At 68.0% G+C, this 57,671-nt stretch carries 47 protein-coding genes (2 of these 47 only partly in view); 28 read left to right on the forward strand and 19 right to left on the reverse strand.

Annotated features, from left to right (window positions below):
* From WS45_RS12285 to WS45_RS12295, 3 genes are all read left to right on the forward strand, one after another.
* Positions 1-427: the 3' end of a chemotaxis protein CheX gene (locus WS45_RS12285; RefSeq protein WP_059700041.1), read on the forward strand. Its footprint begins 533 nt before the window's first position; the window shows 427 of its 960 coding nt (coding positions 534-960); its start codon lies off the left edge, out of view; the stop codon is at positions 425-427.
* A gap of 36 nt (positions 428-463) precedes the next feature.
* The gene (locus WS45_RS12290; protein ID WP_006765703.1) at positions 464-829 is read left to right on the forward strand and encodes a response regulator; all 366 of its coding nucleotides are present in this window, start codon (positions 464-466) and stop codon (positions 827-829) included.
* 240 nt (positions 830-1,069) lie between these two features.
* Positions 1,070-1,864: an enoyl-CoA hydratase gene (locus WS45_RS12295; RefSeq protein WP_059700577.1), complete on the forward strand. Its 795-nt coding sequence runs from the start codon at positions 1,070-1,072 to the stop codon at positions 1,862-1,864.
* Positions 1,865-2,003: 139 nt separating this feature from the next.
* On the opposite strand, the gene alr is transcribed toward WS45_RS12295, so the two are convergent.
* Positions 2,004-3,125 carry an alanine racemase gene (gene alr / locus WS45_RS12300; RefSeq protein ID WP_059700043.1) on the reverse strand — a complete coding sequence of 374 codons (1,122 nt, stop codon included), beginning with the start codon at positions 3,123-3,125 and terminating at the stop codon, positions 2,004-2,006.
* 303 nt (positions 3,126-3,428) lie between these two features.
* Between alr and WS45_RS12305 the strand changes: the two genes are divergently transcribed.
* Positions 3,429-3,800, forward strand: a complete 372-nt coding sequence (locus WS45_RS12305) for an MAPEG family protein (protein WP_059700045.1) — start codon at positions 3,429-3,431, stop codon at positions 3,798-3,800.
* A gap of 48 nt (positions 3,801-3,848) precedes the next feature.
* Here WS45_RS12305 and WS45_RS12310 read toward each other — a convergent pair whose 3' ends face one another.
* Positions 3,849-4,802: a LysR family transcriptional regulator gene (locus tag WS45_RS12310; RefSeq protein WP_059700047.1), complete on the reverse strand. Its 954-nt coding sequence runs from the start codon at positions 4,800-4,802 to the stop codon at positions 3,849-3,851.
* Between the two features lie 118 nt (positions 4,803-4,920).
* Here WS45_RS12310 and WS45_RS12315 point away from each other — a divergent pair, with 118 nt between their 5' ends.
* The 8 genes from WS45_RS12315 (at position 4,921) to WS45_RS12350 (ending at position 15,194) form a co-directional block, all read left to right on the forward strand.
* Positions 4,921-8,463 (forward strand): ABC transporter ATP-binding protein, encoded by a 3,543-nt coding sequence (locus WS45_RS12315; RefSeq protein ID WP_059700049.1) that lies wholly within the window; start codon positions 4,921-4,923, stop codon positions 8,461-8,463.
* A gap of 388 nt (positions 8,464-8,851) precedes the next feature.
* Positions 8,852-9,604 (forward strand): glutamine ABC transporter substrate-binding protein GlnH, encoded by a 753-nt coding sequence (glnH, locus tag WS45_RS12320; RefSeq protein WP_059700050.1) that lies wholly within the window; start codon positions 8,852-8,854, stop codon positions 9,602-9,604.
* 15 nt (positions 9,605-9,619) lie between these two features.
* Positions 9,620-10,327 (forward strand): glutamine ABC transporter permease GlnP, encoded by a 708-nt coding sequence (gene glnP / locus WS45_RS12325; protein WP_175912039.1) that lies wholly within the window; start codon positions 9,620-9,622, stop codon positions 10,325-10,327.
* Positions 10,324-11,052 (forward strand): glutamine ABC transporter ATP-binding protein GlnQ, encoded by a 729-nt coding sequence (gene glnQ, locus WS45_RS12330; RefSeq protein WP_059524930.1) that lies wholly within the window; start codon positions 10,324-10,326, stop codon positions 11,050-11,052. Before glnP ends, glnQ begins: the two co-directional genes overlap by 4 nt.
* 20 nt (positions 11,053-11,072) lie before the next feature.
* A complete protein-coding gene (locus tag WS45_RS12335) occupies positions 11,073-12,122 on the forward strand; it encodes a C45 family autoproteolytic acyltransferase/hydolase (protein WP_059700052.1) in 1,050 nt (349 codons plus the stop codon).
* A gap of 15 nt (positions 12,123-12,137) precedes the next feature.
* On the forward strand, positions 12,138-13,472 hold the full coding sequence (locus tag WS45_RS12340) for an aspartate aminotransferase family protein (protein ID WP_059524934.1): 1,335 nt from the start codon (positions 12,138-12,140) through the stop codon (positions 13,470-13,472).
* Positions 13,473-13,497: 25 nt separating this feature from the next.
* Positions 13,498-14,052 (forward strand): carboxymuconolactone decarboxylase family protein, encoded by a 555-nt coding sequence (locus WS45_RS12345; protein WP_059689864.1) that lies wholly within the window; start codon positions 13,498-13,500, stop codon positions 14,050-14,052.
* A gap of 329 nt (positions 14,053-14,381) precedes the next feature.
* Entirely contained in the window at positions 14,382-15,194 is an 813-nt protein-coding gene (locus tag WS45_RS12350; protein WP_059700055.1) for a hypothetical protein, read from the forward strand.
* Between the two features lie 114 nt (positions 15,195-15,308).
* Here WS45_RS12350 and ahpF read toward each other — a convergent pair whose 3' ends face one another.
* Together ahpF and ahpC are read right to left on the reverse strand one after the other, a co-directional pair.
* Positions 15,309-16,907 carry an alkyl hydroperoxide reductase subunit F gene (gene ahpF, locus WS45_RS12355; RefSeq protein ID WP_059700057.1) on the reverse strand — a complete coding sequence of 533 codons (1,599 nt, stop codon included), beginning with the start codon at positions 16,905-16,907 and terminating at the stop codon, positions 15,309-15,311.
* A gap of 125 nt (positions 16,908-17,032) precedes the next feature.
* The gene (gene ahpC / locus WS45_RS12360) at positions 17,033-17,596 is read right to left on the reverse strand and encodes an alkyl hydroperoxide reductase subunit C (RefSeq protein WP_006488685.1); all 564 of its coding nucleotides are present in this window, start codon (positions 17,594-17,596) and stop codon (positions 17,033-17,035) included.
* Between the two features lie 321 nt (positions 17,597-17,917).
* Here ahpC and WS45_RS12365 point away from each other — a divergent pair, with 321 nt between their 5' ends.
* Genes WS45_RS12365 through WS45_RS12375 form a run of 3 tightly spaced genes read left to right on the forward strand, consistent with a single transcriptional unit; the run spans position 17,918 to position 20,897 of the window.
* Complete coding sequence (locus WS45_RS12365; RefSeq protein ID WP_059700060.1) at positions 17,918-18,874, forward strand: substrate-binding periplasmic protein; 957 nt, start codon at positions 17,918-17,920, stop codon at positions 18,872-18,874.
* Position 18,875: 1 nt separating this feature from the next.
* A complete protein-coding gene (locus tag WS45_RS12370; protein WP_059700062.1) occupies positions 18,876-20,180 on the forward strand; it encodes a dicarboxylate/amino acid:cation symporter in 1,305 nt (434 codons plus the stop codon).
* 15 nt (positions 20,181-20,195) lie between these two features.
* The gene (locus tag WS45_RS12375; RefSeq protein WP_059700064.1) at positions 20,196-20,897 is read left to right on the forward strand and encodes an aspartate/glutamate racemase family protein; all 702 of its coding nucleotides are present in this window, start codon (positions 20,196-20,198) and stop codon (positions 20,895-20,897) included.
* A 37-nt stretch (positions 20,898-20,934) separates the two neighbouring features.
* Here WS45_RS12375 and WS45_RS12380 read toward each other — a convergent pair whose 3' ends face one another.
* Positions 20,935-21,828: a LysR substrate-binding domain-containing protein gene (locus WS45_RS12380; protein WP_059700066.1), complete on the reverse strand. Its 894-nt coding sequence runs from the start codon at positions 21,826-21,828 to the stop codon at positions 20,935-20,937.
* Positions 21,829-22,005: 177 nt separating this feature from the next.
* Here WS45_RS12380 and WS45_RS12385 point away from each other — a divergent pair, with 177 nt between their 5' ends.
* Genes WS45_RS12385 through WS45_RS12395 form a run of 3 tightly spaced genes read left to right on the forward strand, consistent with a single transcriptional unit; the run spans position 22,006 to position 24,978 of the window.
* On the forward strand, positions 22,006-23,172 hold the full coding sequence (locus tag WS45_RS12385; protein ID WP_059689872.1) for a branched-chain amino acid ABC transporter substrate-binding protein: 1,167 nt from the start codon (positions 22,006-22,008) through the stop codon (positions 23,170-23,172).
* A gap of 17 nt (positions 23,173-23,189) precedes the next feature.
* Positions 23,190-23,729: an L-2-amino-thiazoline-4-carboxylic acid hydrolase gene (locus WS45_RS12390; RefSeq protein WP_059700578.1), complete on the forward strand. Its 540-nt coding sequence runs from the start codon at positions 23,190-23,192 to the stop codon at positions 23,727-23,729.
* Positions 23,722-24,978 carry a Zn-dependent hydrolase gene (locus WS45_RS12395; protein ID WP_059700068.1) on the forward strand — a complete coding sequence of 419 codons (1,257 nt, stop codon included), beginning with the start codon at positions 23,722-23,724 and terminating at the stop codon, positions 24,976-24,978. The genes WS45_RS12390 and WS45_RS12395 overlap by 8 nt, the downstream gene beginning before the upstream one ends.
* A gap of 21 nt (positions 24,979-24,999) precedes the next feature.
* Here the strand turns inward: WS45_RS12395 and WS45_RS12400 are convergent, their stop codons facing one another.
* From WS45_RS12400 to WS45_RS12440, 9 genes are all read right to left on the reverse strand, one after another.
* A complete protein-coding gene (locus WS45_RS12400; protein ID WP_059700069.1) occupies positions 25,000-25,836 on the reverse strand; it encodes a c-type cytochrome in 837 nt (278 codons plus the stop codon).
* 166 nt (positions 25,837-26,002) lie between these two features.
* Positions 26,003-27,301, reverse strand: coding sequence for a hypothetical protein (locus WS45_RS12405; protein WP_082721919.1), 1,299 nt, complete (start codon positions 27,299-27,301; stop codon positions 26,003-26,005).
* Positions 27,301-29,124: a glutamine--fructose-6-phosphate transaminase (isomerizing) gene (gene glmS, locus WS45_RS12410; protein WP_059700071.1), complete on the reverse strand. Its 1,824-nt coding sequence runs from the start codon at positions 29,122-29,124 to the stop codon at positions 27,301-27,303. The genes WS45_RS12405 and glmS overlap by 1 nt, the downstream gene beginning before the upstream one ends.
* A gap of 118 nt (positions 29,125-29,242) precedes the next feature.
* Positions 29,243-29,731 (reverse strand): hypothetical protein, encoded by a 489-nt coding sequence (locus tag WS45_RS12415; protein WP_059524958.1) that lies wholly within the window; start codon positions 29,729-29,731, stop codon positions 29,243-29,245.
* On the reverse strand, positions 29,709-30,980 hold the full coding sequence (pgaC, locus tag WS45_RS12420; RefSeq protein ID WP_059524960.1) for a poly-beta-1,6-N-acetyl-D-glucosamine synthase: 1,272 nt from the start codon (positions 30,978-30,980) through the stop codon (positions 29,709-29,711). The genes WS45_RS12415 and pgaC overlap by 23 nt, the downstream gene beginning before the upstream one ends.
* Positions 30,977-33,070 carry a poly-beta-1,6-N-acetyl-D-glucosamine N-deacetylase PgaB gene (pgaB, locus tag WS45_RS12425; protein ID WP_059524962.1) on the reverse strand — a complete coding sequence of 698 codons (2,094 nt, stop codon included), beginning with the start codon at positions 33,068-33,070 and terminating at the stop codon, positions 30,977-30,979. The genes pgaC and pgaB overlap by 4 nt, the downstream gene beginning before the upstream one ends.
* 15 nt (positions 33,071-33,085) lie before the next feature.
* Positions 33,086-35,881, reverse strand: coding sequence for a poly-beta-1,6 N-acetyl-D-glucosamine export porin PgaA (gene pgaA, locus WS45_RS12430; protein ID WP_059700074.1), 2,796 nt, complete (start codon positions 35,879-35,881; stop codon positions 33,086-33,088).
* Positions 35,882-35,984: 103 nt separating this feature from the next.
* Entirely contained in the window at positions 35,985-36,743 is a 759-nt protein-coding gene (locus tag WS45_RS12435) for a hypothetical protein (protein ID WP_059700076.1), read from the reverse strand.
* A 75-nt stretch (positions 36,744-36,818) separates the two neighbouring features.
* The gene (locus WS45_RS12440) at positions 36,819-37,241 is read right to left on the reverse strand and encodes a hypothetical protein (RefSeq protein ID WP_059525671.1); all 423 of its coding nucleotides are present in this window, start codon (positions 37,239-37,241) and stop codon (positions 36,819-36,821) included.
* Positions 37,242-37,647: 406 nt separating this feature from the next.
* Here WS45_RS12440 and WS45_RS34930 point away from each other — a divergent pair, with 406 nt between their 5' ends.
* Positions 37,648-37,863, forward strand: a complete 216-nt coding sequence (locus tag WS45_RS34930; RefSeq protein ID WP_156437132.1) for a hypothetical protein — start codon at positions 37,648-37,650, stop codon at positions 37,861-37,863.
* A 28-nt stretch (positions 37,864-37,891) separates the two neighbouring features.
* On the opposite strand, the gene WS45_RS12445 is transcribed toward WS45_RS34930, so the two are convergent.
* On the reverse strand, positions 37,892-38,887 hold the full coding sequence (locus tag WS45_RS12445; RefSeq protein WP_059689878.1) for a LysR substrate-binding domain-containing protein: 996 nt from the start codon (positions 38,885-38,887) through the stop codon (positions 37,892-37,894).
* A gap of 796 nt (positions 38,888-39,683) precedes the next feature.
* Between WS45_RS12445 and WS45_RS12450 the strand changes: the two genes are divergently transcribed.
* The 7 genes from WS45_RS12450 to WS45_RS12480 all read left to right on the forward strand — a co-directional run bounded on the left by WS45_RS12450 (position 39,684) and on the right by WS45_RS12480 (position 50,934).
* Positions 39,684-41,099, forward strand: a complete 1,416-nt coding sequence (locus WS45_RS12450) for a circularly permuted type 2 ATP-grasp protein (RefSeq protein ID WP_059450610.1) — start codon at positions 39,684-39,686, stop codon at positions 41,097-41,099.
* A gap of 64 nt (positions 41,100-41,163) precedes the next feature.
* On the forward strand, positions 41,164-42,105 hold the full coding sequence (locus tag WS45_RS12455; RefSeq protein WP_059524971.1) for an alpha-E domain-containing protein: 942 nt from the start codon (positions 41,164-41,166) through the stop codon (positions 42,103-42,105).
* 8 nt (positions 42,106-42,113) lie between these two features.
* Positions 42,114-43,088 (forward strand): transglutaminase family protein, encoded by a 975-nt coding sequence (locus tag WS45_RS12460; protein ID WP_059700078.1) that lies wholly within the window; start codon positions 42,114-42,116, stop codon positions 43,086-43,088.
* 93 nt (positions 43,089-43,181) lie between these two features.
* Positions 43,182-46,610 carry a transglutaminase family protein gene (locus tag WS45_RS12465; protein WP_059700080.1) on the forward strand — a complete coding sequence of 1,143 codons (3,429 nt, stop codon included), beginning with the start codon at positions 43,182-43,184 and terminating at the stop codon, positions 46,608-46,610.
* 203 nt (positions 46,611-46,813) lie between these two features.
* Positions 46,814-49,420, forward strand: coding sequence for a circularly permuted type 2 ATP-grasp protein (locus WS45_RS12470; protein ID WP_059700580.1), 2,607 nt, complete (start codon positions 46,814-46,816; stop codon positions 49,418-49,420).
* The gene (locus WS45_RS12475) at positions 49,414-50,472 is read left to right on the forward strand and encodes a transglutaminase family protein (RefSeq protein ID WP_059700082.1); all 1,059 of its coding nucleotides are present in this window, start codon (positions 49,414-49,416) and stop codon (positions 50,470-50,472) included. Before WS45_RS12470 ends, WS45_RS12475 begins: the two co-directional genes overlap by 7 nt.
* A 189-nt stretch (positions 50,473-50,661) precedes the next feature.
* Complete coding sequence (locus WS45_RS12480) at positions 50,662-50,934, forward strand: hypothetical protein (RefSeq protein ID WP_059525674.1); 273 nt, start codon at positions 50,662-50,664, stop codon at positions 50,932-50,934.
* A 58-nt stretch (positions 50,935-50,992) separates the two neighbouring features.
* Here WS45_RS12480 and pip read toward each other — a convergent pair whose 3' ends face one another.
* On the reverse strand, positions 50,993-51,925 hold the full coding sequence (gene pip / locus WS45_RS12485) for a prolyl aminopeptidase (RefSeq protein WP_059700084.1): 933 nt from the start codon (positions 51,923-51,925) through the stop codon (positions 50,993-50,995).
* Positions 51,926-52,078: 153 nt separating this feature from the next.
* Positions 52,079-52,246 carry a hypothetical protein gene (locus WS45_RS34935; RefSeq protein ID WP_156437134.1) on the reverse strand — a complete coding sequence of 56 codons (168 nt, stop codon included), beginning with the start codon at positions 52,244-52,246 and terminating at the stop codon, positions 52,079-52,081.
* A 35-nt stretch (positions 52,247-52,281) separates the two neighbouring features.
* On the opposite strand from WS45_RS34935, the gene WS45_RS12490 reads away from it, so the two are divergent.
* Both WS45_RS12490 and WS45_RS12495 read left to right on the forward strand, forming a co-directional pair.
* Complete coding sequence (locus WS45_RS12490) at positions 52,282-53,433, forward strand: acyltransferase family protein (protein WP_059700086.1); 1,152 nt, start codon at positions 52,282-52,284, stop codon at positions 53,431-53,433.
* A 396-nt stretch (positions 53,434-53,829) separates the two neighbouring features.
* A complete protein-coding gene (locus WS45_RS12495; protein ID WP_059700089.1) occupies positions 53,830-55,422 on the forward strand; it encodes an EAL domain-containing protein in 1,593 nt (530 codons plus the stop codon).
* Between the two features lie 121 nt (positions 55,423-55,543).
* Here the strand turns inward: WS45_RS12495 and WS45_RS12500 are convergent, their stop codons facing one another.
* Both WS45_RS12500 and aepY read right to left on the reverse strand, forming a co-directional pair.
* Positions 55,544-56,608: a 2-aminoethylphosphonate aminotransferase gene (locus tag WS45_RS12500; protein ID WP_059700091.1), complete on the reverse strand. Its 1,065-nt coding sequence runs from the start codon at positions 56,606-56,608 to the stop codon at positions 55,544-55,546.
* Positions 56,608-57,671, reverse strand: partial view of a phosphonopyruvate decarboxylase gene (aepY, locus tag WS45_RS12505; RefSeq protein WP_059700092.1) — the 3' portion only. Its footprint extends 118 nt past the window's final position; 1,064 of the gene's 1,182 nt are visible here — the last part of the coding sequence; its start codon lies off the right edge, out of view; it ends in the stop codon at positions 56,608-56,610. Before aepY ends, WS45_RS12500 begins: the two co-directional genes overlap by 1 nt.

The raw sequence follows: 57,671 nt of genomic DNA on the forward strand, positions 1-57,671 counted from the left end.
GGAAAGCGCGTGGTGCCGCGGCTACATGCTGCTGCAGACGAGCGAGCAACCGCTGCTCGACATGATCGGCGGCACGCGCGACGACGGCCGCGCACCCGATTTCCGCGACGTGAACAACGTGCTCGGCGAGTTGACCAACCTCGTGTGGGGCGCGTTCAAGAACCGCTATCTCGGCGACGCGGAGGCGCTCGCGCGCCATCCGGTGCAGGTGCCGCTCGTCGTCAATCACAAGCAGAAATTCATTTCGTTCGGCGGCGACTGTCCGCAGCTGTGTTTCAAGTACCGGATGACCGACCCCGAGTCGGGACGATCGGTGCGGCTCGACCAGCGTTTCGTGTTCAGCCTGAGCTGGTCGCCGGAGGATTTCCGCGAATCCGTGCAGGACGTGGGGCCGATGGTCGAGTCGGGCGAACTCGAACTGTTTTGAATGTTGAAGTCAGCAACAAGGAAAGGGGAATACGGCATGGCAAAGATTCTGGTGGTCGACGATTCGGGCACGGTGCGTGACGAGGTCGCGGGGTTCCTGCGCAATCACGGGCTCGACGTCGCGACGGCGGTGGACGGCAAGGACGGGCTCGCGAAGCTCAAGGCGACGCCCGGCGTGCGCCTCGTGATCAGCGACGTGAACATGCCGAACATGGACGGCCTGACGATGGTCGAGAAGATCCGCGGCGAGCTGGCGAATACGTCGGTCAACGTCGTGATGCTGACGACCGAAAGCAGCCCGGCGATGAAGGAGCGCGGCAAGGCCGCCGGCGTGAAGGGCTGGATCGTGAAGCCGTTCAAGGGCGACGCGGTGCTCGACGCGCTGAAGAAGCTCGCGGGCTGAGCACGCACGCGGGGGATGCATCGCCGTCGAGCGGCGATCGATGGGCAGCCTGGGTGGCCTTCGCTTCACGGTGCGGTGACGTGCAAGCCGGCTTCGCGGCCGGCTGGTCGGCCCCGCTGGACGCCGCGCGCAATGTGGAGGACGATTCGTGATCATGTCGATCGCGAATCCGGGCGCGTGCCGCCCGTGCTGCCGGCGCTGCGGATTCGCGCCCGATCGAACCCCGTCGAGCGGAGCATCATGGAATCCCGTCACGAAACACCCGAGCCGATCCTGCTGCGCGACGTGCGCGACGGCGTCGTCACGCTGCGGCTGAACCGGCCGCAACAGTTCAACGCGTTGTCGGAGGCGATGCTGGCGAGCCTGCAGGACGCGTTCGATTCGCTGGCCGCCGATCCGCACGTGCGCTGCGTCGTGCTCGCCGCCGAGGGCAAGGCGTTCTGCGCGGGCCACGACCTGCGGCAAATGCGCGCCAAACCCGAACTCGATTACTACCGCACGCTGTTCGCGCAATGCAGCCGCGTGATGCTCGCGATGCGCGCGTTACCGGTGCCGGTGATCGCACGCGTGCACGGCATCGCGACGGCGGCCGGCTGCCAGCTCGTCGCCGCGTGCGATCTCGCCGTCGCAGCGGACACCGCGCGCTTCGCGGTATCCGGAATCAACGTGGGGCTGTTCTGTTCGACGCCTGCCGTCGCATTGAGCCGCAACGTGTCGGCGAAGCGCGCGTTCGACATGCTCGTCACCGGGCGTTTCGTCGATGCGGCGACGGCGGCTGCCTGGGGGCTCGTCAACGAGGCCGTGCCCGAGGATGCGCTCGACGCGGCCATCGCGCGCAAGGTCGCGGAGATCGTCGCGAAGAGCCCGGCGGCGGTGCGCTACGGCAAGCAGATGTTCTACCGGCAGCGCGAACTGCCGCTCGACGACGCGTACGCGTTTGCGGGCGACGTGATGGCGCGCAACATGATGGAAGTGGACGCCGGCGAGGGGATCGACGCGTTCCTGGAGAAACGCAAGCCGGTGTGGCGTTCGTAGCGCGGCGGCCGCGCGTGCGCCTTGCCCGCGCCAGCGCTTTTTGCACGTTGCAAAAGCAGACGGGCCGCTGGTAAAGCGGCCCGCGCGCTGATCCGGATGCGCGGCGACAGCGCGCGGGCCGCCGCATCCGCGCCGGGCATCAACGCCCGTAGCTGCCCGTGCGCAGCGCCGGCTGCATCGTCGACGCGCCGGGCGGCACGGTCACGACCGGCACGCGGCGCGCGAGTGCGCACATCAGCTCGTAGCCGATCGTGCCGCTGGCTTCCGCGACGTCGTCGACCTTCACCCGATCGCCCCACAGCTCGACGCTCGAGCCGATGCCCGCGTTCGGGCACGGCGTCAGGTCGACGGTCAGCATGTCCATCGACACGCGGCCGACGACGCGCGTCGTCACGCCGTCCACCGCGATCGGCGTGCCGGTCGGCGCGTGGCGCGGATAGCCGTCCGCGTAGCCGCACGCGACGACGCCGATCCGCATCGGCCGGTCTGCCGTGAAGCGACGGCCATAACCGACCGTTTCCTCCGGCGCGAGCGTCTGCACGCCGATGATCTTGCTCGTTAGCGTCATCGCGGCCACCAGCGGCGTGTCGGCGATGTGCCGCGACGCGCCGGTCGGCGACGCGCCATACAGGATCGTGCCCGGCCGGACCCAGTCGCGATGCGCGCGCGGATGCCACAGCACGGCCGCCGAATTCGATGCCGAGCGCTCGCCCGGAATTCCGGCCGTGGCCGCATCGAATCGATCGAGCTGCCAGTCGACTTCGCCTTCGTCGGCGTTCGCGAAATGCATCATCAGCGTGATCTTGCCGATCGACGGCGCGGCCGCCGCGCGTTCCCACGCGGCGCGGAATGCGTCGGGCCGGTAGCCGAGCCGGTTCATCCCGGAGTTCATTTTCAGCTGGATGTCGATCGGCTGCCGGGGCTTCGCGGCGATCAGCAGATCGAGCTGCGCGTCGCAGTGCACAGCCACCGTCAGCCGATGGCGATCGGCCAGTTCGACGTCGTCCGGCTCGAAGATCCCTTCGAGCAGCAGCACCGGCTTGTCCCAGCCGAGGTCCCGCACGCGCACGGCTTCGTCGAGATCGAGCAGCGCGATGCCGTCGGCGGCCGCGAGGCCCGGATAGATCCGCTCGATTCCGTGACCGTATGCGTTGGCCTTGACCACGGCCCATACGCGCGATTGCGCGGCGGTGCGGCGGATGAAATCGAGGTTGTGGCGGACGGCGTCGGGACGGATATGGGCGACGATGGGACGGGGCATGGGCGGGCTCGGGTCGAAAGTCGTTCGGCGCACGCGGCGGCGCGGCGCGGGTAAGCAGGCTGGCGCGGCAACACGCCAAGCCAGTGTTGAGCGCTATCTTATTGGTGTTCGACCAGTTTTAATTAACGTATTTGTCGGCGATTTGGTGGAATTTTTTGTACCGGATCCATGCCGTCACTGCCTTCGGCAGGCGGTTTTGCCGAGTCTCCCGTCTAGAAAACCGGTGCGCGAACCGCCCGGCGCAATGCTAAGCTCTGCGCGACCGTGTCATTGATCAATGTAATCATAAAGGAGGAGACTTTGATGACGACGTCCCAGATCTGCCTGTTCATCGTGGCGCTGTTGCCGTTCCCGATGACGTTCCTGGCCAAGGCCCGCAAGGGCTACGACAACCGCGCGCCGCGCGAGTATCTGGCAAGGCTCGAAGGCTGGCGCGCGCGGGCGCAGGCCGCGCACCAGAATGCGTGGGAAGCGCTGGCGCTGTTTACGGCCGCACTGGTCGTCGCATGGCACAGCGGCGCGAACGCGCATCACGTCGATCAGCTCGCGATGGGGTTCGTCGCGCTTCGCGTCGTCTATGTGCTGACGTACCTGCTGAACTGGGCGTCGCTGCGCTCGCTCGTGTGGTTCGCGGGGATGGCCTGCGTCGTCGCGTTGTTCTTTGCCGCGCCGTGACGAGAGGATGAACGGGCGGCCCCGGCGCGGGCCTGGCGCGCGGGTTCGCTACGCACCGCCCGCGCCGCGCGCGTGACTGTCGTTGGATGCGGGCGCAACGATCTTCGCGAGCTGGAACGGTGGTGCATCGGCTTCGCGGCGCAGGAACGCGATCAACGGATCGAGCAGCCGATGCCGTGCCGACGGATTGCGGCGCAGCACGAAGCGCCATGACGCATCGCGTGCGAGGCCCGGCACCAGCGGCACCAGGCGGCCGCTGCGCAGTTCGGGCTCGATCAGCGGCACGCGCCCGAGCGCGATGCCCGCGCCGCCCAGCGCCGCGCCGATCACCTGACTGAAACTGCTGTAGCGGACGATCTTCGTTTCGAAGTCGTCCGGCAAACCGAAGTGCACGGCCCAGTTGCGCCAGTCGATTTCGGGGCTGTCCTCGTGCATCTCCTGCAGCAACCGCGAGCGGCATACATATCCCGATGCATGCGGATACAGTTCGGGACTGCAGACCGGAAACACGGTTTCGCGCAGCAACACGTCATCGTCGTCGCGCAGCCGGTGCGCGGGCACGTGCACGATCGCGAGATCGACGCCGCTGCGCGCGAAATCCGGTTCGTCCTCGACCACGACGGCATGCAGCGGCGTTTCGGGATGCAGCGACGAGAACTCCGCGAGGCGGCGCGCGAGCCACATCGACGAAAACGGCGCGTTGGCGGACACCGTCAGGCGTTGCGCGGTGGTGCCGCGAATCTCGTCGCACGCGTCGGTCAGCTTCGACAGCGCGTCGCTGACGGCCGGCAGCAGGCGGGCGCCCGCTTGCGTGAGGCCGATGCCGCCGAGCCCGGTGCTGCGCTCGAGCAGGCGGGCGCCCAGCGATGCCTCGAGCGCGCGGATCTGGTGACTGACGGCGCTCGTCGACACGTTCAGCTCGGCCGCCGCGCGCGCGAACCCGCCAAGGCGGACGGCCGCCTCGAAAGCACGCAGCGCGCTGAGGGGAGGAAGGTGCGACATGCGGGGTATTGTAGTTGACTCAACACCCGTTGAAAAATCATCTTTTGCCGCGCGTCGGGTGCGCGGGTAGCCTTGGTCCGGTCAATCGAATCACAACCAAAACCGACCGGAGGGCTTCATGTATTTCGACCGACGACTATGGGCGATGATGGCCGGAATGCGCTGGCGGGTTGCCGCCGCGGTTGCGCTCGGGCTGCTCGCGATGAGTGTCGGCATCCTGCGTTTCGTGTTTCTCGGCCGCGTGCTGGCGCTCGTTTTTGCCGGCGCGCCGGCGCGCGATATTGCGGAAACCGTCGCCGCAACGGCGGCTTGCGTGCTGCTGCGTGCATGGCTCGATCATCGTCGCACGGTGCTCGCGCAGCACACGGCCGGGCGCGTGCAGTCCGCGCTGCGCGCGCGGCTGTTCGACCGGATCGCCGCGCTCGGCCCCGCCTGGTTCAGCGGCGAGCGCACGGGCGGCGTGATGCTGGCCGTCGTCGACGGCGTCGAGCAACTGCAGACCTTCTTCGGCGTCTACCTGCCGCAGCTCGTGATCGCCGCGTGCGCGCCGGTCATGATCTTCGCGGTGCTCGCGTGGTGGGACGTGCCGACGGCCGCGATCCTGCTGGTCGCGGCGCTCGTCACGCTCGCGCTGCCGCAATTCGTGCATCGCGCCGACCGGCGCGCGGCGCTCGCACGCTCGGCCGCGTTCAAGGCGTTCGGCGAGGAGTTTCTCGACGCGGTACAGGGCTTGCCGACGCTGAAGGCGTTCGGGCAAAGCGGTGCGTTCGGCGCGAAGCTGGCGGCCAAGGCGCGCGCGCTGTCCGACAGCACGTTCTGGGTGCTCGCGCTCGGGCTGCTGACGCGGCTCTTCACCGATCTCGGCACCGGCCTCGGCGCGGCGGCGGCGATCGCGGTCGGCGCATGGCGCGTGCGCCATGGCGACATGAGTCTCGAGGCGCTGCTGATCGTGCTGATGGCCGGCAGCGAAATCTTCCGGCCGCTGCGCGACCTGCGCGGCGTGCTGCACCAGGGGATGATCGGCCAGTCGGCGGCGAACGCGATTCACGCGCTGCTCGACGCGGGCGGCGACGCACCGCCCGCGGTCGCATCGCGCGTGCCGCACGTGCGGCCGGAGATCGTGTTCGACGGCGTCAGCTTCGCGTATCCGGGGCGTCGCGCGGACGCGCATGCGTCGCTGGGCTTCACGGTGCGCGAAGGCGAGACGGTCGCGATCGTCGGCCCGAGCGGTGCCGGCAAGTCGACCATCGTGCGCCTGCTGCTGCGCCAGCACGATGCGCAGGGCGGCACAATCCGCATCGGCGGCCACGACGTGCGCACGCTCGACGCCGAACAGGTGCGCGAGATGATCGCGGTGGTCGCACAGGACGCGACGCTGTTCGACGGCAGCGTCGCCGACAACCTGCGGCTCGGCCGTCCCGATGCGAGCGACGCGGACATGATCGCGGCCGCGCGCGCCGCCAACGCGCACGATTTCATCTCGGCGTTGCCCGACGGCTATGCGACGCGCATCGGCGAACGCGGGCTGATGCTGTCGGGCGGTCAGCGCCAGCGGATCGCGATCGCGCGTGCGCTGTTGCGCGACGCGCCGATCCTGCTGCTCGACGAGGCGCTGTCGTCGGTCGATGCCGAGAACGAGGCGCTGATTCAGCAGGCGCTCGACCGGCTCACGCGCGGGCGCACGACGCTCGTGCTCGCGCACCGGCTGTCCAGCGTGATCGGCGCCGATCGGATTCTGGTGCTCGACCACGGGCGGGTGGTCGACGAGGGCACGCATGCGGCACTGATCGCGCGCGACGGCCCGTATCGCCGGCTGATGGGGCCGCAGCTGGAGGCCGCCGCCGAAGCCGTCGGCATGGCCGCGACCGCCGGCGGCGCGGGCGCACGCGCCGCGTCGGGCCCGCAGGTCAGGCCGCTGAACGACGATGCGGCGACCATCGGCTGGCCCGAAACGTTGCGCGCGCTGCTGCGTTTCGTCAGTCCGTGGAAGGGCAAGGTCGTGCTGACCGTGCTGTTCGGAATCGGTCGCGTGCTCGCGTTCATCGGCGTCGGCGTGATCGGTGCGCTGGTGGTCGGCGGCGTGTCGACCGGACACGCGAACGGCGCGCTCGTCGCGGCGCTGCTCGTCGTCGCGCCGGTCGCGGCCGTGCTGCACTGGCTCGAATCGTGGCTCGCGCACGACATGGCGTACCGGCTGCTCGCCGAGATGCGCATCGCGCTGTTCGCGACGCTCGAACGGCTCGCGCCGGCCGGGTTGCTGCGCCGCCGTTCCGGCGACCTGGTCGCGCTCGCGACGCAGGACGTCGAGACCGTCGAATACTTCTACGCGCATACGCTCGCGCCGGCGTTCGTCGCCGTGCTGGTGCCGGCCGGCGTGCTGGCGCTGCTCGCGTCGGTCGCATGGCCGCTCGCGCTGGCGTTGCTGCCGTTCCTGCTGTGGGCCGGACTGGCGCCCGTGCTGGCGCGGCGCGACGTCGACCGGCTCGGCACCGGTGCCCGCGAGGCGCTCGGCCAGCTCGGCGCGCATCTGACCGAAACGATCCAGGGGCTGGCGGAACTGACCGCGTTCCAGGCGCTCGCGCGGCGGCGTGCCGCGTTCGTCGCGGAAGCCGACGCGTACGGGCAGCAGCGCGCGAAGCTGCTCGACGACCTGTCGTCGCAGAGCGCCGCGCTCGAAGTCGCGAGCGGGCTCGGCGGGCTGGCCGTCGCTGCGCTCGGCGCGCTGCTGTGCGCGCGTGGCTGGTTCGCGCACGAATCGTTGCCGCTGCTGGTGCTGGTCGCGGTGGCCGCGTTCATGCCGGTGGCGGAGATCGGCCAGGTCGCGCGGCAGCTGGCCGACACGATCGCGTCGACGCGGCGCCTGCGCGCGCTCGAGAAGGAGCCGGTGACGGTCGTCGACGGCACGCACGCGCTGTCCGGCAACGCGACCGTGCGGTTCGAGGAAGCGGGTTTCACGTACCCGGGACGCGGGGTGCCGGCGATCGATCGCGTGAGCTTCGAGGTGCCGCCCGGCAGCACGGTCGCGCTGGTGGGTGCATCGGGTGCAGGCAAATCGACCGTCGCGAGCCTGCTGCTGCGCTTCTGGGATCCGCAACACGGGCGTGTGACGCTCGGCGGCACCGAATTGCGCGACCTGCGGCTAGACGATCTGCGCCGGCACATCGCGCTCGTCGCGCAGGACACCTATCTGTTCAACGATACGCTCGAAGCGAACATCCGGCTTGCCGCGAACGATGCATCGGACGAGGACGTGCGGCGCGCGATCGATCAGGCGGCGCTCGGCGATTTCGTCGCGCGACTGCCGGACGGGCTCGCGACGCGGGTCGGCGAGCGCGGCGTGCAGTTGTCCGGCGGGCAGCGCCAGCGCGTCGCGATCGCGCGCGCGTTCCTGAAGGATGCGCCGGTGCTGATCCTCGATGAAGCGACTTCGCATCTCGACACGATCAGCGAGCAGCAGATCCGCGCGGCGCTGGAGGACCTGATGGCGCAGCGGACGTCGATCATCATCGCGCACCGGTTGTCGACAGTCCGCAACGCGGACACGATCCTCGTGATCGAGCACGGCAGGATCATCGAGGCGGGCACGCATGCGGCGCTGATCGCGCGGCAGGGCGCGTATGCGCGGCTGGTCTCGCATCAGGCGAGCGGGGTGGCGGCGTGACCGACGGCGCTTCGAGGCCGTGCCGAACGGCGTTGTCGCTCGCGGTACACGCCGTTCGTTGAGCCGCGCCGGCGGTGGCCGGCATCACGATCGCCGCGGCGTCGGCGCGCAACGGGGCCCTCCGGTCGCGCCGAATTGCCGGGCGTTCCGCGCTTCCACGCCATGCGCCCATCCGCGCACACCTTTCCTCCGATCAATCCCGCCCGTGCGGCTCGGGTTTGTCTCGATTCATTTTCATGTTGAGTATTTTTTTGTTGTCGTAGTATCCGTGTTGACAACACTTGTTGCACTAATGTCTAATTCAACATCGCATGTTGCGGTGCGGCTTGATGTCGTCGTTCCCCGGCCAGCCGGCCGGTTACATCGCTCAACCATGCGGAGAAAAGTCATGAGTCGCCGTTCCTTCCTGAAAGCCGTCGCGGTGGTCGCCGCGCTCGGCGCCAGCATCGCGCACGCGGATACCAGGACGCTCGTCGTCGGGACCGATACGTCGTTCATGCCGTTCGAGTTCAAGCAGGGCGACAAGTACGTCGGCTTCGATCTCGACCTGTGGGCGGAGATCGCGAAGGACCAGGGCTGGAAATACACGATCCAGCCGATGGATTTCGCGGGCCTGATCCCGGCGCTGCAGACGCAGAACATCGACGTCGCGCTGTCGGGGATGACCATCAGGGAAGAGCGGAAGAAGGCGATCGACTTCTCCGCGCCGTACTACGACAGCGGCCTCGCGGCGATGGTGCAAACGGACAACACGACGATCAAGTCGATCGACGACCTGAACGGCAAGGTGATCGCCGCGAAGACGGGCACCGCGACGATCGACTGGATCAAGGCGCACCTGAAGCCGAAGGAGATCCGCCAGTTCCCGAACATCGACCAGGCATATCTCGCGCTCGAGGCCGGCCGCGTCGACGCGGCGATGCACGACACGCCGAACGTGCTGTTCTTCGTGAACAACGAAGGCAAGGGCAAGGTGAAGGTCGCGGGCCAGCCGGTCAGCGGCGACAAGTACGGGATCGGCTTCCCGAAGGGCAGCGCGCTCGTGCCGAAGGTCAACGCGTCGCTCGTGAAGATCAAGGCCGACGGCCGCTACGCGCAGATCTACAAGAAGTGGTTCGGCGCCGAGCCGCCGAAGATGTGAGCGTGACGGCACAGCATGGCGCGGCCGGGCGGCCGCGCCGGTCTTGAATCGGACGGGGAGCGACAGGTGAATTTCGATTGGTCGGCGATCTGGGCGGCGTTGCCGGACCTGATGGACGGGGTCCGGTTGACGGTGTTCATCGCATTTTTCGGGCTGGTGGGCGGATTCGTCGTCGGGATGATCGCGGGCATGTTCCGCGCATACGGACCGAAGGCGATGAACGTGCTCGCACAGGTTTATATTGAACTGATCCGCGGCACGCCGATCGTCGTGCAGGTGATGTTCCTGTATTTCGCGTTGCCGCTGCTCGCGCATATCCGGATCGACGGCCTGACGGCCGCGATCATCGCGATCACGGTGAATTCGGGCGCGTATCTCGCGGAAGTGGTGCGCGGCGCGCTGCTGTCGATCCCGAAGGGGCTGACGGAAGCGGGGCTCGCGATGGGCCTGTCGATGCCGCGCGTGCTGCTGAAGGTGGTCGGGCCGCTCGCATTCCGGCGCCTGATTCCGCCGCTCGGCAACCAGTGCATCGTGAGCCTCAAGGACACGTCGCTGTTCATCGTGATCGGCGTCGGCGAATTGACGCGCAAGGGGCAGGAAATCATTGCCGGCAATTTCCAGGCGGTCGAGATCTGGACCGCGGTGGCCGTCATCTACCTGATGCTGACCGGCGCGATGACGCTGACGCTTCGGCTCGTCGAAAAGAGGATGCGCATCTTATGAGCATGATCGAATTCCAGAACGTGTCGAAGAGCTTCGGCCATGTGCCGGTGCTGAAGCATATCGACCTGAAGATCGATGCGGGCGAGGTGGTCGTCGTGATCGGTCCGTCGGGCTCGGGCAAGTCGACGATGTTGCGCTGTATCAACGCGCTCGAGAAAATCACGAGCGGCGAGCTGCTGGTCGACGGCCAGAGCGTGCGCGGCAACGCGTCGACGATCCGCAATATCCGGCTCGAAGCGGGCATGGTATTCCAGCAGTTCAACCTGTTTCCGCAGATGACCGCGCTCGAGAACGTGATGTTCGGGCCGACCCAGGTACGCGGCGCGTCGCGCGCCGACGCGCGCGACCAGGCGATGGCGCTGCTCGACAAGGTCGGCCTCGAATCGCGCGCGAATCATTATCCGTCGGAGCTGTCGGGCGGCCAGCAGCAGCGCGTCGCGATCGCACGCGCGCTCGCGATCCGGCCGCGGCTGATGCTGTTCGACGAGCCGACGTCGGCGCTCGATCCGGAATTGCGCCACGAGGTGCTGAAAGTGATGCAGGATCTCGCGACCGAAGGGATGACGATGATCGTCGTCACGCACGAGATCGGCTTCGCGAAGCGGGTCGGCACGCGGTTGCTGTTCATGGATCAGGGCGGCATCGCCGAGGACGGCCATCCGGTCGACCTGATCGACCGCCCGCCGACACCGCGCCTGAAGGAATTCCTGAAACACGTGTCCTGAACGAAACCGAATCAACCGACATGCCGCTTTCCCCATCTCCCGTCATCGCCGGCACGCCGTTCGACATCGGCGTGCGCCTCGGCGAGCTTGCCCGCCCCGTGTTCGATGCGTACATGCAGCAGAGCAGCGCATGGCAGGCCGTGCGCCGCTGGCGCGGCCATCCGTTCGTCGCCGCGCTGCGACAGGCCGCGCTGGCCGCGTACCCCGATCTCGTCGCGGAACTGGACGGGATCGCGGCGGGCGTCGGCTGGCCGGCCGAGGACATCTTTCTGTGGAACTGCCGCGGCGAACTGATCCATCGCGCGCCGGACGGCTGCACGACGCTCGCCGGGCGCGATGCGCACGGCACGCGCTGGATCGCGCACAACGAGGACGGCGATCCGTACCTGCGCGAGCGCTGCCTGCTGGTCGACGTGCAGCCGCAAGGCAAGCCGGGCTTCATCAGTTTCTACTACCCGGGCTCGCTGCCCGGGCATACGTTCGCCGCGAACCGCGCGGGCATCGCGCAGGCGATCAACAACCTGCGGATCCGCACGCCGGCACTCGGCGTGCCGCGGATGATCCTCGCGCGCGCCGTGCTCGACGCCACATCGCTCGATGCGGCCGCCGACGTGCTGCGCACGCATGCGCGCGCGAGCGGCTTTCACCACACGCTCGGCGCGACCGGCGATATGCGGCTCCTGAGCATCGAGGCGAGCGTCGCGCGCTGCTCGGTCGTTGAAGTCGCGCGTCTTGCCGGTCACGCGAATCATCTCGTGCATCCGGGATGCGAGGGGGAAGCGCAGATCGTCACGCAATCGTCCGGCGATCGTCAGCGGCGTGTCGATGCGCTGACGCCGGGCATCGACGCGATCGACGAAGCCGCGTTGCTGCGCGTGCTCGGCGACCGCGCACCGGAAGGACTGCCGATCTATCGCGACGATCCGGCCGACCCCGACGACGAAAACACGTTGGCGACCGCCGTGTTCGCGATTCGCGACACCGCGATCGACTTCACCATTCACCAGCACGGCACGCGGCGCTTCGCGTCGCGCATCGTGCCGTCCGCGCACGCGCGCAGCGCGTCCTGATCCATGAGGCAACGCATGACGACCGTTTTTCATCGCGCTCCACGCGCCACCTTGCCCGTCGCCGTTGCAGGCGACGGCATCGAGATCATCGATTCGACCGGCAAACGCTACATCGACGCGTGCGGTGGCGCGGCCGTGTCGTGCCTCGGCCACAGCAACCAGCGCGTGATCGATGCGATCAAGCGGCAGGTGCAGCAACTGCCGTACGCGCATACGTCGTTCTTCACGACGGACGTGGCGGAAGAATTGGCCGACCGGCTCGTCGAGGCCGCGCCGGCCGGTCTCGAACACGTGTATTTCGTGTCGGGCGGATCCGAGGCGATCGAAGCCGCATTGAAGCTCGCGCGTCAGTATTTCGTCGAGAAGGGCGAGCCGCAGCGCCGCCATTTCATCGCACGTCGCCAGAGCTATCACGGCAACACGCTCGGCGCACTCGCGATCGGCGGCAACGCATGGCGGCGCGAGCCGTTCCTGCCGCTGCTGATCGAGGCGCATCACGTGAGCCCGTGCTACGCGTATCGCGACCAGCAGGCCGATGAAACCGACGAAGCCTATGCACAGCGACTGGCTGACGAGCTGGAGCGGAAGATCGTCGAGCTCGGCGCGGAAAACGTCGCGGCATTCGTCGCGGAAACGGTGGTCGGCGCGACGGCCGGCGCGGTGCCGCCGGTGCGTAGCTACCTGAAGAAGATTCGCGCGGTGTGCGACAAGTACGGCGTGCTATTGATCCTCGACGAAATCATGTCGGGGATGGGGCGCACCGGTTACCTGTTCGCGTGCGACGAAGATGGCGTCGCGCCCGACCTGCTGACGATCGCGAAGGGGCTCGGCGCAGGGTACCAGCCGATCGGCGCGACGCTGGTGAGCGATCACATCTACCGCACGATCGTCGACGGCTCGGGTTTCTTCCAGCACGGCCACACGTATCTCGGTCATGCAACGGCCTGCGCGGCCGCGCTCGAAGTGCAGCGCGTGATCGCCGAAGAGAAGCTGCTCGACAACGTGAAGGCGCGCGGCGAGCAACTGCGCGCGTCGCTGCGCGAGCATTACGGCGCGCATCCGCATGTCGGCGACGTGCGCGGCCGCGGGCTGTTCGTCGGCGTCGAGCTCGTGCGCGATCGCGACAGCAAGGCGACGTTCGATCCCGCGCTGAAGCTGCATGCGGCGGTCAAGCGCGAGGCGATGCAGCGCGGCCTGATGGTGTATCCGATGGGCGGCACGATCGACGGCGTGCACGGCGATCACATCCTGATCGCACCGCCGTTCGTGTGCACTGCGCAGCAGATCGACACGATCGTCGAACGGCTGTCCGGCGCGATCGATGCGGCGCTCGCATCGGCCGGCGCGTGAACCTTTATCTCATCGAATCCTCACCATGACGGACAGACTGCCTCCCTTCGATCCCGCATCGGCCACCGACGAGCAGAAGGCCGTGCTCGCCGACATTCTCAGCGGCCCGCGCGGCAACCTGAACGGGCCGTTCCTCGGCTGGATCGCGAGTCCCGAGCTCGCGCAGCATGCGCAGCGGCTCGGCGCGTTCTGCCGCTATCGCACGGGTCTACCGCTGCGTCTGTCCGAGCTCGCGATTCTCGTGACGGCCGCGCGCTGGCGCTCGCAGGCCGAGTGGCACATCCATCATCCGATCGCGCTCGATGCCGGTGTGCCGGCCGCGACGGCCGACGCGATCCGCCGCGGCGTCGAGCCGGCGTTCGAATCGGACGACGATGCGCTGATCCATGCGTTCGCGACCGAGCTGTACGACACGCGGCGCGTGAGCGATGCGACGTTCGCGCGCGCGCAGGCGCGTTTCGGCCACGAGACCGTCGTGAACCTCGTCGCGCTGCTCGGCTATTACGCGCTCGTGGCGATGACGCTCAACACGTTCGCCATGCGCGCGGACGGACAGACTGATTTGCCGTTTCCCGAATAATTGCCGCATGCCGGATTGTGCCGATCGCGTTCATTGCGTATGTCGTTCATACGCGCCGGCGCGGCAAGGTGTGGCGCCGTTTCTCGACACGCGGTGCGTTCCCTGGCTCGCGGTGGTGCAGCGCGAATGGCCGACCTTCCGCGACTTCGATCGTCCGATGCAATATCGCTGGGAGCGATGTCGAACCGTCTGACGATAGGGCGACGCGGTGCGGCAAGGCCGCGCCGCTCTGGGGTCGACATCAATGAAACCAATTGTATTCGTGCGGGATCAGCCGCGATCGCACGCGTATGATGGCTTGTTCACGTCGATAAGATCGGTGAGCAAGCATGACTAGTACCCGTAAGACATTGATGATCGCCGGCGGCCTGCTGGTTGCCGCGGCCGGCACCGGCTACGTGATGCTCCTGCGTGCGGACCACCGCGCGATCGCGGAGGCCGGCATCGGCGACGCCGCGGCGCCTGCCGCCGCCGTGACGGCGGCGAACGACGGCCACACCGCACAAGGCACGATCGCGCCGCCTGCGGCGGTCGCCGTCCCTTCCAAGCATATAGATGAGGCCGTGCCGCAACCAGCGGCCGTACGGCCGCCATCCGCGGCTCCTGCGCGTACGAGCGCGGCGCCGGCATCCGCTGCCGTCGCGCCGGTCGTCGCCGCGCCGGCGCCTCCGGCGAAACCGAGTGCGCCGCCGCCGACCGTCCATGTCGTGACGGTCGAGCCGGAGGTTGCGACCCCGCCGAAAGCCCAGCCCGCTCCGCCGGTAAAGGCGCCGGTACAAGCGGCGCAACCCGTGCAATCGACGCCGCCGGCCCAGGCGACGCAGGCGGCTCGGCCGAGTCAGCAGGCGGAGCAGCCGACCCAGCGCGCGGCGCGCAAGCGCGACGGGCTCGAGCGGCACGCGGCCGCGACTCCCGCGATGAAATCCGAAACGCCTGAAACCGCTGCACTCGTGCGGGAATCGGCAAAGCTCGATCCGTCGTTGCCGCCGCCGCAATACGTGGCGACGCCGAGCGCCGATCGGCAGCACGCGACGACGGGCGCGAATCCGGTCGCTGCCGCGATGACCGATCAACTGGTCAAGCAGTCGAGCAGCTTCAAGGCAGCCACACCGGCGAACGCGGGGCCCGGCATGGCTCAGTGAGAAGGGAGCGGCCGCGCTCGCGCAGCGCCGCTCGATGCAGGATGAAAAAGGGCCCCGCACGCCGACCAGGGCATGCGGGGCCAAGAGACACGAACCTGTGTGGTGCGTCGCGCGTTACGCGGCGATCGCTTCTTCGGCCTGCGGGGCGTCGGCGGCAGCGGGCGTCGCGTCTTGCCGGATCAGGTGATCGAACGCGCCGAGCGATGCCTTCGCGCCTTCGCCCACCGCGATCACGATCTGCTTGAACGGCACCGTCGTCACGTCGCCGGCGGCAAACACGCCCGGCACCGACGTCGCACCGCGCGCATCGACGACGATCTCGCCGTGCTTCGACAGTTCGATCGTGCCCTTCAGCCATTCGGTGTTGGGCACGAGGCCGATCTGCACGAACACGCCTTCGAGATCGACCCGCTTCGTTTCACCCGAACGCAGATCCTTGTAGACGAGCCCGTTCAGCTTGCTGCCGTCGCCGGTCAGCTCGGTCGTCTGCGCCTGCGTGACGATCGTCACGTTCGGCAGGCTGCGCAGCTTGCGCTGCAACACTTCGTCCGCGCGCAGTTGCGCGCCGTATTCGATCAGCGTGACTTCCTTCACGATGCCGGCCAGGTCGATCGCGGCCTCGACGCCCGAGTTGCCGCCGCCGACCACCGCCACGCGCTTGCCCTTGAACAGCGGGCCGTCGCAGTGCGGGCAGTATGCGACACCGCGGTTGCGGTATTCGCGCTCGCCCGGCACGTTGATTTCGCGCCAGCGCGCGCCGGTCGCGAGAATGATCGTCTTCGCCTTCAGCACGGCGCCATTCGCGAGGCGGATCTGGTGCACGTCGCCCGGAATCAGCGCGTCGGCGCGCTGCACGTCCATGATGTCGACGTCGTACTGCTTCACGTGCTGCTCGAGCGCCGCGGCAAATTTCGGTCCTTCCGTTTCCTGCACCGACACGAAGTTCTCGATCGCCATCGTGTCGAGCACCTGGCCGCCGAAACGCTCGGCGACGACGCCCGTCGCGATGCCCTTGCGCGCCGAATAGATCGCGGCGGCCGCACCGGCCGGGCCGCCGCCGACGATCAGCGTGTCGAACACCGGCTTGTTCTCGAGCGACTTCGCGGCGCGGGCGCTGGCGCCCGTGTCGAGCTTCGCGAGGATTTCCTTCACGCTGCTGCGGCCCTGGCCGAACGATTCGCCATTCAGGAACATCGTCGGCACGGCCATGATCTGGCGTGCTTCGACTTCACTCTGGAACAATGCGCCGTCGATCGCGACGTGGCGGATGCGCGGGTTGATCAGCGACATCACGTTCAGCGCCTGCACGACTTCCGGGCAGTTCTGGCACGACAGCGAGAAATACGTCTCGAACGCGTAATCGCCGTCGAGCGCGCGGATTTGTTCGATTACGTCGTCGTCGAGCTTGAGCGGATGGCCGCCCGTCTGCAGCAACGCGAGCACGAGCGACGTGAATTCATGGCCCATCGGGATGCCGGCGAAGCGGATGCCGGTCGGCTTGCCGGGTTCGCCGATCGAGAACGACGGCTTGCGCTCGGCATCGTCGCGGCGTTCGGTTACGGTCACGCGCGACGTCAGCGACGCAATCTCGTTCAGCAGCGCAAGCAGTTCCTGCGATTTCGCGCTGTCGTCGAGCGACGCGACGAGTTCGATCGGGCGCGTGATCTTTTCGAGGTACGCTTTCAGTTGGTTCTTGAGATTGGCGTCGAGCATGGCGTTTCGGATTCCGTATTGATAATTATGGTCGGGCACGTCGTGCCGGAGAAGGGCGCGGGCCGCACGAGGCGGCCCGCATTCGCGTGACGCGCGCGCCTCGTGCGAGGCGCGCGGCGCGAACGTCAGATCTTGCCGATCAGGTCGAGCGACGGGGTCAGCGTTTCCGCACCTGGCGTCCACTTGGCCGGGCACACTTCACCCGGATGCGCCGCGATGTATTGCGCGGCCTGCACCTTGCGCAGCAGTTCGCCTGCGTCGCGGCCGATGCCGTTGTCGTGGATTTCGCACAGCTTGATCTCGCCTTCCGGGTTGATCACGAACGTGCCGCGCAGCGCCATCCCTTCTTCCTCGATCAGCACGTCGAAGTTGCGCGACAGCGTGAGCGTCGGGTCGCCGATCATCGGGTACTTGATCTTGCCGATCGTGTCCGACGTGTCGTGCCATGCCTTGTGCGTGAAGTGCGTATCGGTCGACACGCCGTAGATCTCGACACCCAGCTTCTGGAATTCCGCGTAGCGGTCGGCGAGGTCGCCCAGCTCGGTCGGGCAGACGAACGTGAAGTCGGCCGGGTAGAACACGACGACGGACCACTTGCCCTTGAAGTTCTCTTCGGACACGGGCACGAAATCGCCGTTGTGGTATGCGGTTGCCTTGAACGGTTTGATTTGGGTGTTGATGATCGGCATCTTGCGAGTTCCTTTGCTTGGGTGTTGATGAAGTGTTGCCAGTATCCGGGTTCACCCCAGGTTTGTGAAATTGCTTGTTTCAATCCGCGGCATCGGGAATTTCTATCTGCTTCCGGCCCCCGTCGCGACGGGCCGTCCGGTTGGCCCGTGCCATCCGGGCCGGGCCTTCCGACGGATTTCGGCCGACCGGCGCTTCTGACACATTGGGCGTGCGGGAGGGCGCGGCGCCGGGCGACGGCGACGCAACCCGCGCAAGAGCCCGGCGCCCGTTCGGTACGAACGGCTGCGCGGTCGTCAGACACGCTTCGTCCCACTGCCGCCATGAACCTCTTTTCCGGACGCGCCCTGTGTGCGCTGCTCGCGTGGTTCCGCGAGATCGTCCCCACGCGGCGATGCCTGCATCGGCTCCTGCGCGGTGCGGCCTGCGTATTCGTGACCCTCTCGTGTGTCGCGCCGGCGCTCGCCGTCGAGGCGTCCGCGCCGGCCGCGACGGCGACACCCGCCACCACGTCGACCGGCCTCGTGCAGATGCCCGACGGCCGGCTGCTCGCGCCCGAGTTCGCCCGCATCGTCTCGCGCGGCGCGCTCGTCGTCGCGGTGCTCGGCGTCGATCAGCCGCCGTTCTTCATGTCGCGCAACGGTGTATTGGCGGGCGTCGACATCGATCTCGCCGACGAACTCGCGAAAAAGCTCGGCGTGTCCGTGCAGTTCGACCGCGATGCGCGCACTTTCGACGATGTCGTTCACCTGCTCGCGACCGGGCAGGCCGACGTCGCGATCAGCAAGCTGTCGCGCACGTTGCCGCGTGCGCAGGTGATCCGCTTCAGCACGCCGTACATCAACCTGCGACGCGCGCTGCTGATCAACCGCGTCAGCTTCGCGGAGCTCGCGAAAGGGCGCGCGCTGCCGGAAGTCGTGCGCGATTACCGCGGCACGATCGGCGTCGTCGCGGGGTCGGCCTATGCGGAATACGTGCGCAACGACTTCCCGGCCGCGCGGGTGCGCACGTATTCGAGCTGGCCGGCGACGCTCGACGCGCTGAACGCAGGCGCGGTCACGGCCGTGTATCGCGACGAACTCGCGATCAAGCTGGTGATGCAGGACGACCCGACCGCGCCGATCCGCTTGCGCGTCGCGACCTTCGACGACCTCACCGACGCGCTTGCCGTCGGCGTGCCGGTGTCCACGCCGACGTTGCTCGCGTTCGTCAATCAGTTCCTGGCCGAGCGCAACAAGCGGCTCGACGTGAAATCCTTGCTCGATGCGATGGGTCGCTGACATGAACATGAACGAGAACATCAGGATCATGCCTCGCATCGAGCGGCTGCATGCGTTCGCGATCCATCCGTTGACGGTCTTTGGCAGCCTCGCGCTCGGGATCGTGGCGGGCGTGCTGTGGCCGGCCGCCGCGCCGAAGTTCGACTATGTGGGCCAGGTATACGTCGGCCTGCTGAAGATGACGGCGCTGCCGTTCATGACGGCCGCCGTGATCTTCAGCCTGCAGCGGCTGCTGCGCGACGGCAGCGCGTCGGATCTCGTGATGCGCGTGATCGCGACCTTCGGCTGCGCGTCGGTGTTCGTCGTGGCGGTCGGCGCGGTCGTGCTGGTCGCGATGCGGCCGGGCGAGCATCTGTCGAACGCGACGCTGAAGGCATTCGGCGCGCTGGTCGGCAGCGACGGCGCGGCGAGCGACACCGTGATGACGCTGTACGGCACCGATCCCGCGGAGAAATCGTCGGGCCTTGCCGACATGCTGATCGCGCTGGTGCCCGGCAACTTCTTCGCGGCGCTCGCGAGCGGCGACACGCTGAAGGCGCTGGTGTTCTCGCTGTTCTTCGGTTTCGCGTCGGGACGCGTGCCGGCGAGCATCTCGGCGGCGTTGAGCCAGACGCTGGAGACCGTCTATTTCACGTGTCAGAAAATCATGCACTGGCTCGCGTATCCGACGCCGATCGTGCTGTTCTGCGGTGGCGCCGCGCAGATCGGCACGTCGGGGTTCGGGCCGCTCGAGGCGATGGTCCGGTTCGTCGCCGCGTTCGCCGTCGTCGCGCTCGTGCTGATCGCGGCCGCGATCGTCGTGATCTGGAAACGCTCGGGCGCGACGCTGGCCGAGACGCTCGCCGGGTTGCGCACGCCGTTCGCGATGGCGCTCGCCACGCGCAGCAGCGTGGCCTGCATGCCGAGCATGATCGAGTGCCTGGCCGACGGCTTCGGCTTCGCCCGTGCGCGCGTCGAACTGGTCGTTCCACTTGCCGTGTCGCTGCTGCGCGTCGGGCCGATGGTTTATTACGCGAGCGCGACGCTGTTCGTCGCGCAACTCTACGAACGGTCGCTCGGCCCCGGCGAGCTTTGCGTCGTGCTGGTCGCATCGGTGCTGGCCGGATTCGCGTCGACCGGCACGTCGGGCGTCGTGACGGTGTCGCTCGCCGGCATGGTGTGCGCGGCACTGCACCTGCCGTTCGAGGCTGCGTTCGTGCTGTTCGCGGCGATCGATCCGTTCTGCGAAATATTGCGGACGCTGTTGCTGGTGATCGGCAACTCGGCCGTCGTATCCGCGATCTGCGCGCGGCCGCCGCGCGCGTGAAGGAGGGGAGGCGTCATGGCACTCGTCGGCGTACTGGGGGGAATGGGGCCGCTGGCCACGGTCGACTTCATGCATCGCGTGATTTGCCTGACACGCGCACGCTGCGACCAGGAGCACCTGCCGATGATCGTCGCGAACCTGACGCGAACGCCCGATCGCTCGCGCGCGATCATCGACGGCGGGACCGATCCGCTGCCGGCGCTGCTCGATGGCATCGCGCTGCTGAACCGCTGCGGCGTGGACGTGATCGCGATTCCGTGCAATTCGGCGCATCACTGGTATGCGCCGCTGCGCGAACGCAGCGCGGCGCCGATCCTGCATATCGTCGATGCGTCGGTGGCCGCGTTGCCGGCTGGCGTGCGGCGCGTCGCGGTGCTCGCCACGGGCGGCACGCTGGTGTCGGGTTTTTACCAGGCGGCGCTGCGTGCACGCGGTTTCGAGCCGGTGATGCCGGGCGTGGCCGCGCAGCGCGACATCGCCGCGTGCATCGCGGCGGTCAAGGCGGGGAAGATCGACGCGTCGGTGCGGTGCCTGACGCGCGCGCTCGCGACGCTGGCACGACGGGACGTGGGCGTGGCGGTGATGGGCTGCACGGAAATTCCGATCGCGGCGCGCGCGTTGCGCGATGCACCGTTCGCGTTGGTCGACAGCACGCAGGAGCTGGCGCGCGCGACGGTCGCCCATGCGGTCGAGCGCGGATGGGGGCGGGCGGTGTGACGCATCGGCGGGACGGTGCGCGTGCGGGCCCGCGCGCTTATGCAGCCATCCGCCTGAGCCATTCCGCCAGCCGTCTCGCGCCGTCCGGCATGTCCGTATCCTCGCGCGTGCACAGGTAGTAGTCGCGCCCGTCGTCGAGCGCATGGTCGAACAGCTTCACGAGTTCGCCGCTCGCCAGTTCGCGCTCGACCAGCGGCGGGCGCAGCAGCGCCGCGCCGAGATCCGCGCGCGCCGCGCTCAGCGTCAGTTGCCCGTCCTCGAACATCGGCCCCACCGCATGCGACACATGCCGCACGCCGGCGCCTTGCAGCCAGTTGACCCAGGTGCTGCGATCCTCGTCGTGCACGAGCGGCGCCCGCGCGAGATCGGCCGGCGTGCGGAATGGCCCGTGGCGCTTCAGGAACGACGGGCTGCACATCGGCACCATCGCGCCCGGCAGCAGTCGCTCGCAGCGGTAGCCGGGCCAGTCGCCGGTGCCGAAGCGGATCGACAGGTCGGACGCGTCGCTTCGATAGTTGCGGTGATGCGCATACAGCACGGTCACGTCGACATCGGTGTTGTCGGCGAGGAACGCGTGCAGCCGCGGAATGAACCAGCCGATGCCGAGCAGCGGAATCAGGCTGATCGTGATTTGCCGCAGCGACGACCGGTCGCGCACGAAGCGCGTCGCGCTGCGCAGCACCGAGAACGCGGCACTGATCGAGCGGTAGTAGTCGCGCCCCTCGTCGGTGAGCGCGAGCAGCCGGCCTTCGCGCACGGTCAGCGGCGTCTGGATGAACGCTTCGAGCAGTTGCAACTGGTGGCTGACCGCGGACGGCGTGATGTCGAGCTCGTGCGCTGCCGCCGTGACCGAGCCGAGACGCGCGAATGCCTCGAACGCGCGGACGGCGCGCAGCGGCGGATCGTGCGGCAATTGTTCGATATTTTTCATGTGTCGAATTTTATCGAAAAATCAGGGTAAGCGACAACATGAAAATATCCCGTATTTACAGGCGATTACGTTATTGTGTCGGGAATGGCATAAGCATCCAACAATTGAGTATTTGGGGTGCGGGAGCCGAATATTTAATATTTTTCATGTTTTGATTCGAGTCCCCGATCCCCGCACATGAAAATCGCTTTTCTTCCCGCCAGCCTCGCATTCTCCGCGGCCACGCTGATCGCCGCCGTTCCCGCCTTCGCGCAGTCCGCGCCGCAGACGATCCTGATCGGTCTCGCCGCGCCGCTCACCGGCCCGTCCGCGCGGATCGGCAAGGACCTGCAGAACGGCGCGCAACTCGCGATCGACGACGCGAACGCGACGCATCCGAGCATCGGCGGCAAGCCGGTCGTCTACAAGCTCGTCGCGGCCGACGATCAATCCGATCCGCGCACGGCCGTCGCGGTCGCGCAGCAGCTCGTCGACCAGCACGTGATCGGCGTCGTCGGTCACTGGAACACGGGCTGCAGCGTGCCGGCGTCGCGCGTCTATCGAGATGCCGGCATTCCGCAGATCGCGCCGGCGTCCACCGGCCACCCGTACACGCAGCAGGGCTACGCGACGGCGTTCCGCATCATGGGTCACGACGATGCGGGCGGCAACTTCACCGGCGCCTATGCGGTGAAGACGCTGAAGGCCCAGCGCATCGCGGTGATCGACGATCGCACGTCGTTCGGCGCGGGGCTGGCCGACCAGTTCATCAAGGGCGTGCAGGCGAACGGCGGCACGATCGTCGATCGCCAGTACGTGAACGACAAGACGACCGACTTCAGCGGCGTGCTGACCGCGATCAAGGGCAAGCGCGCGGATCTCGTGTTCTTCGGCGGGCTCGACGCGCAGGCCGCGCCGATCGCGCGCCGGATGCGCCAGCTCGGCGTGAACGCGCCGCTGCTCGGCGCCGGCGGCTTCGTGAGCCAGACCTTCCTGTCGCTCGCGGGCAAGGACGGCGACGGCGTGACGGCACTCGAACCGGGCCTGCCGCTCGACCGGATGCCGGGCGGCAAGGCGTTCGACACGCAGTACCGCGCACGCTTTCACGCGCCGATCGAACTGCACGCGCCGTTCGCGTACGACGCGGCGGCCACGCTGATCGCGGCCGCGCAGAAGGCCGGCACGACGCAGCCGGCGAAGCTGGTCGCGGCCGTGCGCGCGATCGACCGGCCCGGCGTGACCGGCCGGGTCGCGTTCGACGCCGAAGGCAATCTGAAGGACCCGGCATTCACGATCTACCAGGTGCGCGGCGGCAAGTGGACCGTCGTCGACGTGCTCGGCGGCGCGCACCCGGCAACGAAATGACGACGGAGACGAATCCCATGACCGACACGACACACGCATCCACGGCGGCACCCGAGGACACGCGCCTCGGCATCCTCGCGCGGCGCCGCATCGAAGCGGAAATCATCAAGCCGATCTACGAGATCATGAAGCGCGAATTCGGCGCCGAGCGCGCGCAGGCCGTGATCGCGGAAGCCGTGCGCGGCGCGGCCGTCGACGCGGGCCGCACGTTCGCGGCGCAGGAGCCCGACGGCACGAGCGTGCAATCGTTCATCGCGCTGCAGGTGCTGTGGGAGAAGGACGATGCGCTCGACGTCGAGGTGCATCGCGCGGACGACGCGCACTACGACTACGACGTGCATCGCTGCAGCTACGCCGAGATGTATCACGCGATGGGGCTTGGCGAGATCGGCCACCTGCTGAGCTGCGCGCGCGACAGCTATTTCATCGAGGGTTACGACCCGCGCATCGCGCTGACGCGCACGAGCACGATCATGCAGGGCGGCAAGCGCTGCGATTTCCGCTATGCGTTGCGCACGACACCGCGCGACGACGCCCCGGAGGCCGGCAATGCGTGACGATCTCGCGGGCGCGCCGCGCGTCGACGGCGCGCGGCTGTGGGCGTCGCTCGAACGGATGGCGCAAATCGGCGCGACGCCGAAAGGCGGCGTCTGCCGTCTCGCGCTGACCGACCTCGACCGCGAGTCGCGCGACCTGTTCGTGCAGTGGGCGCGCGATGCCGGCTGCACGGTGCGGGTGGACCGGATGGGCAACGTGTTCGCGCGCCGCGCGGGCCGCCATCCCGATGCCGCGCCGGTGATGACCGGTTCGCATGCCGATTCGCAGCCTACAGGCGGCCGCTACGACGGCATCTACGGCGTGCTCGGCGGCCTCGAGGTCGTGCGTGCGCTGAACGATGCGGGCATCGAGACCGAGCGTCCGATCGACGTCGTGATCTGGACCAACGAGGAAGGTTCGCGCTTTGCGCCGGCGATGATCTCGGCCGGCGTGTTCGCGGGCGTCTATCCGCTCGAATACGGTCTGTCGCGAACGGATGGCGCGGGCAGGACGATCGGCGAGGAACTCGCGCGGATCGGCTACGCGGGCGCCGACCCTGTCGGCGGCTATCCGGTGCATGCCGCCTACGAATTGCATATCGAACAGGGCGCGATTCTCGAACGCGCGGGCAAGACGATCGGTGTCGTGACGGCCGGGCAGGGGCAGCGCTGGTACGAGGTGACGCTGACGGGCGTCGACGCGCACGCGGGCACCACGCCGATGGAATTCCGGCGCGACACGCTCGTGGGTGCCGCGCGGATGATCGAATTCGTCGATACGCTCGGCCGTCGCCATGCGCCGCACGCGCGCGCGACGGTCGGGATGATCGAGGCGCGGCCGAATTCGCGCAACACGGTGCCGGGCGGCTGCTTCTTCACGGTCGAGTTTCGCCATCCTGACGATGCGGTGCTCGACGAGCTCGACGCGGCGCTGCGAGCGGAACTGGCCCGCGTCGCGGCCGACGCCGGCCTCGGTGCGCGGATCGAGCAGATCTTCACGTACCCGCCGGTGCCGTTCGCGCCGCGCTGCATCGACGCGGTGCGCGATGCGGCGCAGGCGCTCGGGCTGCCGCACATGGACATCGTTTCCGGTGCGGGTCACGACGCGTGCTACATCGCGCGCGTCGCGCCGACGGGCATGATCTTCGTGCCGTGCGTCGACGGGCTGAGCCACAACGAGGCCGAGGCGATCACGCCGGAATGGTCGGCGGCGGGCGCCGACGTGCTGCTGCGCGCGATGCTGCAAAGCGCGCAGGAACCGGGCGCGTGATGCGCGCGTGACGGGCGCGGCTTACTTGCCCGCCTTGCGCCGCGCCATGAACGTAAGGTAGGCGACGATCTGGTCGAGCTCCCGGTCGCTCAGTTGATCGGGCGGGAATGCCGGCATCACGCGGCCCGGCCAGTCGCGCACCGATGCCGGATTGCGGATGTAGCGGCGCAGCGCGGCGGGCTGGAAGTAGTCGACCGGATTCATCGGCGCGTTCAGGTCGGGGCCGGCCTGGCTGCTGCCCGCGCCGTCGAGGCGATGGCACGCGAGGCATTGCGTGACGAACAGGCGCTGGCCCGCGCGGGCCGGATCGTTCGCCGGCAGCGCGGGATCGACGGCGAGCGATGGCCAGCGCGCGAGCGGCGACGATTCGATCGTGATGCGCACGATCTGATACGGCCATTGCTCGCCGCGCACCGACGATGCATCCGCCCCGAGCCACACGAGATAGAACGGCCCGGCGCTGACCTGCTTGCCCGGCAGCTTCGGCCACGGATGCGCGGGGTCCTCGATCGCGAGCCACGCGACGGCGCCGGCCGGCGCACGGCGGCGCGCGAGATCCAGCGGCAGTTGCGCGGCGAAACCGTCGGCCGCGCGCGTTTCGAGCACGCCGTCCGCCGGCAGCGGCGTGTCGCCGAGCAGGGCGGCGAACGGCACCGCGCGGAACGTCATCGGCCGGCCGTACGCGATGTCGCGCGGCACGTGGATGTCCGTCGCGTCGGCGCGCGCGAGCAGCGCCTGGCGCGTCAGCACGCGAGGCGTGCCGTCGGTCTCGAGTTCGAGCGAGCCCTGCGCGGACGCGCGCGTCGCGATCAGACACACCGTCACCAGCAACAGCGAAAACCACCGGCGCTTCAGCATTCGTTCTCCGTGGGGGCGTTCCGGCGGCGGCAGAAAGGCGAGCGCGCGGCCGATGGATGGAATCGGGCGACAGTCTAGCCGGTACGGGCGTCGCTGGCGAATTCGATGGGGGATCGGCGCAATTACACGGGGCGGCGGTGTCGGTCCGGTCCCGTTCGCGTCGCCGTCAATGTGTCGGACACTGCGCGTCGGTCTTCGGTAAAGGCGTCTCCCGTGCCGTGTCGAAATCGGCTTCGCGCGTCCCGGACGGCGTCAGCGACACGAAATGCATCGTGCCGCCGCGTGCCGCGAACCCGGCGATGCCGGTCGAGCCCCACGGAATCGGCGAGCGCTGCGCGCCGCTCACCGACATGCCGGTTGCCGAAAGCGCCAGCGTCAGCAGCCGCCCGTCGCGCGTCGGCACATACGCATGCGTGCCGTCGACGCCGATCCCGGATTCCCGCACCGACGCCGGCAGGCAGTCGAGCGTCGCGAGGCGATGGCCGTCCGGGTCGATCAGCATCGCGACACCGCGGTTGTCCGCCGTCGTCGTGACCACGACGAAGCGGTCGATCGCCGGCACGTACGCGGACGAATACACGTAGTACTGGATCGCGTCGCTCAGCGGCCCGAGCTTGTCGAGCTTCGCCGTGACCGGATCGAACGTCGCGTATTCGAGCGTCGCGTCCGTGCTGCCTTCGATGTATTTCTGCCAGACGAGCAGCGCGCGGTGCGGCGAGCCGGCGACCACGGGCCACCATTCGCGGCGGTGCGGCGCGACCGGCACGTGATTCAGCACGCGTCCGTCGGCATCGTAGGTTTTCACGTAGACGCCGTTGCCGGTGCCGAGGTTGTCGACGCCGCCACCGTCGATCCAGTCGGCGGAATAGAACACGACGAAGCGTTCGCCCACCGCGGCGACATGCCCGGAGTGACCGCCCGCCTCGACGTCGTTCGGGTAGGGCTTGATCGGCTTCAGGTCGCGCCGATAGACGCCGTAGCGCTGGCTGACCTCCTGTGGCGTGTTCCAGCCGTCCTCGAACGTGACGAAGATGTCGCCGCGCGGATTCTGCGCGATCGATACGGGCTCCTGCGCTTCCGGACGGCTGATGAACGTACGGACGCGCAGCAGACGCGGCTTGCCCGGCAGCCATTCGCCGACGTACACGTCGTGCGGCCAGTTGCCGTTGCGCAGCGCGCCGCGCGGCGCGATGCCCGAGCTGCTGAAGAACACCCAGCGCCGGCCGTCGCCGGCGTCGGCCACGCCGATTCCGTGCATGAAGCGCCGCGGGTCGCCGCTGTCCTGCGGCGACGCGGGCGCCTGCACGGTGACGGTGTGCACGACCGGCGGGCCGGCGAATGTGTGCGACGGTGCCGCGATGGCGCAACACGCGCCGCAGAGCACGGTCGCGACACGCCACGCGGCGGCGCGCGCGCCCGCATGGGCGCGCACGGTGGCAATCGGCGTCGCGACCGGCCGTCGCATCATTCGACGGTGACGGATTTCGCGAGGTTGCGCGGCTTGTCGACGTCGGCGCCGCGCGCGCACCCGACGTGATACGCGAGCAGCTGCAACGGGATCACGTTGACGATCGGCGACAGCGCGTCCCCCGATTCGCGCACGCGGATCAGGTGCGTGTCGCGGTCGGCGTCGATCTCGAGATGATGGCCCGCGAGCACGTACAGCCGCCCGCCGCGTGCGCGCACCTCGGCCATGTTGGACTTCAGCTTCTGGAACAGGCGGTCGTCCGGCGCGATCGTGACGACCGGCATCGCGCTCGTGACGAGTGCGAGCGGGCCATGCTTCAGTTCGCCGGCCGGATAGCCTTCCGCATGGATGTACGACACTTCCTTCAGCTTCAGCGCACCTTCCAGCGCGATCGGATAGTGAATGCCGCGCCCGAGGAACAGCGCGTTCTCGGTGCGCGCGAACTTCGCGGCCCAGCCCATGATCTGCGTTTCCAGCGCGAGTGCGTGAGCGATGCGATCCGGCAGTTCGTGCAGTTTCTTCAGGTGCATCGCGACATGTGCCGCATCGAGCCGGCCGCGTTGCTGCGCGAGCGTCAGCGTCAGCACGAACAGCGCGACGAGCTGCGTCGTGAATGCCTTGGTCGATGCGACGCCGAGCTCGATGCCGGCCCGCGTCAGGAAGCTGAGTGGCGCGCCGCGCGCGATCGAGCTGGTCGCCACGTTGCAGATCGCCATCGACAGATCCTGGCCCATCGCGCGCGCGCGCTCGATCGCGCCGATGGTGTCTGCGGTTTCGCCGGACTGCGAAATACCGACGACCAGCGTGCGCGGATCGGGCACGGTGTCGCGGTAACGGTATTCGCTCGCGATCTCGACCTGCGCCGGAATGCCTGCGATGCCCTCGAGCCAGTATTTCGCGGTCAGGCCCGCGTAGTAGCTGGTACCGCAGCCGAGCAGCAGCACGCTCCGGGTCTTCGACAGCAGCGCGCGCGTGCTGTCGCTGCCGCCGAACAGCGCGGGCGAGATCGTGTCGACACCGTCGATCGTGGCGGCGATCGCTTTCGGCTGTTCGAAGATCTCCTTCTGCATGAAGTGCTGATACGGGCCGAGCGCGGCGTCGTCGTCGCGCGCCTTGACCAGGCACAGCGGACGCTGTGCCTCGCTCCCGATCGCGTCCACCACGTCGATCCGTTCCGGCGTGATCAGCGCGACGTCGCCGTCTTCCAGGTAGACGAAGCGGTCGGTCAGGTCGCCGAGCGCCGCGCAGTCGGACGCGAGGTAGTTCTGGTCCGCGCCGATGCCGATCACGAGCGGCGAGCCCGCGCGCGCGGCGACGAGCCGCTGCGGCTCGCGCGCGCTCAGCACGGCGATCGCGTACGCGCCGTGCAGCCGCTTGACCGCGCGGGTGACGGCATCGAACAGGTCGTCGCGATACATGCTGTGGATCAGATGCGCGATCACCTCGGTGTCGGTCTCGCCGCGAAACGTGTAGCCGCGCTCCCGCAGTTCGGCGCGCAACGCATCGTGGTTTTCGATGATCCCGTTGTGCACGACCGCGATCGTGTCGCCCGACATGATCGGGTGCGCGTTCATTTCCGACGGCGCGCCGTGCGTCGCCCAGCGCGTGTGCGCGATGCACGTCTGCGCTTCGAGGCCGAGCGTCAGCACGCGGTCCTGCAGGTCCGCCACGCGTCGCAGCGTGCGTTCGCTGCGCAGGCGGCCGTCACGCAGCACGGCGATGCCGCACGAGTCGTAACCGCGATACTCGAGCCGGCTCAGTGCATTGACCAGTTGCGGCACCTGATTGTTCAGGCCGCTTGCTCCGACGATTCCGCACATGATTCACCTCGTCTACAGGAAGTTGCAGGCCGGCGCACGACACGCGACGGCGCGAATCCGGGAGCGGTGTCGCGTCGCGCGGCATGCGTCGCGTCCGGCGCGGCACGTCTCCGGTGACCTATTCGCGGGGCTGCGGTCCCGCGTGCGCGATCCATTCGATGCCCGAGATCGAGCCGTTCGCATCGTGCGACGCGACGAGAATGCGCGACGTGCGCCGCGCGCCGCGCCGGCGGGCGCCCGCGAGCGCGGTCGGCGGCAGCGAGCGCATCTTCACGCTGGCCGAGCGCCGCAGCATCTTCGAGACGCGCAACCGGTACGCGAGGGGGTGCACGACACGTCCCGCGATCAGCCACGTGACGATCGTGCCGGCGATCAGCGCGATGCTCGTCACGTAGAACACGATCTGCTCGATCGGCATCTCGGCCTGGTTGAACGGCAGCAGGTAGCGGTACGTATAGATGCAGATCGATGCCCACACACCTCCGACCAGCGCGGGCCGCACGAGGCGGAACCACGCGACGAGCACGGGCCCGACGATGCCGCCGCGTTCGGCGATCAGTTCGCGCGGGGCGCGCAGGGAAAGGTCAATAATCGGTGCGTTCTTCATGTTGAATGCCTCGGTCGGGACTGACCCAAACGGCGCGCTTGCCGCGGCCCCGCAATACGACGGCGGGCAGGGCGACGACGGTGGTGACCATGCTGATCAACCAGAACGCGACGGGGTACCAGACGGTGTCAAGGAAATACATCAGGAGTTTTTCGTCGTAACGACGATCGATCATGCTGCCGATGATCAGCTGCAGGATGCAGGTCGCGACCAGCAGCATCCCGTGCCAGTGCGGCACCACGGACACATGCCAGGTCTGCGGAAGCGGGTAGACGACGTCGATCAGCGCGAGCAGCAGGATGAACGACATCGAATAGGCCCACGCGATGCCGATCAGGTACTCGACGAACAGCGGCCACATCATCATCTGCGTCGGTCGCGCGAGCGTGCCCGCGTACTTGAGCAGCACCTGGATGCCGCCCTTCGCCCAGCGCAGCCGCTGCCGGTAGAGCCCCTTCAGCGTCTCGGGCATCAGGATCCAGCTGAGCGCGTGCGGCTCGTACACGACGCGCCAGTCGCGGCACTGCAGCTTCCAGCTGATGTCGATGTCCTCGGTCAGCATGTCCGAGCTCCAGTAGCCGACATCGGCGAGCGCGGTCTTGCGGAACATCGTGATCACGCCCGATACCGTGAAGATGCGGCCGTACACCTGCTGCGTGCGCTTGATCAGCCCGACGATCGACGAGAATTCGCCGACCTGCATGCGCCCCAGCAGCGACGTGCGCGTGCGGATGCGCGGGTTGCCCGTGACCGCGCCGACGCCCGGATCGGTCAGGAAATGCTCGAGCATCCAGCCGATCGCGTCGTGCGCGAGCAGCGCGTCGCCGTCGATGCAGAGCAGGTATTCCGCGTTCGATACTGCGGCCGCGGTGGTGAGCCCGACCGCCTTGCCTTCGTTGCGCGCGTGATGGATCACGAGCAGCCGCGGGATCTCGACGGCCAGCTCGTTGAGGATCTCGCCGGTGCGGTCCTTGCTGCCGTCGTTGACCGCGATGATGTCGTAGTTCGGGTAGTCCATCGCGTTCAGGTGGCGGATCACGGCGCGCGCGTTCGCCGCTTCGTTGAAGCACGGCACGACGATCGAGATCTTCGGGATTCCGCTCGCCGCGATCGTGCGCGTCGACAGCTCGCGGCCTTCCTCGAGCAGGAAGTAATGGACGACGCCACCGATCATCCACAGATACGACATGAAGAACGGGTAGTAGAAGACGAAATCCTGCAGGCGCTGGATGATGCTGTGGGTGGTCATGGCGTCTTGGTTCCCTGCGCATGCTGCATCTGCATCAGCGCGTTGATCGAGGTCGGATCGAGCCGCGACTTCAGCGACATCACGTCGCGCATCGCGTCGAGCTCCGGCTGGCCGTTCAGGAAGTTGTCCGGGTAGTAGCCGAAATTCACCGCGCCCTCGCTGCGCAGCCGCCGCATCTGAGCGAGCAGCGTGCGGGCCGGCACGTCCTTGTGCGCGTGCCAGTCGTACGACTGCAGTTCGAACACGGTGCGCTGCAGCCCGCGCTGCTTCGTACGGACGGTGCGCACGAGCTGGTCCAGCCAGCCCTCGGGGTCCTTCGCCTGTTCCATGTACGGCATCGCCATCAGCGCGACGTAGTCGTAGGTGGCAAGGAAATCGTCGTAGTTCTGCGCGTACCACGCTTCGGACTCGGGCTTGAGCACCGGCATCGCAAAGATGTTCCGCGCGGTCAGCACGTCGCCCACGTTTTGATGCGCGAGCACGATCTGCTCGAGCTGGCGGGTCAGGTCGATCAGGTAGCGCGACTTCTGGCGCGTCCAGCGCTTCATCAGGTCGGGGTTCTCGCGGATCTTGCCGACGTCGGCCGGCAGCCCCCACTGCGAATAGGTTCGTAGCGCATGTCGGCCCGCATCCTCGTAGTCGTCGAGCACGGCGTCGTCGCTGAACAGGATGCCGCTGAACGACGCGTGCTTGCTGAGATCCTCGTAGACCTGCTGGATCATCAGTCGCGCTTCCGGATCGAACGGGCTCAGCCGGAACACGCGCGTGCCGTTCTCGCGGGCCGGCGCGCCGCCGTATGCACTGACGGCCTCGAGGCCCTGATGCTTGTCCGGCGGTGGCCGGAACGCGAGCACCGGCATCCATGCATAGACCTGCACGTTGGAGCGCGTGTTGAGCTGCCACGCGGCGCGCGAGAACAGGTCGGCGCGCATCGGCAGGTGCCGGTTCGGGAAATACACGGCTTCGGCCACGCCCGTGCCCTTCGGGTCGGCATAGGCCTGCAGGTACACCGATTTCGGCTGCATCCGGTAGATGCGCTCGATCAGCTTGCCGAGATTCGCTTCCTGACGCGCGGGATCGGGATCGTAAACCTGATCGAGATCGACCTGCACGATGCGCTCGGGCACGTCGACGTCGCCGCGGTTGGATGCCGGCTCGCGCATCGAGCGCTCGAACCCGCCGATGTCGACGTCGTACATCATCAGGATCCGCCTCAGCCGGTCCAGCGGCACGTCCGGCGTATTCGGGCCGGCATCGAGGCTGAACTGGATGTCCATGCCGAGCGACGTCGATATCTTGCGCACGGGCTGGTTTTCCGCGCCGTATGGCCACACCATCGAGCGTGCGACGATGCCGGTGCGTTCGCGGATCTGCCGCACGCATGTCTGAAGGTCGTCGTGCACGCGCGCTTCGAATTCGGCGTCGGTTTCATAGCGCTTCTCGTTCTGCAGGTAGAGGTGCGACGTGGTCGCCGGCAATTCGTTTCCTTGCGGATTCGCGACCGCGCCGTGATGGAGGTTGTGGGTGTGGCAGCCGAGCTCGACGAGGTGAGATTGACCGACCTTCTGCACCTCCTCCCACGACATGAAGTAGTCGCGCGGCACCTGGATCTTGTCGCTGATGCGGATCGGCGCATTCGGCGGCGCATCGATCCACGCCGTGACGATGCCCATCACGGCCGGATACTTGAAGCGCTCGAGCAGCGGCAGCACCTTCGTGTAGTGGCTGCGGTAGCCGTCGTCGAACGTGAGGAGCACCGCGCGCGGCGGCAGCGGCTTGCCGCCGTGCCGCGATTCCTCGATCTGCTTGACCGTGATGGTGTGGTAGTTGTTGGTCTGCAGCCACGAGAAGATCGCGGTCAGCGTGCCGGTATCGACCGCGAACGGGTCGACCATCGCCGACGGGGAGGAGAACGACGCCATCAGGTTGTCGCGCACGTCGTGCAGGCAGATCACGCGGAACGTCTTGCCGTCGGCCGGATCGGACGGCGGCAGCAGGTCGATCATCCGGGCGTTCGACACGCCCGGGAACAGCGAACAGGCGGCGAACGTGCCGAGGCATCCGCACATGAAGGTCCGTCTGGTTTGCATTGAGCGATCTCCTTGCTAGAACGGCAGGTTGACCGACAGGAAGCCGGTTTCGGAGCGCTCGCGCTGGCCGTCGTACGCGTGGCTGCTGACCTCGACGCCATAGCTCAGCGTGATGTCGTGCTTGAACGTCCACGCGTGCTCGAGGCGCGCGCTCCACAGCGGGCTGGTGCCGAAGCCGCGCTCGTTGTACACGCCGCCCGACACCGATACGCGCTGCTGCAGCGACATGTCGCCCTTCTTCCACAGCGTCAGCTGGTGCATGACGGTCGCCGCGGCCGCGTAATCGCGGCTCGGGCTGAAGTAGGGCGCGTCGTGGCGCGTGTTGCTGTCGGTGCCGAGGTCCAGCGATACGTTGACGAGCTGGTTGGCGGACGTGTACACGCGCTGCGTGGCGATTGCCGTGATTTCCTGGTGTAGGTTCGAATCGCTGTACCGGCTCACGCCGTAGTTCAGCTTGACCTCGCGACGATCGTTCTGCCGATACACGACCGAGACGTTCGCGGAGCGGCCCCAGATGTGCGCGGCATACGCCTTCCACGGCAGCGAGTTGTCGTTGGTGTCGAGCCCGGCGCTGACCGTCCAGTAGTCGTTCAGCGCGTACGCGATCGATCCGCGGCCGCCGGTCCGGCCGTCCGCGCCGAACGAGCGCGTGACTTCGCCCTGCACGGTGAGCGGCCCGTGCCGGTAGTCGCCGCCGACACCCGTGCGCGTGCGGCTGACGCTGCCGGAGTCGGTCTGCGCATGGCCGAAGAACGTGTGCGAGAAGACGCGCCAGTTGTCGCCGAATGGTTGGGAGTACACATAACTGTCCGACGTGAAGCTGTTGTCGGCCAGCGCGCTGTTGCCGTGCTCGAAACTCAGGTCGGTCGTGAACACGGGGCTGCGGTATGCCTTGTAGTCGCGTTTGAAACCGCGCACGGCGCCGCTGTCCGGAAATACGTTGTCCACGGTCTGGTCGACGTACTTCGCGGTCGCGTAGTCGTCCGCCACGAGCGCCGCGCGGCCGAGGCCCGCGAGCATCTCGACGCTGTCCGGGTGGTCGGTCAGCGAAGCGCGATACATCGCGATCGCCTGGCGCGGATGCGCCTGGCCCGACACCGCGTCGGCATGCGCGGCACGGACCTCCGCATTGAACGGCACCTGTTGCTCGAGCTGCTCGAGCGCGGCGATCCCTTCGTCGACGCGGCCCGTATAAATCAGGTATTGCGCGCGCAGCCGGTAGTAACGCAGAAAGTCGCTTTCTTCCGGACCGTAGTTGCGCACCTCCTTGGCCGGCGGCAGCGACTTGCCGATGTCGTCGAGCACCTGCTTCGCGTCCGCCGCGCGTCCCTGGTCGACGTACGACCAGAACAGCCCTTCGCGCAGTTCGATCGCACGCGTGCGTGCACCGTACTGGAAGCCGCGGGTTGCGCGGTCCGTCGGCGCGGCGGTCGCCTGCTTCAGCGCGCGCTGGTACACGCCGTTCGCCTTGGCCGGTTCGCTCAGGTAGAGGTAGGCGTCGCCGACGGCGGCCAGCGCATCGATCGAGATCTCCGCGTCGGACGGAATCGTCTCGAACGTCGCGACGGCCTTCGTCATGTCGCCGCGCGCCGCGTAGGCGACGGTGCGGTCGCCCGCGAGCGCCGTCCTGACCGGCGAATATTCGGGCGTGGCCGGCATCCGCTTGTCGAGGTCGTCCGCGGCGTGCAGCGCGCTGTCGAGGCCGTCGAAGCGGTCGGAACTCGTCATCGAGCGCGACTTGTCACGTCCGCCGCGCACCTGCTGGCGAATCGCCAATTCCTCCAGCTGCGCGACGTCGACGGCGGAGAACGCATCGGGCCGTGCCTTCGCTTCCTCGAGCGCCTGGATCGCGCCGCCGCTTGCCGCGAGGCCGAACACGTCGTTGCGCACCGTCGCGACGTCGGCGGTACGCAGATTCGGCATCTGGGCGTTCGGCGCTTCGACGTCGGGGCCTTGCGATCGTTGCGTCTGCTCGCCGGGCAGCTGGGCGCCGGGCGTCTGTGAATTCGGCGTCACGGAGGACGGGGGCGGCGAGCCCGGTGTCTGGGTGACGGGCGCGGGCGAGCCCGGCATCGGGGTGCCGGAGGCCTGCGCGGTTTGCGTCGGCGCAGTCGAGGGCGCGGTGGTTGCGGCCTGCGCGGGTTGCGGCGGCGGCTCCGGTGTGTGCGCGACCGGCGCGGGCGAACTGGACGCAGGTGTGTCGGACGTTGTCGCGGTAGTTTGCGCCGGCGTGTCGGGCGGCTGCGGGTTCGCGGCCTGGGCGACGCCGATCGGCGCGTCCGATGCCTGCGCGACGGGTGCCGGCGTGTTTGACGGCGCGGTGTCGGATGCCTGGGCCGGCTGCATCGGGGCGCTCGACGTCGGCTCGATCGGTGGCGGCGTACTCGGTGGCGCGGTATCGGTCGCCTGGGCGATCTGGATCGGCGCGCCCGGCGCCGGTTCGCTCGGCTGGGCGACGTCGGGATCCACCACGACCGTGATCGGCATCGCTTGCGGTTGCGGGTCCGACGCCTGCGCGAGCTGCATCGACGCATCCGATGCCTGCGCGATCGGCGTCGGCGCTTGCGGGGGCAGGGCGTTCCGACCCTGGGCGATTCCCAGCGACGCCGCCGTCGGTTGCATGTCGGGCGGCAGCGCATCCGTCGCGCCGCGCGTCCCGGCGATTTCGCTCGCGCCGCCCGGGGCCGCGTCGCCTTCGGCGGCAAGGCAGGAGCCGGACGCGATGAGCAGCAACAGCAATGGCGCATGCAGGAGGATCCGCCGGTTGGGCGGAGCGGCGGTGGTGCATTGTTGCCTACGATTGTTAGCCACGATGTCTCCTCACTCTGAAACGATCACATCGGTTGCACGCCCGGCGACGCGCGTCGCCGGTCGTCGTGCCGCCGGCAGCGAGGCCCGGCGGCATCCGGCCGCTTCACAGGCGGTTGCGGATCGCTTGTCCAAGCAGCGCGCGCGATTCGCTGTTTTTCGGGTCGATGGCGAGCGCGCGGCTCGCGTTCTGCTCCACGCAATTCCATTCGTCGATCCGTGCGCACCAGCGCGCCCGGGCCAGTGCGCGCGCGCCTTCCAGTTCGTCGCGCGTGACGCTGGTGGCCTCCATGTGCGGCGAGTCGGCGAGATACGATTGCGGTTGACGACGCGGCGCGGGGTCGGTGTGTTTTTTCGTGCTTGCGAGCGCCTGCGAACGTGACGTGCGGTGCGTGTCGCCGGGCCGTGCCACGCGACCGCCGGCCGATGCGGCGAGCGCGTTGGCCGCGAGCGTCGTGGGCGGTACATGCGCGGGGTGCGGGTGTTTCGCGGCGGCGCGGGCAGTCGTGCGCGGCGGTGCGGCCGGCGCCGCCGTGGCCGACACGGCAGGAGTTGCCGACGCATACTGCGTTCCCGGCACGGAAGGCGTAACCGGCTCGGCCTGCGCGACGGTCGATGCCGCGCCGGAGGCGTCGGCCGTCGCGGCCGCAATGGCGTTGCGATACTTTCCGACGGTGCTGCCGATCATGCCGGCGATGTCGTGCGTCACGGTTGCATGGCCGACTCCCGCGTCCCGCTGGACGTACGCGAAGCCGCCGAAGATCGCGGCAAACGCAATGATGCTGAGTGCCGCACTCTTTCCGGGGCCCCAGGCGGGCTTCGACTGACGGACGGGCGAGCCGTCCGGTCGTTCTGCACGAGTCATTCAGTCCTCCTCGATTCGACGGATTGCAGTGCACGACGCGCGCACATGCCATCGCCACGCGGATTCAACCGACGCTCACCACCGCAACTGCGTGGTGAGTGCGCCCGTTTCGACGACCGCGAACTGAGTCGAGCCCTGATAGGTGCCCTCGACCCGGTAACTTGCATCGGGCACGCTGAACAGACAGCGCGGCCCCGTTGCCTTGAATTCGACGAGCACGCGGCCATGCCGTCGCAGCCGCACCTGCACGTTCGACAGCGGTTGCCCGTTCGCGCCTGATACGAACGACACGCCGAGGTTGTAAGGGCGACCATCGGGGGGAAGCGGTGCCGTACCGTCGATTCGCGCATCACCGCAGATGTACGAAATCATGTATCGGCCGGCCTCGGCGTCGGACGAGGGTGCCGGGGGCTGGGTCTGTGCCGCGGCGTTGATGCAGAGTGCGGATACGACGATGCCGAGGAGCGGGCGAGCATGCTGTTCAAACGAGGAAGACATTGCAACCTCCATCCGAAATCGCTGACAGCGCATTTATTCCGATTTGAAAATTAGCGACGTTCTTTTTGCGACATGCTATTGATACACGATGGGCTTTGAACAAACAATCGCGCGTGGCCCGAATGGGACATGCTTTAAATGTCTTATTTAAATAGGATTGGTACTCATTCGACGAAATGGATCAGCGCTGAACAAAGTCGATATTGCCGAATATGAAACTTGCTCGCCGGTAGCGATGACCATTTCGCAATTTTCCGACGTAAGTGGTACCGAACTTTGTGCCGAAAAATAACGACTGATAAAAGGAAGACTTGCCTCTGTCATCGGCGCATCACGATGAATCATGAAGCACAGGTCAGCTAAATCGAAAGGGCTGGTATGACGTTTTTGGCGAGATTGTCGTTACATGAAAATCGAAACTTTTGATATGTTGTGTAACAGGGTATTTCCGTTATTCAAGTCGACAATTCATTCGGATTCGCAAACGTTTGGCGGTATCGTGGAATTGATCGGGCGTGCGGAACGCATATTGAAGACGAAACGGGATCGAAAAATGCTTCGCGACGGCGAACATGAAATACCGGCGCGCCGCGCGGATTGCATCCGCGCGGCGCGCCGGTAAATCGGGCGATGAGGGGCGGTGGAGGGTGTTACCGGCTGCCGCCGGCGCTGCGGCGCGCGATGCGCACGGCCGGCTCGATCGACGGCTCGGCCGCACGCGTGCCGTCGGCCGCGACGCGCGGGCGGTTCATGATGTAGGTCCACAACTGCTCGGCCGCGAGCCCGCGCTTGCGGGCCGACCGGTACAGGCGAATCTCGAGCTCGGTGATCCAGTCCGCCGAGCCCGCACGAACGAGCGAACCATCCGCGAGTTCTTTCGCCACGCAGCTTTCGGGCAGCCAGCCGATGCCGTGCCCGGCCACGACCATTCCTTTCAACGCCTCGGACATGTGCGTCTCGAAGCACCGATGCAGCGCATACGATTCGGACGCGTTCAGCAGCAGCATCTCGACGACGTTCCCCAGGAACGCGCCCGACGAATACGCGAGGAGCGGCAGCGGCGCGTCCGGCGTGCCGGGCAGTTCGAATACCGGCTTGCCGCGCGCGTCGGGCGTCGACACCGGCAGGATCCGCTCGACGCCGAGCGTGACGAACGGGAAGTGGTTCGGATCGAGCACGATCGGCAGTTGCGGATGGTGATAGCCGAGCAGCAGATCGCATTCACCTTCGACGAGTTGCTGCACGCCTTCGGGCACGTTCACCGCGTTCACGCGCGCGGTCACGTGGCCGACTTCGCCGTTCAACTGCTTGAGCCATTCGGGGAACAGCGTGAACACGAGCGTATGCGCGACCGCGAAGCGCACCACCTGGTCGCTTGCGGCGAACTGGTCGTAGCCGTTCACGAGGTTGCGTGCCGCATACATGCTGCGCAGGATGTCCGCGGCCAGCCCGCGGAACATCTGCCCGGCCGGCGTCAGCGCGATCGGGTTGATGCTGCGGTCGACCAGCTTCGCGTCCATCCATGTTTCGAGCGCGGCGATTCGTCTGCTGAATGCCGACTGCGTGAGGTGCCGATGACGCGCGGCCCGGGAAAAACTCTTGGTATCCGCAAGGCTCAGGAAATCTTCCAGCCACTTTGCTTCCATGTTGATCTTCGCTTTTTATAGTCGGCGCCGGAAGGCGGCGGCGCCGTTTCACTGAACCGGTTTGGTAGCGTACCGCGCCTCGCGCATCGGAGCCGATGTTTTTTTTCGATTGGTGTTAGTCGAAATATGCATGGGCGTTGTCGGCGGGATTACGGCTACATACGGTTGAGGTGCCGGACCCGGCTAACCGGTTAGTTCATCGCGTCGAACTGCCCGACTTGCCGCAGACGGTACTTCCCCCCAGGGCCGGCCGCGCACCCGCGCGCGCCGGCTCGCCTTTCCGCTATTCCGCCCGGGCAACCGAAGGATGTGGCGCAATCCCCGTCGCGGTGCAGGGCGGGCCGCCGCAATGGCTCGCCGATGCCGCGTCGCGGTTCGCTGCGATGCGGCAAGATCGGGCGGGAAGGTGGCGGGGCGCGGGCGATCGCACGGCGACGGGGAAGCCGCGCCGACGCAGGCGCGGCGCCGCTGCCGGCCGGCGGCGCGGAGAGTCGCGGAGGCGCGCCGCCAGGGGAAGGATTGGTGCAGTGCAGATTGCACAGTCGTGACACGCGGGGGAACTATGTTCGACAGGCGCGGTGCAGCAGAGGCCGTGCGCGGGCACGGCACGCCTCTGGCGCGTCCTGCGTCGTGCGCATCGCACCATCGTGGTGCGGCGTGCCGCGGGGGCGTGCCGGCCGTGCGACAAAAAGGGGGAACCTGAGGGAATATCGCAAGGCACGTTCCTTGCAAGGCAGTCAGTACGCCGGTCCGGCATGCGCAATGCCGGGGAAAACGATCGATGGAGAAAAGATCGATGAAGCCATTCGATGAAATGCTGCAATCCGGCGACATGGTGAGGGCGCCTTACGCGCGCCTCAAGCAGTGGCTCGACACGCAGAACCCCGCGAGCCTCGCCCAGAAGGCCCACGACGCGGAAGGCGTGTTCCGCAGGACGGGCATCACGTTCGCCGTGTACGGCGACGCGCAGGCCGCCGAGCGGCTGATTCCGTTCGATATCGTGCCGCGGATCATCTCGGGCGCGGAATGGAGCCGGCTGTCGCTCGGCATCGAGCAGCGCGTGATGGCGCTCAACGCGTTCCTCGACGACATCTACCACCGCCAGGAGATCGTGCGCGCCGGCATCGTGCCGAAGCATCTGATCGCGCACAACGAGGCGTTCATCCCGGAGATGATCGATTTCCGGCCGCCCGGGAACGTTTACACGCACATCATCGGCGTCGACATCGTGCGCACCGGCGAGAACGAGTTCTACGTGCTGGAGGACAACGCGCGCACGCCGTCGGGCGTGTCGTACATGCTGGAAAACCGCGAGACGATGATGCAGCTCTTCCCCGAGCTGTTCCAGCAGGTCAAGGTGCGCCCGGTCGAGACCTATCCGCAGATGCTGCGGCAGTCGCTCGCGGCCGTGTGCCCGCCGGGCGGCAACGCCGACAACCCGACCATCGCCGTGCTCACGCCCGGCATCCACAATTCCGCGTACTACGAACATTCGTTCCTCGCCGACCAGATGGGCGTGCACCTCGTCGAGGGCAGCGATCTGCAGGTGGTCGACGGCCGCGTCGCGATGCGCACCACCGAAGGCTTCCGGCCGATCGACGTGCTGTACCGCCGCGTCGACGACGCGTTCCTCGATCCGCTCACGTTCCGCCCCGATTCGGTGCTCGGCGTGGCCGGGATCATGGACGTCTACCGCGCCGGCAACATCACGATCGCGAACGCGCCCGGCACCGGCATCGCCGACGACAAGGCGATCTACTCGTACATGCCGGAGATCGTCGAGTTCTACACGGGCCGCAAGGCGCTGCTGGAGAACGTGCCGACCTGGCGCTGCGGCGAGGCCGACAGCCTGAAATACGTGCTCGACCATCTCGACGAACTGGTCGTGAAGGAAGTGCACGGCTCCGGCGGCTACGGGATGCTGGTCGGTCCGTGCGCATCGAAGGCCGAACTCGAGGCGTTCGCCGCGAAGCTGCGCGCGCGTCCCGCGAACTACATCGCGCAACCCACGCTGGCGTTGTCCACGACGCCGATCCTGACCGAAGCCGGCCTCGCGCCGCGCCACGTCGACCTGCGGCCGTTCGTGCTGGTGTCGGACCGGATCCGCATCACGCCGGGCGGGCTCACGCGCGTCGCGCTGCAGGAGGGATCGCTCGTCGTCAACTCGAGCCAGGGCGGCGGCACCAAGGACACCTGGGTGCTGGCCGACTGAGCCGGGCACGACCGCGCGCGCCGCAGCCGGCGCGCGAACCGAACGAAGACGGAGTGGACACGAGATGCTTCTGGGACGAACTGCAAGCGGTCTCTACTGGATGTACCGCTATATCGAGCGCGCGGAGAACATCGCGCGCATCGTCGATGCCGGGCTGCGGATGGCGCTCACGCGCACGTCCGACGCGCCGGCCGAATGGTCGTCGGTGCTGGTCAGCTCGGGCGCGGACGACGGCTATCGTCAGAAGTACGACGCATATGCCGCCGATACCGTGACCGACTACCTGCTGCGCGACCGCGACAACCCGTCGAGCGTGCTGTCGTGCATCGAGAACGCGCGCTCGAACGCGCGGATGGTGCGCACGGCGCTCACCCGCGAGGCGTGGGAGAGCGTAAACGGCGCATGGCTCGCGCTGCGCCACGCACTCGCGCAGCCGGTGCCGGAGAGCGGGCTGCCGGCGGTGCTCGACGAAGTGAAGCGTGAAACCGCGCTGATCCTCGGCAGCTTCTACAGCACGATGCTGCGCAACGAGATCTTCGATTTCGCGCAGATCGGCGCGTTCGTCGAGCGCGCCGACAACACCGCGCGGATTATCGACGTGAAATACCACCTGCTGCTGCCGTCGGTGTCGCACGTCGGCACGATCCTCGACAACTACCAGTGGGAGACGATCCTGCGCTGCGTGGCCGCGCACCGCTCGTATCGCTGGGTGTACGACGTGCAGTACAAGCCGATGAACATCGCCGATTACCTGATCCTGAACGGCCGCATGCCGCGTTCGCTGCGCTATTGCTACGGGCGCGTGGTGTCGAGCCTGAACATGCTCGCGAAGGATTACGGCGTGACACACCCGTGTCACGACACGGCCACGAAGATTCTGCAGATGCTGTCCGACACCTCGGTCGAGCGCATCTTCAAGAGCGGCCTGCACGAATTCCTGACCGACTTCATCGGCCGCAACAACAGCCTCGGGATCGATATCGCCCAGGCTTACAACTTCGACTGAGACTTGCCATGCGACTCGCCATCCGACACATCTCGCGTTATCAGTTCGACGATCAAGCCACCTACGCGTTGCAACGGCTGCGGCTGCGCCCGCAATCGGGGCCCGGGCAGACGGTGCGCGCGTGGCAGGTCACGATCGAAGGCGTCGAGCCGGCGCTGTCCTACACGGACGGGCTCGGCAACCGGATCGACCTCGTGCGCCACGACCGCGGCGCGAAGAACGAGATCGTCGTGGTCGCGGCCGGCGTCGTCGAGACGCAGGACCGCGCCGGCATTCTCGGCAACCCCGAGGGCTATGCGCCGCCGTGGATCTTCGAGCGCGAGACCGCGCTCACGAAGGCCGGCGACACCGTGCGCGAACTCACGCAGGCGCTGCCGATCGAGCCGCACAGCCTCGACGCGCTGCACTGGCTGATGACGGAAGTGCATGGCCGCATCGCGTACGCGCCGAACCTGGCCGACGCGCCGGTCGATGCCGAAACCGCGCTGCAAAGCGGCGAGGGCACGAGCCGCGACCATGCGCATGCGTTCATCGCGGCCGCGCGCGCGCTGAAGGTGCCCGCGCGCTATATCTCCGGCTACGTGCTCGCCGACAGCGCGATGCAGCGCATCGCCGACGCGAAGCAGAGCGCGGCGGACGACGAGGAAGAGGAGGCGCTCGCGCTGCAGAGCGGCGACGGCATGCAGCAGGCGCTCGGCGCATCGCACGCGGTGCAGTCGCAGGGCTTGCCGCAGGCGGCGCTCGGCGCGCAGCCGCAGGCCGCCGCGCTGATGCAGCAGCCGGCCGGTCATGCGTGGGCGGAGGCCTACGTCGAAGGGCTCGGCTGGGTCGGCTTCGATCCGTTCATGAACCGCTGCCCGGACGAGCGCTACGTGCGCATCGCCGTCGGCCTCGACGCGCGCGACGCGCAGCCGGTGACGGGACTCGGCGCGAGCATCGTCGGTATCGAGATCAGCGTCGTGCAGTCGCCGGAACTGGTCTGACGCACCCCTTCGCCGAATCCGCCGTGCCGTGCCGCCGCAGCGACGGCGACGCGGCGCGCGCGGCCGGCCCAACCCGAACCGAGCGGCTCTCCCATGCCCATCCACGTCGCGCTGCATCACACCACCCGCTACCGCTACGACCGGCCCGTCAACCTCGGCCCGCAGATCGTGCGGCTGCGGCCCGCGCCGCACTGCCGGACGCCGATCGTCGCGTATTCGATGACGGTCGAGCCCGCGCAGCACTTCATCAACTGGCAGCAGGACCCGTTCTCGAACTATCTCGCGCGGCTCGTGTTTCCGGAACGCACCGAGCACTTCGAGATCACGATCGACCTGGTCGCCGAGATGTCGGTGTACAACCCGTTCGACTTCTTTCTGGAAGCGAGCGCGGAGCAATATCCGTTCAACTATGACGATGCGCTGAAGACCGAACTCGCGCCGTACCTCGCGTGCGATCCGCAGACGAGCGCGGCGCCGCTGTTCCGCGCGTATCTCGACGGCGTCGACCGCACGCCGGCCGGCACCGTGAACTTCCTCGTCGCGCTGAACCAGCAGCTGCAGCACGACATCGGCTATCTCGTGCGGATGGAGCCGGGCGTGCAGACGCCCGAGCAGACGCTCGAGCTCGCGTCCGGGTCGTGCCGCGACAGCGCATGGCTGCTCGTGCAGCTGTGCCGGCACCTCGGCATCGCCGCGCGCTTCGTGTCCGGCTACCTGATCCAGCTTACGCCCGACGTGAAGGCGCTCGACGGCCCGAGCGGTACGTCGGTCGACTTCACCGACCTGCACGCGTGGTGCGAAGTCTATCTGCCGGGCGCGGGCTGGATCGGCTTCGATCCGACCTCGGGCCTGCTCGCCGGAGAAGGGCACATCCCGCTCGCGTGCACGCCGCAGCCGACCAGCGCCGCGCCGGTCGAAGGGCTGATCGACGAATGCGAAGTCGCGTTCGAACACGAGATGGCGGTGACGCGCGTGTACGAATCGCCGCGCGTGACGAAGCCGTATACCGAGTCGCAGTGGGACGCCGTGCGCACGCTCGGCGCGCAGGTCGACGGCGCGCTGACGGCAGGCGACGTGCGGCTCACCCAGGGCGGCGAGCCGACCTTCGTGTCGATCGACGATCGCGACGGCGCGGAGTGGAACACCGATGCGCTCGGCCCGACCAAGCGCGGCTACGCGACCGAACTCGTGCAGCGGCTGCGCGCCGAATACGGCGAAGGCGGCTTCCTGCATTTCGGGCAGGGCAAGTGGTATCCGGGCGAACAGTTGCCGCGCTGGGCGCTGTCGATCTTCTGGCGCGCCGACGGCCAGCCCGTGTGGCACGATCCGTCGTTGTTCGCCGACGAGCGCGAACCGTCCGCGTGCACGACCGCCGACGCGAAGCGCTTCATCGACGCGCTGGCCGCGCGCCTCGGCCTGACCGACGAATTCGTGCGGCCTGGCTACGAGGACGTCTGGTACTACCTGTGGCGCGAGCGCCGGCTGCCCGTCAACGTCGATCCGTTCGATTCGCGCCTCGACGACGAGCTCGAACGCGCGCGGCTGCGCAAGGTGTTCGACCAGCAGCTCGACAGCGTGGTCGGCTACGTGCTGCCGATCAAACGCGCGGACGACGTGGCGGGCCAGCCCGGCCTCGACGGCCCGCGCTGGCAGACGGGCCCGTGGTTCTTCCGCGACGAGCGGATGTACCTCGTGCCCGGCGATTCGCCGATGGGCTATCGGCTGCCGCTCGATTCGCTGCCGTGGGTGGCCGGCGCCGACTATCCGTACCTCGTCGAACGCGATCCGTTCGCGCCGCGCGACGCGCTGCCGGACGCGGCCGCGTTCCGTGCGCGTCACGCGGGCACGGCCGACGCGCCGCGCTACCTGGCCGGCGCGCATCGCGAAGCACCCGTGCAAACGGTCATGCAATGGCGCGGCGACGGCACGGCCGCCGACGGGCGGCACGCGCATGGCACGGCGGACGCGCAGCGCCGCCCCGAGCGCTTCGAATCGGCCGCATGGATCACGCGTACCGCGCTGTGCGCGGAAGTGCGCAACGGCATCCTGTATCTGTTCATGCCGCCGCTTGCCGCGCTCGAAGATTATCTCGACCTGCTCGCCGCGATCGAGCTGACCGCGCACGCGCTCGACGTGAAGCTCGTGCTCGAAGGCTATCCGCCGCCGCGCGACGCACGGCTCAAGCTGCTGCAGGTCACGCCCGATCCCGGCGTGATCGAGGTGAACATCCATCCGGCGAAAAGCTTCGACGAACTCGTCGGCCAGACCGAATTCCTGTACGACGCGGCCTGGCAGTCGCGCCTGTCCAGCGAGAAGTTCATGGTCGACGGCCGGCACGTCGGCACGGGCGGCGGCAACCACTTCGTGCTCGGCGGCGCGACGCCGGCCGACAGCCCGTTCCTGCGCCGCCCGGACCTGCTCGCGAGCCTGATCGCTTACTGGCACAACCATCCGTCGCTGTCGTACCTGTTCTCGGGGCTGTTCATCGGTCCGACGAGCCAGGCGCCGCGCGTCGACGAGGCGCGCAACGACCAGGTCTACGAGCTCGACATCGCATTCGCGGAAATCCAGCGCAACAAGCTGCTGTACGGGCAGGACATGCCGCCGTGGCTCGTCGACCGCGTGCTGCGCAACCTGCTGATCGACGTGACCGGCAACACGCACCGCAGCGAATTCTGCATCGACAAGCTGTATTCGCCCGATTCGTCGACCGGGCGGCTCGGCCTGCTCGAACTGCGCGCGTTCGAGATGCCGCCGCATGCGCGGATGAGCATCGTGCAGCAACTGCTGCTGCGCGCGCTGGTCGCGCGTTTCTGGGCCGCGCCGTATACGACGCCGCTCACGCGCTGGGGCACCGCGCTGCACGATCGCTTCATGCTGCCCGCGTTTCTGAAGATGGATTTCGACGACGTGCTGGCCGAGCTGCGCGACGCCGGTTTCGCGTTCGATGCGGCGTGGTTCGCGCCGCACTTCGAATTCCGCTTCCCGTTGTTCGGCCAGATCGCGGTGAACGGGATGCAGCTGTCGCTGCGCGGCGCGCTGGAGCCGTGGCACGTGATGGGCGAGGAGGGCGCGACCGGCGGCACGGTGCGCTACGTCGATTCGTCGGTCGAACGGCTCGAAGTGCGCGTGACCGGGCTGAACGACAACCGGCACGTCGTGACCGTCAACGGCCGCGCGCTGCCGCTGCAGCCGACCGGCACCGTCGGCGAATACGTCGCGGGCGTGCGCTACAAGGCATGGGCGCCGCCGTCGGCGCTGCATCCGACCATCGGCGTGCATGCGCCGCTCACGTTCGACATCGTCGATACGTGGCTGCAACGCTCGCTCGGTGGCTGCCGGTATCACGTCGCGCATCCGGGCGGGCGCAACTACGCGACGTTCCCGGTCAACGCGTACGAGGCCGAGAGCCGCCGGCTCGCGCGCTTCGTCGCGATGGGCCACACGCCGGGGCGGATGGACGTGTCGGCCGCCGCGCCGAGCCGCGAATTCCCGTTCACGCTCGACCTGCGACGGCCTTGATCCCCGGATGAAAGCACGGACGACGATGCACGGTTCGCGACCTCCCGGCGCGCCGGCCGGAGTGCTAGGATGCGGGCAGAACGCGGCCGCCCGCCGTGCCCGGCCGTCGGTGCGGCGGCGCGCGGGTGCGTCCGCCCCCTGACGACGCAACGATATCGACCGTGCCGCCCATTCACCCCGACGATCTCGCCGACGCCGACGCGATGCCCACGCTCTTCGATACCGGCGCGCAGCCGGATGCCGCGGAACTGGCCGCCGCGCTCGCGGCGCCGGCCGCGGCCGGCCGCTACGACGAACTGCGCGGCAGCGCCGCCGGCCTCACCGCGCCGCTGCTCGCGCCTGCATGGCGCAGCTTCTTCACGTCGATCGGCAGCGACGGCGTGGCCGACCTCGACCGCCGCGCCGATGCGCTGCAGCGCCGCATGCGCGAGAACGGCCTGTTCTACCAGCTCCACGAACAACGCGCGGGCGACGGCGCGGCCGGCCCGTGGTCGCTCGACCTGCTGCCGCTGATCGTCACGCCCGAGGACTGGGTCGCGATCGAGCGCGGCGTGCTGCAACGCGTGCGGCTGCTCAACGCGACGATGGCCGACCTGTACGGGCCGCAGACGATCCTGCAGCGCGGGCTGCTGCCGCCCGCGCTCGTGACCGGGCATCCGGGCTACCTGCGCGCGATGCGCGGCGCACGCGTGCCGGGCGATACGTGGCTGCATGTCGTCGCGTTCGACCTCGCGCGCGGCCCCGACGGGCAATGGCGGATCGTCGCGCAGCACACGCAGGGCCCGTCCGGGCTCGGCTATCTGCTCGAGAACCGGCTGATCGTGTCGCGGCTCTTTCCGCGCGGCTTCCGCGGGCTGCGCGTGCAGCGGCTCGCGTCCGCGTACCGGTCGCTGCTGCAGAGCATGCAGGCGCTCAGCCCGGCCGCCAGGAACTCGCGGATCGTGCTGTTGACGCCGGGGCCGCACAGCGCGACGTACTTCGAGCACGCGTATCTCGCGCGTTACCTCGGCCTCACGCTCGTCGAGGGCGGCGACCTGACCGCGCGCGACAACCGTGTATTCCTGAAGACGCTGCGCGGGCTCGAACCCGTGCACGGCATCCTGCGGCGCGTCGACGACGCATGGCTCGATCCGCTGGAACTGCGGCCCGATTCGCTGCTCGGCGTGCCGGGGCTGCTGCAGGCCGTGCGCGCCGGCAACGTGCTGCTCGCGAATGCGCCGGGCTCCGGCTTCCTCGAATCGCCGGGCATGCTCGGTTTCATGCCGCGCCTCGCGGAAGGGCTGCTCGGCGAAACGCTGACGTTGCCCGCCGTGCATTCGTGGTGGTGCGGCGAGGCGGCGGCATGCGACGACGCGCTGGCGCAGCTCGCGCGCTGCATCGTGAAGCCGTCGTATCCGCCCGACGCGCAGGCCGGCGGCGCGTTCGACCCGGTGATCGGCGCGCGGCTCACGCCGGCGCAGCTGGCCGAATGGCGTGCGCGAATCCTGGCCCGGCCCGAGCATTACACGGTGCAGGCCGACCTGCCGCTGTCGCAGGCGCCGACCTGGCCGGGACCCGACGCGCCCGACGGCTCCGGCGGCGCGCGCATCGTCCCGAAGCCGCTGCTGCTGCGCGTGTTCGCGCTCGCCGATGGCGCGCAACGCTGGCGGCTCCTGCCGGGCGGGCTGTCGCGGGTCGGCACGCGCGATACGCTGTTCAACGCGCCGATGCCGCGCGGCGGCAGCACCGTCGATACGTGGGTGATGACCGAAGGCATCGTCGATTCGACGACGCTGCTGCAAACCCGTCTCGGCCCCGACGATCTGGTCGAGCGCCCGCGCGCGATCGCGAGCCGCGCGGCCGAGAACCTGTTCTGGCTCGGCCGCTACACCGAGCGCGCGACCAACCTGATGCGTCTCGCGCGCGCCGCGCTGGAGCGGCTGCGCGGCGAGGACGACGTCGACAGTCCCGCGCATCTGGAATTGATCGACACGCTGTGCCGCGACACCGGGCTGATCGCGCCCGACGCACCGAACGCCGTCGATGCGCCGCGCGCGTTCCAGCACGCGCTCGCGACGTCGCTGACGCGCGGCGCGGACCGTACGTCGGGCATCGCGTCGTGCCTGTTCGGGATGCGCGCGGCCGCCGCCGCGATCCGCGAGCGGCTGTCGAGCGATCAGTGGCGGCTGATCGACGACGCGACGCAACTGTTCGCCGACAGCGCCGATCATCCGGAAGCCGAGGAGCAGATCGGCAACGAGGCGCTGCAGCTGCTCGAGCGGCTGGGGCTGCTGCTCGGCGCGATCACCGGCGCGCAGACCGACAACATGACGCGCGACGACGGCTGGCGGCTGCTGTCGATCGGCCGGCAGATCGACCGGCTGGACTTCCTGTGCAGCGTGCTGAAGTTCGCGTTCGACGATGGCGCCGTGCATCGGCAGGACGGCTTCGAACTCGTGCTGGAACTGTTCGACAGCACGATCACGTTCCGCTCGCGGTTCCAGCGCGGCTTCGACGTCGCGCCGCTGCTGTCGCTCGTGGTGCTCGACACCGACAACCCGCGCTCGCTCGGCTGGGTCGTGCAGGCGTTGCGCGGCCGGCTGACGAAGGTCGAGCGCAGCGAGGGCTATGCGCTGTCCGAGCTGGCCGAGACGATTCCGGACGTGCCCGCGTGGTCGCTGCACGAGCTGTGCGAAACCGGCGACGACGGCCGGCACGACACGCTGCTCGATGCGCTCGACGCGACCGTGAAGGCCGTGTGGGAGCTGTCGAACCGGATCGGCGAGCGCTATTTCAGCCACGTGCGCGAGGCGGGCAGGACGCTATGGTGACGACGAAACACGCGGCGAAGACGCCGCCCGCGGCCGGTGCCGGCAGCGCGAAGGAGGCGGTCACGCCTGCCACGCCCGCCGCACCCGCAACGCCGACGGCCGTCGCGGCCGGCCGCGTGCTGCGCGTCACGCACGACACCGAATACCGCTACGCCGCCCGCGTCGAATCCGCCCAGCACCAGGCGCGGCTGCAACCGCTCGCGACGCCGCGCCAGCAGGTGTTGTCGTTCGCGCTCGACATCGAGCCCGCGCCGGAAGCGGTCTGCACCGAGATCGACGCGTTCGGCAACGCGCGCGCATCGTTCGCGCTGAACCAGCCTCACGACGCGCTGCTCGTGCGCAGCCGCAGCACGGTGCGCGTGAGCCCGCCCGTCTGGTCGCAGGGCGCACGCGGCGCGCCGCCGCCCGCGATCGCGCATCCCGACGCCGAACATGCGACGGCATGGGAAGCCGTGCGCGACCGCTTGCGGTTTCGTGCCGGGCAGCCGTACGACGCGGCGAGCGAGTTCGTGTTCGCGTCGCCGCACGTGGCGTGCGATCCCGAACTGGCCGCGTATGCGGCCGCCAGCTTCACGCCGCGGCGGCCGCTCGTGCAGGCCGCGTGGGACCTGATGCGGCGGATTCACGCCGACTTCGCGTACACGCCGAACAGCACCGACATCACGACGACGGCGCTCGATGCGTTGCGATTGCGCAAGGGCGTTTGCCAGGATTTCGCGCACGTGATGATCGGCGCGCTGCGCTCGCTCGGGCTCGCCGCGCGCTACGTGAGCGGCTATCTGCTGACGCAGCCGCCGCCCGGACAGCCGCGGCTGATCGGCGCGGATGCGTCGCATGCATGGGTCGACGTCTACGACCCGGCATGGCCCGAAGACAGCGGCTGGCTGCAGCTCGATCCGACCAACGACCGCGCACCGGGCGACGACTACGTGATGCTGTCGATCGGCCGCGACTATGCGGACGTGACGCCGCTGCGCGGCGTGATCCGCGGCGGCGGCGCGGATCAGGAGCTGAAGGTCGGCGTGACGGTCGAGCCGCTCGATACGCCGTAAGTCACGCGGGATGATCGCGCCGGCGCCGCGCGCGTCGGCCGTTTAAGTCTTCGTTAATTCTGCCCGCCTAGCATGGTGATGCCGACGAACGGACCGGACCCGGGTCCGGCGCCGGCGGCACGCACGGGTGCGTCGACGTCACGGCGCCGCGCCGTCGCGCGTGGCCATTTCATTGCAACGGCGGCAGACATGATCAAGAACTTCGACTACCCGCTCGGCAACGAGACGATCGCGCTCTGCGCGAGCTTCGGCGCGGGCCCCGCATTCCGTCGCGTGCTCGTGAGCCGCGCGGATTCGATGGAGACGCTCGTGGTGCTCGATGCGCGCGGCCTGTCGGGCCTGCTGAAGGTCGCGACCGAGCAGCCCGAAGGATTGCTCGACGATGCGATCCGCAAGGTCGGCGACGAACAGCTCGTCGAGCGCGCGATCAGCGGCCGGACGATCGTCGAAGCCGCGCTTTGAGCGGGCGGCGCGTGCAGGCCGGCATGGCCGGCTGCAACGCGCCGCCGGGCGTTGCGGCTTACGCGGCGAAGCGGTCCGTCGCGGCGAGCAGTGCCTTCAGGATCCCCGGTTCGTTGTACGCATGCCCGGCGTCCGGCACGATCTCGAACGTCGCGTCGGGCCATGCCTTCGCGAGGTCCCACGCGGTGCGCGCGGGCGTCGCGATGTCGTAGCGGCCTTGCACGATCACGCCCGGAATGCCGGCGAGGCGATGCGCGTCGCGCAGCAACTGGCCTTCGTCGACGAAACCGCGGTTCACGAAGTAGTGGTTTTCGATGCGCGCGAACGCGAGCGCGTAGTGGCCGTCCGCGAAGTGCGCGGCCAGCGCCGGATCGGGCAGCAACGTGATCGTGCGGCCTTCCCAGATGCTCCATGCGCGCGCGGCTTCGAGCTTCGCGGCTTCGTCGTCGCCCGTCAGCCGGCGATGGTATGCGGCCATCAGGTCGCCGCGCTCGGCTTCCGGGATCGGCGCGAGGAATTCCTCCCACAGGTCCGGGAACAGCCACGACGCGCCTTCCTGGTAGTACCACAGCAACTCCGCGCGGCGCATCGTGAAGATGCCGCGCACGACGAGCGCGCTCACGCGCCGCGGGTGCGTTTCCGCGTAGGCGAGGCCGAGCGCGCTGCCCCACGAGCCGCCGAACACGAGCCATTGTTCCGCGCCCACCATCTCGCGCAGCCGCTCGATGTCGGCCACCAGGTCCCAGGTCGTGTTGTTGTCGAGGCTCGCGTGCGGCGTCGAACGCCCGCAGCCGCGCTGGTCGAACAGCAGGATGTCGTAGCGCGCGGGATCGAACAGGCGGCGATGGTCGGGGCTGCAGCCCGCACCCGGGCCGCCGTGCAGGAACACCGCCGGCTTGCCGGACGGGTTGCCGCAGCGCTCCCAGTAGATGCGGTGGCCGTCGCCGGTGTCGAGGTGGCCATGGGCGTAGGGTTCGATCGGTGGGTACACAGGCAGGCTCCGGGGTGAGGGTCGGCAGGAGGGCGGACGAGGCACGGGCCGGTGTGCGATCGGAATACCGCGGCGCCGATATCGCGGATATTGCGGCGCCGCAAAATTCGTTGTGTCTGCATCGGACCGGCCGCCGCCGGACAAGGCTTGTCATTATGCCCATTCATTCCGCCCGCCGTGCGGCGGTCGGCACCGGGCGTGCGGCGCGGCCATTTCGGCCGACAGGCGCACCGAAATTTTTTGAAGCAATTTCGTTCCGATATTTTTCAGACAAAATCCCGGCGACATATCGGCGAGCCGGTCGCGGGCGCCGGCCTTCATACCGTTCCTCCACCGTGCCAACGGGAAACGAGCCGATGAACCATCGCGTCAAGCAGCTGACCGGGTTGCGCGCCGTCGCGGTCACGATGGTCGTCGTCGGCCATGCGGAGCACGTGCTGCCGGGCGGCTACACGGGCTGGCTCGCGCCGCTGCGGCTGATCGCAGACGGCCGGCTCGGCGTGCTGATCTTCTTCGTCCTCAGCGGCTTCCTGATCACCAACCTGCTGCGCGCGGAATTCGCGCGCACCGGCGGGATCGCGCTGACGTCGTTCTACGTGCGCCGCGCGTTGCGGATCTGGCCGGCCTGCTACGTGTATCTCGCGACCGTCGGCGTGCTCGCCATCGCCGGCTGGCTCGACGTCGATCGCCGGCAGTGGCTGTATGCGGCGCTGCATCTGTGGAACTACTCGGCGTGGTTCGGGCTGACCGGAGACAACACGCTGCATCCGGCCGGCGCGTGGTATCTCGGCCATTTCTGGTCGCTCGCGCTCGAGGAGCAGTTTTATTGGTTCTGGCCGCTGCTGTTCGTGTACGGCGCCCGCCGTCGCGGCACGCGCTGGCTGGCCGCGCTGATCCTGGCCGTGCCGCTGGTGCGCGCGCTCACGTATTTCGTCGCGCCGGCGCTGCGCGGGCAACTCGGGATGATGTTGCATACGGGCGTCGATCCGATCCTGATCGGCTGCTACGCGGCGCTCAACCGCGAACGGCTCGAAACATGGATCCGCTCGTGGCGCGGCGAGACGCGCATCGTGACGGCGCTCGTCGTCGTCGTGCTGTTCGGGATGCCCGTTGCCGAGCATCGGCTCGGTGGCTTCTGGAATGCAACCTACGGCGTGACGCTCGAGGCGGCGCTGATCGCGATCGTGATCGTCGTGCTGAATTTCCGCAGCGAGTTCTGGTGCGCGCGGTGGCTGCGCGCCGCGCCGGTCGTGTTCGTCGGCACGATCTCGTTCAGCCTGTATCTGTGGCAGCAGCCGTTCGCGAATCCGGAGCTGGCGGTTCCGCACGCGTTCCCGCTCGGGATCGTGTGGGCGCTGCTGGCCGCGACGGCGAGTTATTTCCTCGTCGAGAAGCCGTTCCTGCGGTTGAAGGATCGCTACGCCGCGCGCGAGGCGCGACGCATGCGCGACGATGCGCTGCGGATGCCGGTGGCGACCGATGCGATCGGGCCGAAGGTGGTGGAGTAGGGCACGCGTGACGGGCCCCGCCTGTCTACCAGGCTGAAACGCTTCAGCGCCTCGGGAAAATACAGGACGCGCCGGGCCGATTCCGTCCGACTTGCCGTCGCGACGCGAAATGGTGACGTTGCGAACCTCCCGGAAACGCGAGGCAGACCGTCGCTGTTCGGCTACGAACCGCCATTCGACCTCACATCCGCCGCGGTCATTCGACGTGCTCCGGCATCCGCTTGCAAGCATCTGCCGGGTTCCGGCGTCGCCTGAACGCTAGCGACTCATTTATCCATTTGAATAAAATCGGACAAGATTCTATTGTTCGGTTGATATGCGGTAATGCTCTGACGATGTAGCCTCTGCCTGACCGGCTTTGCGACCGTGGTGACAATCGATCATCGGAGCTGATGGATGATCAAACGGCTTACGCTTGTATCTGCCTCGATCGTATTGGGCTGCGTTGCGACCATCGCCCCCGTGCTGACGAGCATTTACGTTGCCGATGAGGACGTCGAGCGACGGGATCAGAACGATCTGCGCGACTTCGCAGCCAAGGCGCTCTTGCGCGCGGAGTTGGTCACGTATCAGGCCGTTACTGCCCTTGCGGACCTGGAGCGTGTTCCGGGGGCATCCTGTTCCGCCGCCAACCTGTCGCACGCGGCGCGCGTGATTTTCAATTACGGCTATGTGCAGGATGCGGGCACCTACGCCGACGGACAATATCTCTGCTCGCCCTTGATGGGCGATGTGCGCGCGTTGCATTTGACGTTGCCGCCGGCCGATTGGCGCAGTGCGGACGGATATTCGGTCTGGTTCAGGCGCAAGAGCCCGCTGAGCGACGTGCGCGAGGACATCCAGTTGGCTCGCAACGGCCATTACGTCTTGATCGATCCAAAGTCATACGTCGATCTGATCGATCCGGCGAGGCGCCCGATCGCGGCGGTCAATACCGACACCGGCACGCTGTTCGCGCTCTCCTATGGCGCCGACAAGGATGAAATGCTCAACGCATGGAAGCTCGGCGGCGAGCTCGAGAACGACCGATGGTATTACGCGGTCGCGAAGTCCGCGACCGGCCCGCTCGCGATGGTCGTCAAATCGCCGAAGAGCAGTCTTGTCGGCGACTGGCCGAAACTGCTTGCGACGTGGCTTTCCATCGGCGTTGCGCTGGGCGCTGCGATCGGATGGCTGGCGTTCAAACGCGTGTCGCGCCAGCTCTCCTTTCCGGCAACCCTGGAGTGGGCGATCAGTCGCAAGAAGATGCAAGTCGTCTACCAGCCGATCGTCAATCTCGTAGACGGCCGTTGCGCCGGGGTCGAGGCGCTCGTCAGATGGGAATTGAACGGGCGAGCCGTGTCGCCGGAGATCTTCGTGGCGGTTGCCGAGGAAAATCATCTGATCCAGCCGTTGACCGATCTCGTGCTCGACAAGATCATTGCCGACATGGCGCCTCTGCTGCGCACACACCCGGCATTTTATGTGTCGATCAACGTGAGCAGCGACGACTTGCGAAGCGATCGGTTCCTCAAGGTTCTCGCGCGCGTGCTCGACGGCACCGGCATTGACCCGTCCCAGATACGGATCGAAGCCACCGAGCGCAGCTTCATGAATGCGGACGAAACCCGCGACGTCATCGCGGCATTCAGGGCGGCCGGACACCCCGTCTATATCGACGATTTCGGCACGGGCTATTCGAGTCTTTCCTACCTGCAGACTTTCCAGGTCGATATTCTCAAGATCGACAAGTCGTTCATCGACACGGTCGCAAGGGACACTGCATCGAGCATCGTCGCACCGCACATCATCTCGATGGCTCACGAGCTGGGTCTGGAAGTCGTTGCCGAGGGTGTCGAATCGGACACACAGGTCGAATATCTTCGAGGCAAGGGCGTGCAGTACGGACAAGGCTGGTACTTCGCGAAGGCCATGCCTGTCGTAGAGCTGATGGCATGGCTGCTCGCGCGCGAAACGTCGCAGGAGACCGCCAGGTTGACGGCGGCGTAGCATTCGATGGCATCCGTCGTTTGTTTCGCTGTGCGCGGACGTCGATAAGCGATACGCGTGAAAATCTGCGAGGAACAAAAAAGGCCCTCGCGGGCCTTGGGTTGGAGAGCGAGGCCGACGCTTAACGCGTCAGCGCCGTGAACTCCTCCAGCAGTCGATCGACGTCGGCCGCACCAATCGCACCCATCGTCGAGATGCGGAACAGTTCCTTCGACAACCCGCCTTGCCCCGCGTAGATCACGAAGCCGCGCGCCTTCAGGCCGTCGTGCAGCGTCTCGTACGTGACGCCCTGCGGCAGCCGGTACGCGCGCAGCACGACCGACGATGCGCCTTCGGCCAGCACGAGCGGCATCCCGCGCGCGGCGAGGCCGGCCTGCGCCTGATCCGCGAGCGCCTTGTAGTGCGCATGGCGCGCACGCCAGCCACCGGCTTCGTCGAACTCGCGCAGCGCCTCGACGAGCGCGTAATACGCGTGCACGGACGGCGTGAACGGCGTATTGCGCTGGTCCTGAAGCTTCGCGAGACGGCCGAGATCGAGGTAATACGTGCGGCTCGCGGCCTTCGCAAGCGCGCCGCGGCGCACGATCACGAACGCCGCGCCCGGCACGCCGTGCAGGCACTTGTTCGCGGTCGCGGCGACCGCGTCGATCACGCCGCCGGCGAAGTCGATCGCTTCGGCGCCGAAGCTGCTGACGCCGTCGACGAGCATTTTCACGCCGCGCGCGCGGCACACGTCGGCGATCGCGCCGAGGTCGTTCAGCCGGCCGGTCGTCGTTTCGTGATGAATCACCGCGACGTGCGAATAACCGCCCGCGTCGAGACGCTCGGCAATCTTCGCGAGATCGGGCGCCTGCATCCATTCGTGCTTCAGCACGTCGTGCGCGATGCCGTACTGCGTCGCGATCTGCGTGATGCGCTCGCCGTACACGCCGTTCTCGATCACGAGCAGCTTGCCGTCCTGCGGCACGAGCGCCGCGATCATGCTTTCGACGGCGGCGGTGCCCGAGCCCGTCATCAGCACGGCGGCCCATTCGGCCGGATCGAGTTCGTACGCAGCGACGAGGCGCGCACGCGCTTCATCCTGCAGATCGAAGAATTCGCTTTCGCGATGGCACAGGTCGGGTTGCAGCAGGCTGCGGCGCACGCGTTCGGTCAGCGTTACCGGGCCGGGATTCAGCAGCAGCATCAATGAGCTCCTTCGGCATGGGCTTCAGCCTGTGCGGCGCCGATATGCCGCATCAGGCGGGTCTTGACCTCGACCGGCGTGACGGTCGGGCGGGGCAGGCCGTCGGGCACGCCCGTGCGGATCGCCACGCGCACGAACTGCGCACCGTCGGCTTGCGTCGCGAGCGTCGCATCGAGCACGTCGAGCGTATCGCCTTCGACGGCCGATGCGTAGCCGCATGCGGCCGCGACGCCCGCGAACGACACGTGCCGCGACACGGTCGCCTGACCGCCGGTCGATTCGTGCGCGCCGTTGTCGAGCAGCACGTGCGTGAGGTTGGACGGGCCGTAGGTGCCGAGCGTCGCGAACACGCCCATCCGCATCAGCGCGGCGCCGTCGCCGTCGACGGCCACCACGCGCAGGTCGGGGCGCGCGAGCGCGAGACCCAGCGCGAGCGGCGTCACGCAGCCCATCGAGCCGACCATGTACAGCTGGTTCGGGCGGTCGTCGATGGCATAGAGTTCGCGGCCGCAGAAGCCGGTCGACGCGAGCACGACGGTCGAATCGACCGGCGTGTGCGCGATCACGCGCTGCAGCGCGTCGTGGCGGGTCGGCCACGACGCGGGCGCTTCGGCGCGTGCCGCCGACTGCGCGGCGACGTGCGCGCGCGGCGCCGCCGCCGGGTTCGCCTTCAGTTCATACGGCGCGACGCTGCCTTTCTGCATCACGAGCGCGTACGGGCGGCCCGTTGCGTCCATGTGCGCGATCGCGCGATCGAGTGCCGGGCCGACCTGTTCGGGGTCGGTCGGGAACGTCTCCCACGGGATCTCCATCGTGTCGAGCATCGCGGGCGTGATCGGCCCCATCAGCGCATGCTGCGGTTCGTCGGCCACGCCCGGCTGGCCGCGCCACGTGACGATCAGCAACTGCGGCAGCCGGAACGTCCAGGTCAGCGACGTGAGCGGGCTCACCGCGTTGCCGAGCCCCGAGTTCTGCATCATCGCGATCCCGCGCCTGCCGCCGAGCGTGGCGCCGGCGATCAGCGCGACCGCGTCGCCTTCGTTCGCGGCCGACAGGTAATGCA

Source organism: Burkholderia sp. RF2-non_BP3 (genome assembly GCF_001522185.1).
GTDB classification, from domain to species: Bacteria; Pseudomonadota; Gammaproteobacteria; order Burkholderiales; family Burkholderiaceae; genus Burkholderia; species Burkholderia diffusa.

Bases quoted from the DNA above. Each gene is read 5' to 3' on its own strand.
- WS45_RS12290 (WP_006765703.1), top strand. From the start codon at position 464: ATGGCAAAGATTCTGGTGGTCGACGATTCGGGCACGGTGCGTGACGAG.
- WS45_RS12295 (WP_059700577.1), top strand. From the start codon at position 1,070: ATGGAATCCCGTCACGAAACACCCGAGCCGATCCTGCTGCGCGACGTG.
- alr (WP_059700043.1), bottom strand. From the start codon at position 3,125: ATGCCCCGTCCCATCGTCGCCCATATCCGTCCCGACGCCGTCCGCCAC.
- WS45_RS12305 (WP_059700045.1), top strand. From the start codon at position 3,429: ATGACGACGTCCCAGATCTGCCTGTTCATCGTGGCGCTGTTGCCGTTC.
- WS45_RS12310 (WP_059700047.1), bottom strand. From the start codon at position 4,802: ATGTCGCACCTTCCTCCCCTCAGCGCGCTGCGTGCTTTCGAGGCGGCC.
- WS45_RS12315 (WP_059700049.1), top strand. From the start codon at position 4,921: ATGTATTTCGACCGACGACTATGGGCGATGATGGCCGGAATGCGCTGG.
- glnH (WP_059700050.1), top strand. From the start codon at position 8,852: ATGAGTCGCCGTTCCTTCCTGAAAGCCGTCGCGGTGGTCGCCGCGCTC.
- glnP (WP_175912039.1), top strand. From the start codon at position 9,620: ATGGCGCGGCCGGGCGGCCGCGCCGGTCTTGAATCGGACGGGGAGCGA.
- glnQ (WP_059524930.1), top strand. From the start codon at position 10,324: ATGAGCATGATCGAATTCCAGAACGTGTCGAAGAGCTTCGGCCATGTG.
- WS45_RS12335 (WP_059700052.1), top strand. From the start codon at position 11,073: ATGCCGCTTTCCCCATCTCCCGTCATCGCCGGCACGCCGTTCGACATC.
- WS45_RS12340 (WP_059524934.1), top strand. From the start codon at position 12,138: ATGACGACCGTTTTTCATCGCGCTCCACGCGCCACCTTGCCCGTCGCC.
- WS45_RS12345 (WP_059689864.1), top strand. From the start codon at position 13,498: ATGACGGACAGACTGCCTCCCTTCGATCCCGCATCGGCCACCGACGAG.
- WS45_RS12350 (WP_059700055.1), top strand. From the start codon at position 14,382: ATGACTAGTACCCGTAAGACATTGATGATCGCCGGCGGCCTGCTGGTT.
- ahpF (WP_059700057.1), bottom strand. From the start codon at position 16,907: ATGCTCGACGCCAATCTCAAGAACCAACTGAAAGCGTACCTCGAAAAG.
- ahpC (WP_006488685.1), bottom strand. From the start codon at position 17,596: ATGCCGATCATCAACACCCAAATCAAACCGTTCAAGGCAACCGCATAC.
- WS45_RS12365 (WP_059700060.1), top strand. From the start codon at position 17,918: ATGAACCTCTTTTCCGGACGCGCCCTGTGTGCGCTGCTCGCGTGGTTC.
- WS45_RS12370 (WP_059700062.1), top strand. From the start codon at position 18,876: ATGAACATGAACGAGAACATCAGGATCATGCCTCGCATCGAGCGGCTG.
- WS45_RS12375 (WP_059700064.1), top strand. From the start codon at position 20,196: ATGGCACTCGTCGGCGTACTGGGGGGAATGGGGCCGCTGGCCACGGTC.
- WS45_RS12380 (WP_059700066.1), bottom strand. From the start codon at position 21,828: ATGAAAAATATCGAACAATTGCCGCACGATCCGCCGCTGCGCGCCGTC.
- WS45_RS12385 (WP_059689872.1), top strand. From the start codon at position 22,006: ATGAAAATCGCTTTTCTTCCCGCCAGCCTCGCATTCTCCGCGGCCACG.
- WS45_RS12390 (WP_059700578.1), top strand. From the start codon at position 23,190: ATGACCGACACGACACACGCATCCACGGCGGCACCCGAGGACACGCGC.
- WS45_RS12395 (WP_059700068.1), top strand. From the start codon at position 23,722: ATGCGTGACGATCTCGCGGGCGCGCCGCGCGTCGACGGCGCGCGGCTG.
- WS45_RS12400 (WP_059700069.1), bottom strand. From the start codon at position 25,836: ATGCTGAAGCGCCGGTGGTTTTCGCTGTTGCTGGTGACGGTGTGTCTG.
- WS45_RS12405 (WP_082721919.1), bottom strand. From the start codon at position 27,301: ATGCGACGGCCGGTCGCGACGCCGATTGCCACCGTGCGCGCCCATGCG.
- glmS (WP_059700071.1), bottom strand. From the start codon at position 29,124: ATGTGCGGAATCGTCGGAGCAAGCGGCCTGAACAATCAGGTGCCGCAA.
- WS45_RS12415 (WP_059524958.1), bottom strand. From the start codon at position 29,731: ATGAAGAACGCACCGATTATTGACCTTTCCCTGCGCGCCCCGCGCGAA.
- pgaC (WP_059524960.1), bottom strand. From the start codon at position 30,980: ATGACCACCCACAGCATCATCCAGCGCCTGCAGGATTTCGTCTTCTAC.
- pgaB (WP_059524962.1), bottom strand. From the start codon at position 33,070: ATGCAAACCAGACGGACCTTCATGTGCGGATGCCTCGGCACGTTCGCC.
- WS45_RS12435 (WP_059700076.1), bottom strand. From the start codon at position 36,743: ATGACTCGTGCAGAACGACCGGACGGCTCGCCCGTCCGTCAGTCGAAG.
- WS45_RS12440 (WP_059525671.1), bottom strand. From the start codon at position 37,241: ATGTCTTCCTCGTTTGAACAGCATGCTCGCCCGCTCCTCGGCATCGTC.
- WS45_RS34930 (WP_156437132.1), top strand. From the start codon at position 37,648: ATGAAAATCGAAACTTTTGATATGTTGTGTAACAGGGTATTTCCGTTA.
- WS45_RS12445 (WP_059689878.1), bottom strand. From the start codon at position 38,887: ATGGAAGCAAAGTGGCTGGAAGATTTCCTGAGCCTTGCGGATACCAAG.
- WS45_RS12450 (WP_059450610.1), top strand. From the start codon at position 39,684: ATGAAGCCATTCGATGAAATGCTGCAATCCGGCGACATGGTGAGGGCG.
- WS45_RS12455 (WP_059524971.1), top strand. From the start codon at position 41,164: ATGCTTCTGGGACGAACTGCAAGCGGTCTCTACTGGATGTACCGCTAT.
- WS45_RS12460 (WP_059700078.1), top strand. From the start codon at position 42,114: ATGCGACTCGCCATCCGACACATCTCGCGTTATCAGTTCGACGATCAA.
- WS45_RS12465 (WP_059700080.1), top strand. From the start codon at position 43,182: ATGCCCATCCACGTCGCGCTGCATCACACCACCCGCTACCGCTACGAC.
- WS45_RS12470 (WP_059700580.1), top strand. From the start codon at position 46,814: ATGCCCACGCTCTTCGATACCGGCGCGCAGCCGGATGCCGCGGAACTG.
- WS45_RS12475 (WP_059700082.1), top strand. From the start codon at position 49,414: ATGGTGACGACGAAACACGCGGCGAAGACGCCGCCCGCGGCCGGTGCC.
- WS45_RS12480 (WP_059525674.1), top strand. From the start codon at position 50,662: ATGATCAAGAACTTCGACTACCCGCTCGGCAACGAGACGATCGCGCTC.
- WS45_RS34935 (WP_156437134.1), bottom strand. From the start codon at position 52,246: ATGAAGGCCGGCGCCCGCGACCGGCTCGCCGATATGTCGCCGGGATTT.
- WS45_RS12490 (WP_059700086.1), top strand. From the start codon at position 52,282: ATGAACCATCGCGTCAAGCAGCTGACCGGGTTGCGCGCCGTCGCGGTC.
- WS45_RS12495 (WP_059700089.1), top strand. From the start codon at position 53,830: ATGATCAAACGGCTTACGCTTGTATCTGCCTCGATCGTATTGGGCTGC.
- WS45_RS12500 (WP_059700091.1), bottom strand. From the start codon at position 56,608: ATGCTGCTGCTGAATCCCGGCCCGGTAACGCTGACCGAACGCGTGCGC.